Here is a 52,447-nt window from a genome sequence, read left to right on the forward strand (position 1 = left end):
ATTTTCAAAATATCAATATAATCGATCCAATGATTGGTATGGACGATATAAAACCAACTGATTTTATTTAAAGCTATACTGATAAGCTCTTTATCGAATTCAATACATATAAAAAGTAACTAAGATCTAGGCGATATTTCCGCTTGGATCTTTCTTTATTTTAGAGCTTGAACTACTCTTATTTCATCAAAAAAGAATAATCTTTCAATTATTTAACTTTTATCTCTCACTCTTATAACGGATATTTTTTTATTTCAAAGACTCCGCCTCCTCCACTTGTTAAAGAGCTATTAACAAAAAAAATTCTAGGTCGTATACTACCACCTAGAATTCATCTCCTATTTTACTTTATGCCCCAAATTTGACAAAGAGTTTTAAATATAAAAATAGAGAAATGCTACACTGCTTAATATAGTGTAGCTTCCTCCTACTTCCTAAGCAATCAAATCCCACAAAAAACTAACGTCTTTTACACTTTTTATTAAATTAGGCTATTGATTCATGAATTTTCTCCATTCATCAACAGCCTATATATTTACTTATTATTAGTTAGTTTTTGGCAATTCAATAACATTCGCTGTTGAACCTTTTGTTAACATGTCATTTAGGTTATCATAACTAATTTCAATCATATTTGATAAAGCTTCGTCTGTGTTAGAACCAACGTGTGGCGTAACTAACACTTTCGGATATAGATCAACTAATTCTCTAACCACTTGATCTGATATTTCATCTCCGTTTTCAAAGTTTTTGAAGAAGAATTCTGCTTCATTAGCGAATACATCTGTTCCAAATCCATCAAGTTTACCAGATTTAATAGCTTCTAAAATAGCAGCATTATCTTGTAGTTCTCCACGAGCTGTATTAATTAAAATTGCCCCATCTTTCATTTTCGAGATAAATTCAGCATTTACCATCTTATCATTTTTCCCTGGGAAGTATGGTACATGTAAGCTAACAATATCACATTTTTCTAATAAATCATCCATCTCGACAAATTTAACTACATGTTTAGCTTCTTCACTTTGGAAAACATCAAATCCGTAAACATCAGCACCTAATCCTTTAAATAGTTTTGCTTCAGTTAAACCGATTTTCCCTGTTCCGATGATACCAACTTTGCAGTTTCGAATTTCTTTACTGAACATTGTTCCATCTACACGGAAGTCATATTTTGATGTTTTGTTCACCGTGTGAGCAACGTGTCTTAATAATGACATTGCTAGCGTTAAAGATAACTCTGCAATTGCATTTGGAGAGTATCCTGGAACACGAGCAACACTCATATTATAATCAGCTGCTGCTTGAAGATCGATGTGATTGAAACCTACTGTACGAGTAAATACATATTTAATTCCGTACTCATTCATTTTTTCAATATTAATTCTATCAGCAACACAATTACCACGTAAGATTACAGCATCCATACCCTCAGCTGTGTCAATATTATCATGATTTAATAATTCTTCTACAAGTTTTAATTCAAAATTATATTTATTTAATTTTTCAAAAAATGGTACTTCATTTGGTCTAACACCATAACATACAACTTTTAATGTCATTTTCATTTCCTTCTTTCTTTATTCATTTTTATTAAAAATTAGACGAGACTGCTTATCGGCAATCCCGTCTTTCTATTATTACCGATTATAATAATCTATCTTGTTATTAATGGAAAATTCCTAATGAACCGATAATTTGTACAATTACGATCCATACTGGAGTAAGAATAACTGCTCCTAATGTTCCAAGTAATGATGCATTTGATGCTAATACTGCATCTTTATCAAAGCTAATAGCATACGCTGCAGCTACTGTTGCTGGAGGTGTTGCCATCATAACAACAATTGTTCCTAGAGCTGTAAGATCAACTGGTAAAACGTGTGTCACAGCTAATACTGCTAAAATTACAATATTAATAGCTGGAATAACGATAAGTTTAACCGCTGTATAATACCAAGTTGGTTTATTTGATAATGCATCTTTAAACGATACCGAACCTAGTGTAGCACCTATAGCTAACCATGCTAATGGAGAAGCTAAGCTAGATAAGTATGTCAAGATTTGCTTAAACTGCGGTAATGTTTGATCTAATCGTAAAAATGCATATTCTTTAACAACTGTTTGCCCATCTTTTACAGTCGATACTGCTACTTGAGGTAAACTTCCTTGGAATAACCAAATGAATAAACCTAAGAATGTAGCGATAACAATTGGATTTAAGAACATTGTCTTAACATTTTTCATCGTCATTTTTAATCCACTCATTTTAATATATCCATAAGAATATAAGAAAATACGATATCCGATATTAAAGATAGATGCATAAAGTGTTCCTGTTGGACCATAAATAGCTGTTACTATTGGAATCCCAAAGAATGTAGTAGATCCAAAAATAGATAGGACACGCATTGTATCTTGTTGATCACCTTTAAATTTCATAAATAAAGGTTTACTTATAACAATTAAAACAATATATACTAAAATACCCCAAATTAGTACGTTAAGACCTTGTTTTAAACTCTTTTCATTTATGTCGACTAAGAATGAGTTAAACGCAAGAGCTGGTAATGACACCGTAAGCACTACTGAAGTAAGTACCTTTCCGATTGAATCATTAAAAACACCTTTTTTACGTAAAAAGTATCCTAATAAAATAATAGCTATACTCGAAATGATAGCGGTATTAATTTTTTGATTCATTAATGTTTTAGTAAAAACATCTAAAAAATTCATAACTATATAATCTCCTTTTTTAAAAATATAGTGTACTAATACACTTTTAAGACTTACTAAGTGTATCATTATATAATAATTTTTCCAATACACTGAAACTATTAAAACTTTTTAAATTAAAATAAAACACAACAGAAAATCTTTTATTTAACGCTTTCAATAGCAAAACAGATATAATAGACAATCAACATTTAATATATTAAAATTTATAAAAATACAATCAAATATATTTTTTTATGATTTAAGTAAATTTTAAAAATAACAAAAAAATTTTTTCATTCAAATCTGTACTTATAACAAACCTAATAAAATAACGCTATAAAGAACTAATAAAAACACATAAATTCTAGACAAAATATAATCTTATAAAGATATTAAAGTTACCTAATTTCACTGTACTGTTAAATAATAGAAAAACTTTCCAAAATGGAGCTTGATACTACTTTTGAAAAATAATAAGAAATAGAATTTCTAAAAAAGGAAGCGTAAGATATAGTTATAGAATGAAAACATTAAAACTTAAAAATTTGAGATTGATGAGAAAACCAGCTGTATTATCATTTGTAAGAACTATTAGAAAATACACCTCTGATAAAGAGAAAAACGAAAAAATTCAGATAATATAATAAATAGAGGTTTCTTCACCTCAGAATCATTCAAAAATATTATACAGAGTAAATGAATTAAAAGAAGCTATTATTTATTATATAAGGGATTATAATGAAGCAAGAATGAAATTGAACTTAGATAGATTAAGTTCTATAAACTATAAAAAATATAAAGAACAAATAAAAAAAGACCTTCACTCCTTTTACAGTTTTAAGTTTCTCCTATGTTAGTCAAGGACAAAGGTTACGCCTTTTTTTAAAATCCTTGACTAAATAGGGAAAAAATCTAAAACAACTGTAAGGAACAAAAGTCACTACATTACTAATTTTAATGTTTAAAATGCTAAACAAAAATTACTTAATATTTTGTCTAACCTTTTTTGGTACAATACCAAATAATACTCTTCTTATTTTCTTTTATAGTCTAGATTAACTATAAATACTACATTGCAGATAAATCACGAGCTATCTTATCAATATCATTAATAGATAAGAAAGCCGTATCTATTGCAGTACCTTTTTTACTTTCTACTGAAGTATTTACAGCAGCAATAACATTTTTTGTTAAAGCTTCTAAACGTGTTAATTTCTGTTTAACTTCTTCTAATTTTTCATATTCAATATTATTATTAGATAATGATTTTAATGTTAACATAGAAGTATTCACCTTCTCAGATACCTCTTTAAACTTCTCTACTTTATCTCCTAAAGAACGCCCTTTATCAAGATCAGTCTGAATAGTTCCTGCTAACTCATCAAATCTAATTAACTCTTTAGAAAATTCGTTTAATTTATTTTCCATATACTCTTTTGAATATTTATTATTAGTAATTTCATAGTTTTTATTACTGCTATCTTTAACACTAAATGCAACGGTATTATTATTCTTAGTAATAATAGCTATATTAAAATCTTTATTACTAAACTCATTTAAATTAATACCCTCGACATTAACTGATTTCCCATTAAAATTATTTAATTTTAATGATTTTAATAGTGTATCAAAACCTTCTTTAGTTATTACCTCATCATTTGTTGAAATAACTAATTTATTATATTTTTTATTAAATTCTGTTTTTTCTAGCTGGTTTATCGAAACTGAATTAGTAAGATTTTGTAATTGGTCAGTAGAAATATCTCCTTTAGAACTACAACCTTGCAAAATTAGCAAGGTTGTCAGTAATATTATCAGCTTTTTCATTACTTATTAGAATAATTCTGGTGCTGAGATAATGTTTAAGTTTTCGTCGATTTCAAATACTAATGGAGTACCAGTTGGTAAGTTAAGATCTAAGATTTGTTCATCTGAGATGTTTAATAAGTATTTGATTAACGCTCTTAAACTGTTACCGTGAGCAGAGATAAGTACGTTTTTACCAGCTTTAATTTGTTTAGAAATATCGCTTTCCCAGTATGGTAATACACGATCAATAGTAAGTTTTAAGCTTTCTCCTGTTGGGATTTCTCCTTCTGGAATTTCTTTATATCTATCGATGTTTCCTGGGTACATGTCACTAGATTTATCTAATGCAGGTGGAGCTACGTCAAAACTTCTTCTCCAAATGTGAACTTGTTCATCACCGTATTTTTCAGCTGTTTCAGCTTTGTTAAGTCCTTGTAAAGCTCCATAGTGTCTTTCATTTAATCTCCAGCTTTTGTGTACTGGAATCCATAATAAATCTAATTCTTCTAAGAATAGGTTTAAAGTTTTGATAGCACGTTTTTGGTATGAAGTGTAAGCTACATCAAAAGTAAGCCCTAATTCTTTAAGAGTTTGTCCACCTTTAATAGCTTCTTGTCTACCTTTATCAGTGATGTCTACATCAACCCATCCTGTAAATCTGTTTTCAAGATTCCATTGGCTTTCACCATGTCTAGTTAATACTAATTTCATTTAAGAAATCCTCCTAGTTTTGTTATTATAATTTTATTATACAATATTTTCTAGTATTAGTACATAGTTTTTATAACAATTTCATTAATGAAAACGCTATAATAACTTCGTTGTACTAAATTAGTCAACATCTATATTTTGCTGATATATATAAGATAAAAAAATAAGATTAGATCATAATTATAATTCACCTAATCTTATAGTAGTAAATAATATTTTTTTATCATAATAACTATATTGAAATCATAAAATAAATTAATACACTTTACGATTCAATTTTCCCCTTTTTACAATCTTCAATTTATTAGTTTCAAAAAATGTAAAAACCTTTGCCAATAATACAAGTATAATTATCCAATATATAAACATAAAATAAACCTTCTTTCTTTTTATACGTAAAACTTAATTTCTTATCGTACTTATATAATAACATACGGAAAACCGAAAATCAAGTAAAAAATTCATATTTCTTAACTTTTTTATAAAGTTACTTGATTTTATATACGGTTTACTTTATAATTTATATATAGACAAAATTAGATTGGAAAAATATTATGACTACAACATTTAGTATTAGATTTAAAAAGTGTTTAAAAGAAAAGAATATAAAACAAGCTGAACTTGCTCGTTGTACTAATATTACACCTTCATCTATAAGCGACTGGTCAAAAGGAAAATATACACCAAAAAGGGATAAACTTCTTATTATCGCTGAATTTTTATCAGTTAATCCAGATTGGCTTGTAGGTGATTGCGACACTATGGAAATCAACACTCCCGATAATAATACTTCCTCACCGCAAGATTTTTCGGATGACGTATCTAAACTGCCAATACTAGGTACAATTTGTGCAGGAGACGGTGTATATATAGAAGAAGAATATGATGAGCATATTTTCATAGATCAAGGAATGAGAGCCGATTTTGCACTGAGAGTAAAGGGAGATAGTATGATTGAAGCTGGTATTTTTGACGGTGATTTAGTATTTATCCGTCAACAAAGTTCAGTTAGAAATGGGAAAATTGCAGCTGTTCGCCTAACAGACTGGAACGAAGCTTCTTTAAAGAAAATATTCGTTAAAAATGACAATGTAATCCTTTATCCTTGTAATCCTGATTACGAACCTATCGTTACACGTAACGTTGAAATAATCGGAGAATGCGTTGGAGTATATAGAGAGCTATAATTTTTTTGATTTTAAACAGATTATCACGTGATAGAAAAACAGGAGTTACTTAGATACTTTTTCTAAGTAACTCCTGTTTTTCTATTTTCGTACTAAAAACGCCATTCTATCACGGCCATTTATATCTTTATAAACTTCAGCATGATATCCATTCATATCTGCTAATTTTACAATTTTATCTTTCTGATCATAACCTATTTCAAAAAAAATAACTCCATTGGCATTCAAGTAACTATTCGCTTGTTCAGTGATATTACGATAGAAGTACATCCCCTCTTCTTCAGCAAATAATGCTAAATGCGGATCATATTTCAATACATTATCCTCCATTGTAACTTCGTCCTTACGATCTATATAAGGAGGATTAGAAACAATAATATCAAATTTATCATCAATATTATTAAAAATATCCGATTGTATAAATCTAATATCAGCAGTATGAGTTTTCGCATTTTCTTTTGCAACTTCTAGAGCTTCTTTACTAATATCGCTAGCTACGACGTCAATCGAGAATTGAGATAATTCTTTCTTTAATGTGATAGCTATTATTCCGCTGCCTGTACAAAGATCTAGAATTCTTAAATTATTTTTCTTAGTTGTTTTTACATATTCTACTACTTTATAAATAAGCTCCTCTGTCTCCATCCTTGGTGAAAGAACATCTTTAGTAACTTTAAATTTTCTATCATAAAAATATTCAAAACCTACTAAATGACTTAATGGAACATCTTCTTTAATATGTTTTTCAATCAAAGAAAAATATTTTTCTTCTCTTTCTTTAGATAATTGCTCTGAAAGTTTATTCAAGAATAACTGTGAACTTTCATCTAGCATATACATTAGTAAAAATCTTGCTAAAGATTCTTCTTTTCCTTGTCTTCTTAAAAGAAGACAAGCTTTTGTTATAGCTTGCCTTCTGTTCATTATAGTTCTTCACCTTTATTAAGTTCTGCCATTTTTTCAGCTTGTTCAGCAATACGAAGTGCTTCTAGAACTTCATCAAGTTTACCTTCCATAATTTGGTCTAGTTTTTGAATAGTTAAACCAATTCTGTGATCAGTTACACGATTTTGAGGATAGTTATATGTTCTAATACGTTCAGAACGGTCACCAGTACCAACTTTAGATTTACGTTCAGCATCGAACTTAGCTTGCTCTTCTTGTTGATATTTATCATATACACGAGCACGTAAAACTTTCATAGCTTTCTCTTTATTCTTAATCTGAGAACGTTCATCCTGCATAGAAACTACTACTCCTGTAGGAATGTGAGTTAAACGTACAGCTGACATAGTTGTATTTACCGATTGACCTCCAGCACCACTAGATGCAAATGTATCAACACGGATATCATTTTCATTAATGTCAATCTCAATCTCTTCAGCTTCTGGTAGTACTACTACTGTTGCAGTTGAAGTGTGGATACGTCCACTTGATTCTGTTGTAGGAACACGTTGCACACGGTGTGCACCACTTTCGAATTTCATCTTAGAGTATACATCTTCCCCAGAAATAATAAAGATTGCTTCTTTAATACCACCGATTCCAGTTTCAGAACGTTCTAGTACATCTACTTTCCATCCTTGAGATTCAGCAAATCTAGTGTACATACGTAATAAATCACCTGCAAACAATTGTGCTTCATCTCCACCAGCTGCTCCACGAACCTCAACAACAACGTTTTTACCATCGTTAGGGTCTTTTGGTAATAATAGAATTTTTAATTCTTCTTCCATAGGTGCAAGAGTTGGTTCTAATTCTTTAATCTCCTCTTGCATCATTTCTTTCATTTCTTTATCTTCTTCAATTTCAAGAAGTTCTTTAGTATCTTTAATTTGTTGAACTATATCTTTATATTCTCTAAATACAGCTACTGTTTTTTCGATAGAGCGTTGTTCTTTAGAGTATTCCATAAGTTTTTTTGTATCACTTACGACATCTGGATCACTAAGTAATTCGTTTAACTTCTCATAACGCTCTTCAACTATCTCAAGTTGTCCAAAAATTTCCATTTCTTCCTCCTAATTTATCTTTTAATTTCATGACAATGACGACATCTAGCTTCATATGATTCACTCGCTCCAATAACTACAATTGGATCGTCATACTTCGCAGGTTCCCCATTAATTAATCTTTGACTTCGACTCGCTTCTTTTCCACATTTATTACATACAGCATGAAGTTTAGTTACCATTTCACTAATAGCCATAATCTCAGGCATAGGGTAAAATGGCTCAGCTTTGAAATCCATATCTAAACCTGCGACAATAACACGAACTCCATTATCAGCAAGTTTATTTATAACTTCAACAATCTTATCATCAAAAAACTGCACTTCATCAATTCCTATGATATCATATTTTTCATCATTTATATACTCATAAATCTGCTCTGCTTTATCAATATTTACAGATTCATAACTATTTCCATTATGTGTAGAGACCTTATTCTCTTCGTATCTATTATCTATAGACGGTTTGAATAGAAGTACTTTCTGTTTAGCGATTACTCCGCGTTTTATACGTCTTAGGAGTTCCTCTGATTTTCCAGAAAACATACTGCCACAAATACATTCTATCCATCCGAATTTTCTATTTTCTATCATTATTAATCCCCTCGGGCTTATATTATATAATTACTAATAGAATAAAAACAGACAATCCAATAAAGAAATGTCTGTTTTATTTTTCTTACTTGATACCGTATTTTTTGTTGAAACGTTCGATACGTCCATCTGCTTGAGCGAATCTTTGACGCCCTGTGTAGAATGGGTGTGTATCTGAAGAGATCTCAACTTTTAATAATGGGTATGTATTTCCGTCTTCCCACTCGATAGTTTCTTTAGATGGTTTAGTTGAACCACTTAAAAATTTGAAACCACTTGTAGTATCCATAAATACAACTTTACGGTAATCTGGGTGAATTCCTTCTCTCATTATTATCGTCTCCTTCTGCCCTGAACGCTTTTAATACGAACAGAGTTATTTTTCAGTGAGTTAATCACATACCTACTTATTATAAATAATATTCTAAAAAAAATCAAGTACTTTTACTAATATTTGTAAACTTTTTTTGTTGACACCCTTACTTATTTTTTAACAATTATATACAAAGATACACATTATTATATCATATTACAAAAAATAGGAATGGCTCAACAAAATCTTATTTCTCAGAAATCACGATTTTTGAGTCATTCCCAAATATTATTATTTACTTTTTAATTCTTCAGTTGCAACATCTTCTCCGAACCATTTATTAGAAATTTCTTGAAATTTACCATCTTTATACATTTCATAAAATACTTCATTAATCTTATTAACTAGTGTCATATCAGCTTTTCTTGCTCCAACCGCAAAAGCCTCACTATCAAAACCAGCATTTAAAATATCAAAGTCTTCTAATTTGTTTTGTTGTTTTAAATAATAGTTCGCATACACTCTATCTATTAATAATGCATCTATTCTATCATTTTCTAAGTCAATTAAAGCTTCATTGAAACTCTCGTACTGAGTAGCATCATTATTTTTTACAATATTTTTAAGTACTTCCGGATTCTCGTTAAAAGTGTCGTATCCTGAAGACCCATTTTGAGCACCAAGAACTTTATCCTTTAAATCAGTTACAGATCTAATATTTTTAGATTTCTTTACAACTACAACCTGTTCATTTACCATATACTGCTTAGTAAATTGTACAACAGCTTCTCTTTCCGTAGTTTTAGAATATCCATTCCAAATTAAATCAATATTCCCATTCTTTAATTCTGTTTCTTTAAGATCCCAGTTTATAGCTTGCCACTCTACTTTAATTCCGTACTTTTCAAATACTGAATTCGCTAAATCTATATCAAAACCTACATTTTTACCACTTTTATCTTGAAATCCCATTGGTACAAACGTGTTATCAAAACCAATAACGATTTTCTTATCATTTTGAAAATCGTTCCAATTATCTTTTTTGGGTTTATCTTTTCCTCCAGAAGCACAACCCGTAATTATCAAAACAATAATAACAAGTGTTAAAAAGAATTTTAATTTTCTCATTTAATCACCTCTTATTTCGGTTCTACTTTCAGAATGCTATCAGCAATATTTTCAGCAAACTGTAAATCATGGGTTACAATAATTTGTGTAATACCAAGCTCTCTATTCTTAAGTATTAACTTCTCTACTTCTAATCTTAACTCAGGATCTAATGCACTTGTCGGTTCATCATAACCTATGATTTTGGGTTCTATCATCATAGCACGTGCTAATGCAACACGCTGTTTTTGTCCACCAGATAAAGAAATTGGATAATTATTAATCTGTTTTTCTAAACCAAGTTTTTCTAACAATTTAATTGCTTTTTCCTCAGCATCACGTTTTTCCATGTCCATTGTTTTCATTGGAGATAAAACTAGATTTTCCAGAACCGTAAGATGTGGAAACAACTGGAAATCTTGGAATACAAAACCTAAAAGATTTCTTTTTTCCAATTCATCTATCGGAAGAGATTCACCATTATAAATAATTTCACCTGAATCTATTTTTTCAAGACCAGCTAGCATTCTTAACAACGTTGTTTTCCCACCACCTGATGGTCCAACTATTGCTAAAATCTTATTCTCTTCTACAGTTAAATTAAAATCTGAAAGTATTTGTCTATCTTTGAATTTTTTACTAATATTTTTTAATTCTAACATACATTACCTCCTATCATAATTATAACGTTTTTCTACTCTCTTAGATACAATTGTCACAATACCTATTAATATCAAATAAATTGCTCCTGCGATAAACATCGGTAACAAACTAGCATCTCTATTAGCAGCCGTTCTACTAGCTAATATTAGGTCACTAATTCCCAATGCATAAACTAATGATGTATCCTTAACAAGACTCATTATTTCATTAAATACACTTGGTAATACAATTTTTATTACTTGTGGCAAAATAACATATCTAATTGTCTGAAATTGTGTAAATTTCAATACTTTTGCTGCCTCATATTGGCCTTTTGGTATTGATTCAATACCTCCACGGAAAATTTCAGCAAAATAAGCTGCATAGTTCAATGTAAATGCAATTATAGCAGCAGGTAATCTGTCAAAACGTATTCCCACCGATGGTAGAACGTAGTAAATGAAAATCAATTGTAGTAACAACGGCGTTCCACGCATAATCCATATATAAATATTAATAAAGTAATTTAATAACTTAATATTAAATCGCATAATAAATGCTATTACAATACCTAACGGAATCGATAATACTAAAACAAGAAAAAACACTTCTAATGTTATAAGTGCACCATTCATCAGACTAGGTAATATTTCTATTAAATATTCCATATATCATCCTCCTATTCTTAGATTCTAACACCATTCTACAGCCATGTAGTTTGTTGTTGTTAAAATTTTATATTTAATTATAGCACAATTTTTATAAAACAAAAACCCCTTATTAACTAAGGGGCTAAATATATTATTTATTTAATTTTGAATCGTGGAATTTTTTCATAATTCCTTCTTTTGATAATAAACTTCTAACTGTGTCAGAAGGTTGAGCTCCATTACCTAACCATTTTAATGCTAACTCTTCATCGATTTTAACTTCTGCTGGTTCTTTAACAGCATTGTAAGTACCGATAGTTTCGATAGAACGTCCATCACGTGGAGATCTTGAATCAGCAACAACGATACGGTAGAAAGGTGATTTTTTAGCACCTAATCTTTTTAAACGGATTTTTACTGCCATGTTTGTACTCCTTATGTTTCAACTTTTTTATTAATTTTATGTGTGTGTGTTTATGAAGTGTTTTAATGAAAAAGTTGAATCTATAACGCTAAGTTTTCTAAGCTAGATACTATTCTAACATTAAAGTAAAAGTATGTCAATACTTTTCGGTGAAAAATGTCAACTTTTTTTGTTGACTCACCTAAACCTTATTATACCAGGTTTATTTTATCATGTAAAGATAAAATATTTATAAAAAAACACCACTTATACCTTAAGGATAATCAAAAAACAAGGTGACTCAACAAAATCTTGTTTCTTAAAAACAACGATTTTTGAGCCACCTCTCATCTCTATTTCAAATTTTAATCTTCTAATACTTTAGCAATTTCACTAAGTACTTGCTCTTTACCTATTTTAGTAACCGAAGAAAATGGAATAATCGCCATATTATTCGTTAGATCTAATTCTCGTTTTATAATTCCCGTATTTTTAGCCAATTCATTTTTTGATATCTTATCAATTTTTGTCATAACTATAACGAATGGAATTTCATAATAATTTAAAAATTCATTCATCTCAATATCATCTTGAGAAGGCTTATGTCTACTATCAATTAAATGTAATACAAATCCAAGGTTTTCACTATTAGTAAAATACTCAACTATCATATCATATAGTTTTTCTTTTTCAGGTTTTGATAATTTTGCATATCCATATCCCGGAACGTCAACTAGAACTACTTGATCATCTACATCAAAAAAGTTTAGTGTACGAGTTTTTCCTGGTTTAGAAGAAACACGAGCATAGTTTTTTCTTTCTAAAATTGTATTAATAAAAGATGATTTCCCAACGTTTGAACGACCACACATTGCAACTTCTGGTTTTTCATGTTCTGGATATTGTTTTTTTGATACCGCACTTATAAGTAAATCTACATTATGTGTATTTAACTTTTTCATTTTTATTCTCCAAATACTATTTTAAACACTTCTTGAATATTGTCTACTGTGTGAATAGTTAATTTTTCAAGAACTTCTTCAGGTATATCAATTAAATCTTTTTTATTCTTAGTTGGAATAATAATAGTATTAATATTCATTTTTTCAGAACTTAAGATTTTCTCTTTAACTCCTCCGATTGGTAATACTTTACCATGTAAAGTCATTTCTCCAGTCATTGCAATATTATTATCAACCGGCTTTTTAGTTAAAGCTGAATATACTGAAGTAGTAATCGTAATACCTGCTGACGGACCATCTTTAGGAACTGCTCCTTCTGGAACATGTAGATGTATATCAACTTCTGAGAAATTAACATCTTCAATTCCTAGTTTTTCTGCATTAGAACGTAAAAATGAAATAGCCATTTGAGCTGATTCTTTCATTACATCCCCTAGTTTACCAGTAAGGATAATTTTACCTGTACCTTTTGAGATACTCGTTTCAATCTCTAATGTATCTCCACCAACTACTGTATACGCTAATCCATTAACTAATCCAATCTCTGGTTTTACATTCTTGTCTTTTCCGCTGTATTTTTCAGGACCAGCAAAATCTTCTAGGTTATTAACTCCAACTTTAATTTTTTCCTCACCTTGAAGAACTTTCAAAGCAGCTTTTCTACAGATAGCTCCGAAAACGCGCTCTAAGTTCCTTACTCCTGCTTCATACGTATAACCATTAATTATTTTATTAATGGCTTGTTTACTGAAAGTAATTTGACCTTTTTTCAGACCATTCTCTTTAATTTGACGTGAAATTAAATATTTAGAAGCAATATTTTCTTTTTCTTTAATTGTATATGATTCTAATTCGATAACTTCCATTCTATCTCTAAGCGGTGCTGGAATTAAACTTAGGTTATTTGCTGTAGCAATAAATAGAACTTTTGATAAATCAAAAGGAATATCTAGATAGTGATCCACAAACTCGTTATTTTGTGCAGGATCAATTACTTCTAGCATCGCAGCTGCTGGATCCCCTTTAATATCAGATGCCATTTTATCAATTTCATCTAATAATATTACAGGATTCTTAGTTTTAATTTTTTTCAGCGACTGAATAACTTTACCTGGTAAGGCACCTAGATATGTTCTTCTATGTCCACGAATTTCAGCTTCATCATGAACCCCTCCTAGAGATATACGTACAAAACTTCTTCCCATAGAAGCGGCAATTGACTTAGCTAATGAACTCTTACCAACACCTGGAGGTCCTGATAAACATAATATTGGTGACTTCATATCATCACGTAACTTCTTAACAGCTAAGAACTCTAAAATTCTTTCTTTTATTTTCTCTAGACCATAGTGATCTTCATTAAGAATTTTTTCAGCATTTTTTATATCTATTTCATCTGCTGTTAGAGTATTCCAAGGTAAAGCTATTACTGTATCTAGATATGTTCTTATAATTGAGTGTTCTGGACTCATAACAGGTGTTTTTTCTAAACGATCTACTTCTTTTAATAATACCGCTTTATCTTCTTCAGATAATTCGATTTCATTGATCGCCTGACGAATTTTTTCAATATCATCATCTTCAGGTGAAATTTGTCTTAGTTCATCTTGAACTACTTTCATCTGTTCACGTAAAAAGTATTCTTTCTGTTGATTATCGATATTTGTACGAACTTTCTCATCAATCTCACGTTTAAAACTATTACCAACTAAGAATGCTTCTAGACTTTTATTTAAGAATATTGCTTTTTTCTCTAAATCTAGTAAAAATAATACTCTTTGTTTTAGCATTTTATCAATTGGGAAAAATTTAATATTTTTATTAATGAATTTTTCTAAATCGTCAGTTTTATAGAAATCTATATCAAAGTTTTCTCTTTTTAAATAACTCTCAAATTTTGTCTTAATGCTATTTAATAACCCTTCTTTATCAAATCCATTATCTACGACTTCTCTTATATTGATATCTAAGTGTTCTACAAGATTATTGTTATAAACCCCACTTTTGACCTCAGCTATACCATAGCAGTGATATTCATACTTTTTATTTTTTTTATCAATTGTAAGTTGACCATATGTCCCAAAGAAAACATTGAACCCATTACTATCAAATACATCCTCTTCAGAAAATGAATCATCATAACTATCAATTGGTTTTCTCTTATATGTTACAAAAACTGGAATTTTATCTTTTTTTACAGTTTTTATTGTTTTTAAAAATTTTTTGTCCGTTACATCTATTGTATAAGTATTAGACGGAAAGAATAAATCTCTATTCTCTAATAAATAATATTTTGTCAAAACGAACTCCTCTCTAACCTATTTATTTTAAAATTGGTTTTGTTTTATTAATTAGATTATCACGTGTTACCGTGCAAGTTTTAATATCTTTTTTACTTGGAATTTCAAACATTACATCTAAAAGCAACTCTTCGATAATAGAACGTAATCCACGAGCTCCTGTTTTTCTCTTAATCGATTCTTTAGCAATTTCTTCTAGCGCTTCTTTTTCAAATACTAGTTTTACTCCATCAAGTTCAAATAGATATTCATATTGTTTAACTACTGAATTTTTAGGCTCAGTTAATACTTTAACTAAATCCTTTTCATCCAACTCTTCAAGATAACAAACAACAGGAATACGACCTATAAATTCTGGAATCATACCAAATTTAACTAAATCTTCATGTTTAACTTTAGAAATAATATCCTCATTATCATTTAACTCATCGCTCTTAGAAAAACCAATCACTTTTTCCCCAAGACGACGTTTAATAATTTCTTCTATGCCAGAGAACGCACCACCAATAATAAACAGTATGTTCTTAGTATTGATTTTTATCATTTCTTCTCCTGGGTGTTTTCTTCCTCCTTGCGGCGGAACACTAGCAACAGTCCCTTCTAAAATTTTAAGAAGAGCTTGTTGAACTCCTTCCCCAGAAACATCACGAGTTATTGAAACATTCTCACCTTTTTTAGCGATTTTATCAATTTCATCTATATAGATAATACCTTTTTCTGCTCTTTCTATATCATAATTAGCACTTTGAATAAGTCGCAGAAGAATATTTTCAACATCTTCACCTACATATCCTGCTTCTGTTAATGTAGTTGCATCAGAAATCGCAAAAGGTACATCAAGCATCTTCGCTAATGTTTGAGCTATTAATGTTTTCCCTGATCCTGTGCTACCTATTAAAGCAATATTACTTTTTTGTAATTCAATATCATTGTTCTCTTTAGCTATAATTCTTTTATAATGATTATAAACAGCTACAGCTACAGATTTTTTAGCTTTATCTTGACTAATTACATATTCATTCAAATGTTCCATTATTTTCTGAGGTTCTAATAACTTAAATACTGGTTTATTTTTCGCATTTCTATAGTCAATTTCTTCTTCGATTATATCTGAGCATAAATCAACGCACTCATCACATATAAATACGTCATTCCCAGCAATCATTTTAAAAACTTCGTTAGTATTTTTTCCACAAAATGAACATCTTACTTCATCTTTATTTTTAACCATAATTACACCTCACATTATTGAACTTTTCTTATATCTTATTATCTTTTTATTATCAAACCGATATAAAGCCCAAAAAGATACACATTATTATAACATATTCTAACTATATTTACTAGCAAATAGTACTATAAAATAATTAATACAACCATCATTCAACAACCATATTCTAACTAAAATTAACCTATTATAAAATAAAAAATAAGATATAAAATTTAAAGCTTAAAATTTTATATCTTATTCAATTTCTATTTATTTTTTCGCTATTTTTCTAAACATTTTTAAATATAATCCCATATACACTAAAAGTCCTAAAACAGCAAAGAAAACTGTAGCAATAATACTACCTTCTATTCCATAACTTCCTCCAGTTAGTATTTGCTTATCACTAATTGCCTCAACAGTAAATATTGTATCGGATACTTTAATCCCACTTATATTAAATCCAAATACTACACCAGATATACAATTCCAGAAAGCATGAAAAATTGCAATAACTAAAATATTATCAAAATACCAATATAATAATGACATTACAATTGATATTAAAAATATATTTATTAAATCTAATTTCGATGCACTTGGATTAGACATACGAAATACTAAGTAAAAAATCGAACTTAATATAATAGCAATCCATTTTCCTTTTTTCGCTGCTAATCTAGTCATTAAATACCCTCTAAAAACAATCTCTTCTAGGAATCCTTGGATTAAAACTAATATAATAAGAATAATTATTGTACCTATCTTTAAATCCTTTGTTAATGTTAGAGATACGCTATTTGACATCAATAAAATAGCTACTACTCCTACAACACTAAATATAGCTAATCCTGATCCTACTTTAATAGCTTCTAAAATATTTTCTTTACTAAAACCAAAATATTCAAACGTTGTTTTTTCAAAATACTTAACAAAAAATAATAAAATAACCGCTGAAAATATATACGAACATAAAACAAATATAATATTATAACCAACTATATTTTTAAAGACATATTCAAATAGTATTCCTTGTAAAAATGAATATACAATAATCAGTAAGAATATCGGGGTAAAATTCATTACACCTTTGTTTTTTAATAAATCTACACTTTTCATTCAAATTCTCCTACTTTAATCAGATATTACTATCCTAACACAAATAACAAATTTTAGCTACGATTATAAAAATACTCTTCTTAAAATCTTTTAGTAATCAGCTATTAGTGGTATAATTAAGTTATATACGAAATAGGAGGAATACCATGTCATTTTTTTCAAAATTAGGTGAAAATATTATTTTACCTCAAGACGTACTAATTCAATCGAAAGAAACAGCAGCTGTTCCAGGAGCAATAAATGCTACTATCGGTATTGCTACAGCAAATAAAAAAGCGATGGCATTGCCGTCAATTAATAAAGTAATTACAGAAATTAGCAATTCAGAATATTTACCATATTCTCCAACACCAGGATTACCAAAAATGAGAGAATTATGGAAAGAAAAAATCTTAAAAAATAACCCAAGAATTAATGATGAATACTTATCTTTACCAATGGTAACTACAGGTATTACACAAGGTATTGATATAGCAGCAAACTTATTTAGTGAAGCAGGCGATGCTCTACTTTTACCAAATTTGTTTTGGCAAAACTATGCACAAATATACACTATTAAATTAGGAAATAACATCTATAAATACAATCAGTTTGATAAAAATAATAATTTTAGTATCGAAAACTTTAAAACAGCACTTTATGACATTAAAGAAGATAAAATTTCTTTAATATTAAACTTCCCAAATAACCCAACAGGGTATACACCATCAGATGATGAATTAACTCAATTAGTTGAAGTAATTGATGTTTTCGCTAAAGAGCACCCAAATAAACAACTTATCATCGTTTCTGATGATGCATACTTCGGGCTATTTTTCGAGGATAATCACAAAACTCCTACTCTTAGTGCAACATACAAACTTGCAGATAATCCAAACTGCCTAATAGTTAAATTAGATGGAATCACTAAAGAGTTCTACAGTTGGGGATTACGCGTAGGTTTCATCACGTATTACACAAAAGATGACTCTTTACGCCAAAAACTTCTAGAAAAAACTCAAGGATTTTTAAGAAGTACTACATCTTCTCCTTCAAACTTATCTCAACAAATCGCAATTAGATTACTAGATAATAAAGAAGCCCTTAAAGAAAAAGAAGAAAATGATTGTATTATCCAAGATAGATATAACGAACTTAAATCCGCTATCGCCAAAGAAAAAATAGATAATTTAGTTACAATTTTACCATTCAACTCTGGTTATTTCTTCACTATTAAACTACCAAATACAATTAACGCCCATGAGTTTAGACTAAAATTCCTAAACGAATACAAATATGGCGTGTATTCTATGGATGATGAACATATAAGAATAGCTTTCTCATGCTTAGATAAAGAGTTAATTCCTGAATTAATAACTAAGTTTAAAGAATGTATACAACAATTTTAAAAATAAAGAACAAGGTGAATCTATATTCGATTCACCTTGTTCTTATTTATTTTACAGATTTTTTTAATAATTCGACCATATGTTTATTGGCATTTAACTCTATATCATTATTTAATTCAATAAAGTCATAAGTTCCATATTTGTTATCTAATGCAGCTTTGATTAGATAATCTGTCACATTAGGATTCTTAGGTAAAATTGGACCATGAAGATAAGTTCCAATTAAATTATTGTAAAGAATCCCTTCTTTTTTATCCTCATCATTATTCCCATATCCAACTACTACATTACCTAAAGTTTCATAATTGTGATATGTTCTCCCACCATGATTCTCAAATCCTACAATATTACCAAATTTTTCAGATTCAACAAGTATATTACCTATAAGACGCGGTGCATCTTTTTTTGATTCTGTGTAAAAATCTAATATATTTAATCCAGGGAGTTTATCACCATCTACAGTCTTATAATACTCACCAAGAAATTGATAACCTCCACAAATAGTTAGAGCTGGAATTCCATCTTCAATAGCAGATTTAAACTCATTCTTAATCTTACTAAATTGCTCTGTCGCTATACACTGCTCTCTATCAGATCCTCCACCGATAAAGAACATGTCACAGTCTGTTAATTTCACCCCATCTGTTGAAGTGATATTTTCAATCTCAAGGTTAATTCCACGCCATTCACAACGTTTCTTTAATGCTATAACATTACCTATATCTCCATATAAATTTAATTTATCTGGCATAAAATGATATAATTTTAAATCCATAGAATTATTTCTCCAATTCTCTTTGAGTTTCCACTAATGCTGTATAGTTTGGGATAGCAATTGCATACTTTTCATTATAGCTTTTCAATTTAGCTACCGCTCCTGGTATATCCTCATTGACTACAACATTAGCATTAACTCCACAATATTTTAATCTTAATGCTAATTCTTTTGCTCTTTTTCCAGAACATACAATATTGTTAATATTTTGACCTAATAATATATCAAAGTCTGTATCCCATATCCATGATATATCAATTCCATCAGCACCATTATCATTAAGTACTAATAAGTAATTTATTTCTTCCTTAATCGAATTAGCAATAGCTAATGATGCATTCAATCCAGCTGGATTTTTCGCAAGATTTAATAACACTGTAGATCCATTTGCAAAACTTATACTTTGCATACGTCCATTAGTGGGGGTATATGTTCCTAGTCCTTTTGCAATTTTATCTTCAGATAATCCTAACTCTTTTAATAAAGAATATGCAGCTAATAAATTATAAATATTATAATCTCCGGCTAGTTTTGTTTTTATTACATGTCCATTATTAATAACCATATTAATGAACGGTTCAACCGTAGCCTTTGTTACTTCATATTTTACGTTTTGATGTTCAAAATCACATTTAGAACAATGGTAAAACCCAAGTTGACTATAATGAACATGATCATAAATCAACTCCATACCACAATTCGGACAAAATTTAGACTCAGAAATCCCAAAATCAGAAAACTGATATGCATCTTTTGCAATTCCAAAGTATATATTATCTTCACCATACTTAGAAAGTCTTGTAACAAATGGATCATCACTATTTAAAATTAGTTGAATATTTTTACCTTCAAGTTGTTCTCCAATCGTAGCAATTAGAGTATCAATTTCTCCAAATCTATCAATTTGATCTCTAAAAAAGTTATTGATAACAAATTTAGTTGGTGTTATATATTTCATAACTCGCTTAATAGAGCCTTCATCAATTTCAATAATAGCTAATTTAGTATTATTTCTCCCTTGAATAGCAAAAGTTGAGATAATACCATCCAACATATTTGCCCCTTCAAAATTATTAATAAAATTTTCACCAGCAACTCTTAAAGTATGACCGATAAGATTTGATGTTGTTGTTTTTCCATTAGTCCCTGTTACAAAAACAATTTCATCAAAATCACTAGCTAATTTAGTAAGAATATTATCATTTACTTTTCTTAATACCTTACCTGGTAAATCTGTTCCCTTTTTTCCTGCTAATTTACTTGCAGTTCTAGTTAATTTTGCTAAATTTCTATAAAATGCTAGCATATATTCTCCTTTTATAGACTATTTTGTGATGTATCAAATTTATATCCTATTCCCCATACAGTTACAATCATTTGAGAAACCTTTGGGGAAATCTTATCGAATTTTTTTCTAACACGTTTAATATGTGTATCCACTGTCCTTAGATCCGAATAAAAATCATAATCCCATACAGCTCGAAGTATTTCGTTACGCTTAAATGCTTTATCAGGTGACTTAGCTAAAAATAGTAATAAATCAAATTCTTTCGGCGTTAACAATACTTCACTATCATCAACTATTACTTTATGAGAATTAACATCTATAATTAATCCTGGAAAAACAAGTACATCTTTTGCATAAAGTTCCGGAGTATAGAATACACTACGTTTTGTACGTTGGAGAATTGCCTTAATTCTTAACATCAATTCTCTTGGGCTAAACGGTTTAATTACATAATCATCCGCTCCTAATTCAAACCCTTCAACCCTACTTTGCTCATCCGCTTGAGCAGACATAATTATCACCGGAGTCGCCTTTGTTTTTCTTAATTCCGATAAAATTGATTTTCCATTCAACATTGGTAATTGAACATCAAGAAGAACACATGAATAGTCCATATATTTTAATCTTTCAAGACCGTCGTGACCATTACTAGCTTCATCGACAATATATCCTTCTTTTTCAAGATACATAATTAATAACTTTCTAATTCTTTCCTCGTCATCTATTATTAATATTCTCTCTGCCACTATACATCACTTCCTAATTTTTTTACTTTTCACCGTTCTTAGCCTTATTTATAAGCCTTTTTACTTCATGAATTGTAAGAGTTCTATATTCACCTTTTTTCAATCCTTCTAAAGTTAAATCTTCAATAGATTCACGCTTTAATTTAATTACTTCATAACCTAGCGCTTCAAACATTCTTCTTACTTGACGATTTTTTCCTTCATGTATTGTTAATCTAACTAAAGTATTTCCACTTTTGTTTTTGTTTTTCACAATATTAACATCAGCTTTAGCTGTTTTATAATTATCAATTCTCACCCCATTACGAAGTATTCTTAGGTGATGATCTTCTAATTTCCCATTAATTTTTGCAATATACGTCTTTTTAATCTTATGTTTAGGATGCGTAATCAAATTGATAAATTCACCATCATTTGACATAATAAGCGCACCAGATGTGTCATAGTCTAATCTTCCCACCGGTACTACACGTTCATTAACATTTTCAAAGAAGTCTTTTACACATGTTCGATCTTTTTCATCAGACATTGATGTAATAACTTTTTCTGGTTTGTAGAATAAGTAATATCTCTTATTCTCTTTTAATAAACGTACACCTTCTACGATAATAATATCACTAGGTTCAGCTTTAACCCCTAGTTCTTTTACAACTTCACCATTCACACTTACTTTTCCATCTAAAATCAGTTGCTCAGCCTTTCTTCTTGATGTATATCCTGATGCAGCTATTAATTTTTGCAGTCTTTCCGCCATCTCGTCCTCCTAATTTTGTAAAAATTTATTTATCTCTTCATTACTGATAATTTCTGATTTAGGTAATTGATCAATGCTTTCCAAACCAAAAACATCCAAAAATAAATCCGTTGTTTCATACAGTTTTGGTTTCCCAATAGTATCTAAAGTCTTATTAGAAACTATAAGCTCCTTACTAACAAGAGAGTGTAATATAGAATCACTACTTACACCCCTTATTTTGTCTATTTGAACTTTTGTTATCGGTTGATTATACGCGATAATTGCTAAAGTTTCTAAAGAAGCTTTAGATAATTTAACAAGGTTTTTAGAAATAACTGCACTTTTGATAACTTCTGCCATTTCATCTCTTAATAGCATTTTATAAGTTGTTCCAAACTTTTTAATAATTAATGAATTATTAATTTTATTATACTCCTCACAAAACACATTTAGCATGTTTTCAGCCTCATGATGCTCTACTTCCATAAAAGTAGAAAAATATTCAATATTTAGCCCTTCTTCTCCTTTCATAAAAAGCAAAGCCTCAATTGTTTTTTTTACTTCATCTAATAGCATATTAATTTTCCTTCGTTTTATATTCTAAAATGATATCACTATCTTTGTCAACACATAGCAATTCTTGATCTTTAATCATCGCTAATATTCCCATAAATACTAAGACAACTTCATTCTTTAAAGAGTATGATTTAATCAAATCCGAAAACGTCAGATTATTCTTTTTCCTAAACTTATTAACCAGTTCTTCTTTCACTTGTTCAAATGAAACTTCTCTTCGATAACTCACCAAAGAAACATCATTATCCGTATTCTCAAAATTATTAAGAATATTTTCCATTGCTTTTAATAATCTTGAAGATGGCATCCTTAATGACTTAACGCTTCCCTCTACTTCGAAAGTGATACTCTCTTTATCTAAAAACTGAGCTCTTAATTTCTGAAGATTATCAAGCTTTTCACTTAATTCTTTATAATTCTTATAATCAAGAAGTTGCTGAACCAAGTCCTCTTCATCTTCTACACATTCATCTTCAAACTTAGGAAGCAAATTTTTACTTTTTATATGTAATAGTGTTGCCGCCATTACAATATATTCCTCTGCATTTTCCAAAGAAAATTCTTCACTATTGTTTATATATTCCAAATAACTTTCTGTCAAGCTAGCTATAGGTATATTATAAATATCTATCTCCATCTTTTCTATTAAATGCAAAAGCAAATCAAGTGGACCTTGAAAAACCTCTAAGTTAACATTATACATTTATTCTATCCTTTAATTAATCGTTTTTCTTGGATGATTCATCATCATTCTTTTCGATTTATTCCCTTCAAGACTAGAAAAATATAATTTTAAACTATGAATATTTTTTAGTCCTAATAATTCTTGAACTTCCTCAGCAGGTACCTTATCTTCAAGTAAATGAATAGCTAATGAATTTCTAAAATTCATAGTATTTAATTCTTTTATTAATCCTAAATCTTGTTGTCTTTTTTTAAATATTTTCCAAAAACCTTGTCGACTAATACCCTCTCCATCGTGATTTAAAAATAGTTTACTGTCATCCTTAATGTTTGGATATTCTTTTTTTAATTCAACTATATAATTTTCAATAGCATCGACTGATTCTTTATTTAAAGCAATTGTTCTATAGCCATCTTTTTTTCTATATTTTAAATACCCTATTGTAGTATTAACATCTTTAAGTTCTAAATTTATACATTCAGTTGGCTTAATTCCTATAGAATATGATAACTCAAAAATTGCCTTATCTCTATACCCCATTAGATTCTTAGTTTTTACATCAAGTATTTTGGCAATTTCTTGTCTCGTAAAAACAACTAAATCTTGATGTTCTTGCTTGTCAATATGAACATCTATATTTACTCTATTGGGAATAATTTTTTTATACCATAGATATTCAACAAAAATATGCACAGTTGATATAGTTCTTGAAAGTGTCGCTGATGAATAATTCTTTTCTTTAAGATAATCAATATACCTAATAATAAATTGTTCATTAAGCCAAGAATAATCATCAGTATCATATCCTTTTTCTGCTAAATATAAAAAGATTTTTTTTAAATCCCTATCATACGAATTAATAGTATTCGCAGAAAACTCTTTCCTATTTAACAAATATTCATTGAAATCGTTTAATACTTTCTCACTCATGAAAATACCCCCTTAGTATTAAAACTACCCTAATTTTTATTTCTATATTGATTATAACATCTATAAAACTTTATGTAAATGCAATTATAACAATTTTTAAGTAAATATAAAAAAATTTCAAGGCATAATTTACTTTCTCTAAACTTGCCTTGAAATTTAATTATTTTATATTTTTTTTCTTCCAAATTTATTATGTATAACCATTACAAAAAACAAATTAATACATATTATAATTAAAGGAATAAAAATTGCTTTATGTAAGAAAAACTTAGACATTGCTGCACCTAAAATTACACCAGATAAGAATACAGAAATAACAGTTACATAAATTAATAACGGAACCTTACTTTCTTTCTTCTTTAAAACTATGTATTTGTATAAATGTTCACTCATAGATCTAAGATTTCCCGTACAAAACACACTTGCAAAAACCAAATTATTTACTTTTCTAAATCCATCAAACTGAATTGCACAAATAAATGAGATGACAATAGGTCTGATATCTAAGCCGAAAAACTTATATTTTATCAAAATAACTAGTAAAGCAAACATCTGGATTAGTAACAACATATAAATATGTTTAAATATTGATAGCTCCTTATATTTCGACTCAATAAACTTACTTACTAATACCCCCATAACAAAAGATAAAATAGGAATTAAGTAGTGTATCACCTCTCGATAATTCCCCTCTATTAAATCAATACCAACAAAAATCAAATTACCAGTTTGTGCATTTGCAAATATTCCCTCACAATTAACAAAAGTATACGCATCAAAAAAACCACCTACTACTGTTAATAATAAACAAAAAATAAGCTGCTCATGCACCGGAAGATTCTTATTTATTAAGGTCTCTCGGAAATTCATATAAATTTAATCAACTCCTTCATTTTTTCTAATTAGTCAAAAATAGTATCCCAATTTACAGGATTTTTATAACACTCAAAACACATATCTAACTGTTTTTTCGTAGTTCTTGTAATAGATAATTCTGGTAATTCATCAAGAGAAAAGAATTCTGCCCCTAAAGTCTCAGTATTCTCATTAAAAGTATGAGTAATATATTCACATAATACAAAGATTTTAACCATTCCATATGGAAAGTTGACATGATGATGTCTATTATAATCTAGTACAGCAACTACCTTTATTGGATTTACTACGGCACCTGCCTCTTCACTAGATTCTTTTATTACATTTTCTCTAATACTCATATTCACATCTTGATACCCACCTGGTAATGCCCATTTCCCATCAAATTGCTCTTTCACTAACAATATTTTATTATCTTTAATAACCGCTGCCCTAGTCTCTACCTTAGGTGTTTGATATCCAATTTCTCCAGCAAAATCCATTTTAATCTTGTCCATAGGTAAATCATATTTAAAAGATAACATTTCACAAGCTATCTCTCTAATTCTTTCCGATCTTTCCCTGTCGAATTTATCTTTACTATACGCTAGACTACATTGAGCTAAAAACTGCAGTTCTTGTGCCCATTGTTTCCAAACATCATTTTTTATTACATTAGTAATATCCTCTATATTTTTTATAAAAATCGCATCTTTTACATCTAAAAAATCATAGTCATTTGTTAATAAATACACATTTATTAACTTTTTACTGAGTCTATTTTTATTATTTGTTAAGTATAATGAATTCCTATCAACAATATCTACATCATCAATAAAATCAAAAGGCACACTACCATCAATCAATATTTTTTTAAAATCATCTGTTATTAATTTTTTCATATTTTTATCAATATATAATTTTTTGTACATAGACATTCTCCTTACTATTCTTTATATTATAACACATTTTACATTTTAATCTAGAATTTCTTGAAAATAAATAAAAGATATTTTCATAGTTTACCATTTTTTTCATTTTTTATTTTTAACTATATTAATTCTACACCTATTTAACCTTATTTAAAAGCAATATATTTAATAGACAAATTATTAATAAATATCTTGCTAGATTATAAGAATAGTTGTATAATAATTATTATAGATAAAATTTAAGGAGTGGTAACAATGAAATATATTATTTCACTATTTTGGTCATTTATATTTGCAGCTGTTATAGTATTTATCGTATCATCTATTTTAGGAAGCAATGGTGAAATTAATACAATTCGTGACTGCGCAATTTTAGCTGTATTATTTACAATTTTTGCTGCTTTATTTGACGTAGTAGGTATCGATAAAAAACGAGAAGAAAAGTAAATTTTAGCAATTAATATATAGAAATCTTATAAAGTAGGTATCGAGGCGTTTATTTCCTCCTTCCTACTTTTTATTTAAAATACAGGAGAATTTATATGAACAACGTACTAGCAACTATGTGTTATGTTGACGATGGTCAAAACTTTCTAATGCTAAAGAGAACAAAAAAAGAAAATGATATACATGAAGGATTAACTATTAGTGTCGGAGGAAAGTTTGAACCAGGGGAAAGCCCTGAAGACTGCGTGATTAGGGAAGTTAAAGAAGAAACAAACCTTGATATTATAAACCCTAAATTAAGAGGTATAATTACCTTCCCTAATTTTGATGGTGAAAAAGACTGGTACACATACGTATACACAGTAACCAACTACGAAGGCACTCTAACCGAAGATTGTAATGAAGGAGACTTAATTTGGGTTAGAAAGTCAGAAATACAAAATATAAAAACATGGGAAGGAGATTATATCTTTCTCGATTGGCTAGTGAAAGAAAAACCATTCTTTTCAGCAAAATTTAATTATAAAGACAATAAATTTGTAAATTATGAAGTAACATTCTACGAATAAACATAGGGAGCATATTATGAATATAGAAATTAATAAAGAATTTAAAGAAAATTATTTAGTACAAGAAAATAATACTGCAAAAAATATGGGTAGTGGTGACTTAGATGTACTTGCAACACCTAGTCTTGTTGCTTTTATGGAAAATGCAGCTAAAAACTACCTAAACATCTTCCTTACAGATGAACTAGGCAGTGTCGGTAGTAACATCAACATTAACCACCTAGCTCCTACTCTGATTGGTAAAGAAATAACAGTTCAAGGTAAGATAACTGAAATTATCAAAGAGAAAATAATTATTTTTTCTTTAGAAGCGTACGAAGAAGATAAAAAAATCGGAGATGCTATTCATACAAGAGTTATCATCAATAACGAAAAATTTTTAAGTAAATTAAAATAAAATATATAAAATTTAAAACTAAATCAACAAAAAAGAAAGACCGTATACAAACGCTCTTTCTTTTTTTACAATTTTACTTATTAAAATTCATTAGAAAACATTAATTCTAAGAAATACTCTTTAAGAACTTTAATATAAGTCCCCTTCATTCCTAGTGACTTAGATTCAATAATTCCAGCACTTTCTAATTTTCTTAGTGCATTAACGATTACAGATCTAGTAATTCCTACCCTATCTGCAATTTTACTTGCAATAAGTAATCCTTCAGTTCCATCTAATTCTCTAAAGATATGTTCAATAGCTTCTTTTTCAGAAAATGATAATGAATTCAATGCCATGTTGACCATATCTTTGTCACGTGCTAAGTTTTTCTCTTTATCTTGTTTCTCGTGTAAAATTTCGATTCCTACTACTGTTGACGCATATTCAGCTAATACTAAATCATCATCCTTAAAATCACTATCCATTCTACCGATAACTAATGTTCCTAAACGGTCTCCTCCACCACGAATAGGTAAGATAACCGTATAGCTGTTACTTTCGAAACGTTCTTGTTCTTCTTCAGGAAAGATAGACAATGGATCTTGGAACGGAATATTTACTTTTGTAGCATATACTTTTAATGTTGCGTCTAAATATGCTTTTGGCACTTTTCTATCTTGAATAATTTTTTCCATTCGTTCATTAGAATAATCAATAATCGAATCATATCCAAGTATATTACCTTCAGTATCAAGAATATACACGACTGAATCTAAGATTGGACTTAGGCGCATTGCCATAGCCTCAAAGTCAACATTGTCATGGCGTCCTTCTTGTAAAATTGTACTAATTTTTCTTGTTTTTTGTAATAAACTTGCCATTAATATTCTCCTTACAAAATACTTCCTTGCTTATTATACCATTAAATTTAATAAATTGTAAGACTTTTTAAAAAATTAATTTAATCAATTTTGAAATTTTCTAACAATTCTAAAGATCTTTTAGCATATCTTTCATATTTTTCCTTTTTATCCTTAATTCTTTCTGGAAGTGGTTTAATAATCCCGAAATTCGCATTCATAGGTTGGAAATTTTTACTAGTATTGTCTACAATATAGTTTGCCATAGCACCTATCATAGTCTCAGTTGGGAAAACTATTTCTTTATCTTCTGTATTGTATAAAGCATTTAATGCTGCAACAATACCTGAAGCTGCACTTTCAACATAACCTTCTACTCCTGTCATTTGACCAGCAAAATAGATGTTTTTCTCTTCTTTTAGTCTGTATGTTTTTTCTAACAATTGTGGAGAATTTAAGTATGTATTTCTGTGCATAACACCATAACGTACGATATTGGCATTTTCTAATCCAGGGATCATGTTAATAATTCTCTTTTGTTCTCCCCATTTTAAGTGTGTTTGGAATCCTACGATGTTGTATAAAGTTCCTTCACTATTATCTTGACGTAATTGAACTACTGCATATGGACGTTTATCAGTCTTTGGATCTTCTAAACCTACTGGCTTCATAGGTCCGAATAATAACGTTTTTTCTCCACGTTTAGCCATTTCTTCAAAAGGCATACATCCTTCAAAATAAATTTCTTTCTCGAATTCTTTTAGAGGAGCTGCTTCTGCATTTATTAATTCATTGTAGAAATTAGTGAATTCCTCTTTTGTCATCGGACAGTTTAGGTACGCAGCTTCACCTTTATCGTATCTTGATTTAAGATAAACTTTATTCATATCTATCGAATCTTTTTCAATGATAGGCGCTGCTGCATCATAGAAATATAATCCATCTTGTTTTGTATATTTTCTAATATCTTGACTCAATGCATCTGATGTAAGCGGACCTGTCGCAACTATTACAGGAATATCTCCTTTTGGTATAGTTGGTAACTCCTCACCAATTACATTAATATTTGGATGATTTTTAATAGTTTCAGTAATCATCTCTGAGAATTTATCTCTATCTACAGCTAATGCTCCACCTGCAGGTACTTGTGTCGCATCTGCACATTTAATTATAATAGAATCTAACATTCTCATTTCTTCTTTTAAAAGACCAACAGCATTAGTTATATTATTCGCTCTTAATGAGTTAGAACATACTAATTCTCCGAAATTTTGAGTCTTGTGTGCAGGTGTCATTTTTTTAGGTCTCATCTCATAAAGATCCACCTTAACACCACGTTTTGCTAGTTGCCAAGCAGCTTCACTTCCTGCTAAACCAGCTCCAATTACTATTACTTTTTTTTCCATTAATTATCTCACTTTCTATTTTATAATAATTCAGAAAAATCTTCTTTTTCTTCTTTTTTAACTTCTTTTTCTCTCATATCTTGCGTAACTACTCTACCATTTTTATCAAATAAATATGTTTCCACACTAGCTAGTGTTTCAGCAATAAGATCTGAATAGTCATCTCGCGCCTCATAAGCTTTGATTTTTTCTAATCTCGGCTTAGTTTTTGGTGCTTTTGGTGTGAAGATTGTACAACAATCTTCAAATGGCAAATTAGAAATTTCTAGAGTATCAATTTCTTGTGCAATTTTAATTATATCAACTTTATCCATAGTTAATAATGGGCGTAATACTGGTAAATTAGTTACCTCATTGATACAATTCATTGACTCAAGCGTTTGCGATGCCACTTGACCAAGTGATTCTCCTGTAGCAATAGCTAAACATCCTTCTTTCTTCGCTACTTCTTCAGCGATACGCAACATAAATCTTCTAGTTGAAGTCATTGTATAATTTGAAGGTACACGTTTTACAATTTCTGTTTGTAACTTAGTAAAGTTTACAACATGAAGTTTAATTTTACCTACAACTTGACTAAGTTTAATCGTTAAATCGAAAATCTTTTGTAAAGCTTCTGCTGAAGTGAATGGTGGTGATTGGAAGTGAATCATTTCAACTTCTACCCCTTTCACCTGTAGTGTATGAGCAGCTACTGGTGAATCAATTCCTCCAGATAATAATAACAATGCTTTAGAAGATGTATTTACCGGGAATCCACCTACCCCTTTAATAAAGTCGGTAAAGATAAAGATTCCTTCACTTCGCACTTCAACATTAATTACAAAATCCGGTTGTTTAACATTTACTTTTAAATTCTTATAATTAATTAGAACATGACTTCCAAATACATTGTTTAATTCGTTTGTATTATGTGGGAAGTTTTTATTTGGTCGTTTTGTTTGGATTTTAAATTTATATTCTTTATCTAACTTAGTTTCTAGAAGTCTATCAATAACTTTTTTAGCTTCTTCAACATCTAATCCCGCTCTTAATACCGGAGAAAAGTTGTGAATCCCTGGAACTTTCTTTAATCTTTCCATAATCTCCTGTACATCTTCATTATGGTCTAGATGTATATACATTCTATCTCTTTTTGTTTGAACATGAAAACCTGTTAATCCTTGAAGATTATAACGTATATTTTTGGTTAATTTTTTTAAGAACTCATTTCTGTTACCAGACTTCAGAGTAAGTTCTCCATATCTCACTATAATATGACTAAATTCCACTTTCAATTACCTCTTTAAATTTTTTATTATATTCATCAATAAACACTTCGATAAATGTTTCTACTTCCTTTTTAGTAGTTTCATTTGAAAAACTCACTCGAATACTTCCCTCAATATTCTCTCTTGATAATCCTCTTGCGAATAGAGCCTCATTAAGATGGAAAGTTTTAGATGAACACGCACTTGTTGTTGAGACCATTATTCCCCTTTCATTAAGGGCATTAACAATCGCTTCTCCTTTGATTTTAGGTAAACTTATATTTATAATTGAATCAGTATACTTTTCATTTAATGGAGAATTGATTACAATATGATTGTATCCTGAAAATCCATCAACAATCATAGTCTTAAATTCTTTATGCTTTACTTTTACAGCATCCACTTTTTCTTGTGATAATCTTAGAGCTTTCGCAAGACTCGCTGCAGCAGCAACATTAACCGTTCCACTACGCAATCCATCTTCCTGACCACCACCAAAAGTAATATTGTGAACTGTTCTTCTAGATTTTAAATATAGAACACCAACACCTTTTATACCATGAAACTTATGCGCAGAAATAGCATAACTATCAACTTTCGATAAATCTATTTTATCTTTTAATACCCCCTGTACCCCATCGACATGGAAATGTACCTTAGGATAATCTTTTAATATTTCTGAAATTTCTTCAATCGGTTGAATTGCTCCAAAAACATTATTAACCTGCATTACACTTAATAAAATTGTCTCTTTTGTTAGCAAAGTTTTTAAATGATTTAAGTCGATTACTCCATCTTCATCAACATTTAAATAGTCTAGTATAAATCCTCTTCTTTCCAGTTCTCTAAAAGATTCTAAAACAGATGGGTGTTCAATTTTTGAAACAATAATTCTATTCCCAAAATCCTTCTTATGCTCAACACTTCCAAGTAAAGCTATATTATTACTTTCAGTGGCACAAGAAGTAAAAAATATACTATCTTCAGCTACTTGTAAGATAGATGCTACTTGTCCTCTGGCAGCTGAAAGAAGTTTGTTAGTTGTTTTTCCGAATTTATTAATACTAGCAGCGTTACCAAAATAAGAATTGTTAACTTCAACAAATGTATCCAGTACTTCTTTATACGGTTTAGTTGTAGCACAATTATCTAAATATATCATACTATCTACCTTTCTTTTTTTATTTTTCAATATATCTAATTCTAAAATAATTACATTTTAAACCACCTTAAAGTATATAACAAAATAGATATTTTATCAATTAAAGTGGCTATTGTAAATAAACAAATTCCATCATTGATACTATCTAAAAATCTATACACCTATGCTATAACTCAGAAAATAATTAAAAAAGAACAATTAGTAACTGCCTTATATTAGATAGCTACTAACCGCTCATTAATTTTTAAAAATTTTATTCTTTATACTCATTACCTACTACATCTTTAAGAATTTGATCCCATTTTGGTAAATTACGATCAATCCTTATTGCACGGTCACTATCAGTTCCAAGAATATTATGAGAACTTGTTGCAAAAATTACAACTTCTCCATCAACATAGAATTCATATGAAAATATTGTTTTAATACCACTATGTTTATCAATCCATGTTTTAATAAAGATATCTTGGCTATTAAATCTTATATTAGATCTAATTGAATACTTAACATCAATATCAGCATAATATAGATTGTAGTTTATTAATGAATCAATATCAATCCCTAATCCATTTAAATAATATTTTTTAGCCAAGTTCATCCAATCATAAACATACTTATTATCTAAGAATCCTGCCTGATTGAAGAATTTTTTTTCTAATTTGAATTTTATTGTTTTCTCGTACACTTTACTTCTCCTTCGCAATCAATTCAGAAATTTTCTCCATTAAAATTGCAGTAATTTCATCGTGACTCTTACCTTCTTCTTTTAATTCCGCTGCATCAATTTCATCGCCAATTACAATCTTAATACTAGAAAAAATTCTGAAATTTTTATTAGGTATAATTGCAAATGGAATAATTTTAGTTTTTGCTCGTGTCGCAATAAATGATGCACCATTATGAGATTCACCTAAATTTAAATCTTTAGAGTGTGAACGAGTCCCTTCAGGGAAAATCCCCACGACTTCACCTTCTCTAAGCAATTTAATACTATTATTAATTGCTACTCTATCAAACGTTCCTCGCTTAATCGGAATTGCTCCTGTAGCTTCTAAAGCCTGCTTCACAAAAATTATTTTAAATAATTCTTCTTTTGCTATAAAACGAATTTTCTTATCGAAAAATGCAGGAAATAATAACGGATCATGATTACTCAGATGATTACCTGAAATTACAACCCCTTTAGCATTCTCAATTTTTTCCTTATTTACAATAGTAACCTTGTAAAAAGTTTTGTAATATAGTGCCAATAACTTTCTAATAAAATTATACATAGTACTCTCCTAGTATTTTTCTATACTTTTAACTAATTCAGTCATTTTTCCAACAACTTCATCAATAGTCATGCTCGTCGTATCTAATAATGTTGCAGAATCTACCTTAACAAGTGGCGCGATATCTCTATTCTCATCTTGCCAATCGCGTGCTTTAATATCTTCTTTTACTTTTTCAAAGTCTACATTTGCAATACCTTGACGTTCGAAATCTAATACTCTTCTTCTAGCTCTTTCTTCAACTGACGCAGTTAAGAAAATTTTAACATCAGCGTTAGGAAGTACTACAGACGCAATATCTCTACCGTCCATAATAATATTATTAGTATTAGCTAGATTTCTTTGAGTATCAATTAAGAAATCTCTTATGGCTGGAGATTTAGCGAATAACGAAGTGTATTTTGATACTTCTGCAGTTCGAATTTTATCACTCACTTCCACATCATTAACATAAACGTATTGGATTCCGTCAACATACTCAACTCTGAATTCAGTTTTACTTAATAATTCTTTAATTTTTTCTTCTTCTAATTCATCTAATCCATTAGATAAGAAATTATACGTTAAAGCTCTATACATTGCACCAGTATCAACATAGTTAAATCCTAATGATTTTGCTACCATTTTTGTTATTGTACTTTTTCCTGATCCTGCTGGCCCATCTACGGCCACTGATACATATTTCATCATTTACCTCTCAGACAAATTTTTTCAATATATATTATAGCATAGAGTTGTTTTAAACACTAGATTAAAGTGAAAAAAGTTAATTTATCAGCTATAATTATTAAATAAAATTAATTAAAAAATATATTACACTACAAATAATTTTACATTGGGAGTGACTCAAAAATCGTGATTTCGGAGAAACAAGATTTTGTAGAGTCACCCCCGCACAGTTTATTAGATATCTAAAAAGCTTTTATAAAGCGAATTTAGATATCAATAAACCACTGCGTCTATGAGTTATCATATACACTTTGTTTAAGTTTAGGTCTATTGGATCAGCACCTTATTTCAATTTCAACCCAGCTAAAGCTGACAATGCATTATTTTCTAATTTTTCCTGCTTCATGTATTTTTTCATATCTACACGACTCGCCTTGTCTTTTTTACTAGATTTAATTCGTTTATCAACTTCTTTTTGTTTTAATGAATTACCACATTGACAACGATAAGTAGCATTTTCACCATTACCGAATAATGTCATTTTTTTATGGCAATTATCACAGCGCAGATTTGTTAATCTACTAATGACCTTACGATTACGACAAGTCGGACTAGAACATTTCAGCATCTTAGTACCTTTTTTATCTACTTCAAGCATAAAACTACCGCACTCTTCACATTTCTTACCACTTATGTTATCGTGTTTAAATCTATCTTCACTATCTTTAATTTCTGCAATACATGATTTCGTATAGTCTTTAACATCATTTAAAAACTTATCTTTTGAAAGTTTGTTCTTAGCAATATTATCTAATTGTTTCTCCCAGACTGCAGTCAGAGATGGACTCTTAAGATTTTTAGGTACTAAGTTTAGAAGTTGCTTCGCCTTATTAGTAGTTTTAATTCGACCATTATCTAGAACTAAATAATCATTCGTAAATAATTTTTCTAATATATCTGCTCGTGTAGCTACAGTACCAATACCATTAGTCTCTTTAAGAATTTTTCTCTCATTCTCATCATCAACAAACTCAAATGGATTCTCCATAGCATAAATTAGAGTACCTTCTGTATAATAACTAGGTGGGGTAGTTTGCTTTTTATTATAAACTAATGATTCCAATTTATGACTACCATTTTGAAGATTAATAGTTTTATTTTGCAATTCTTCTCTACTTAATTCTTTATACCCCTCTTGAATTACTTTTAATCCTTTGGCAGAAAATACTTTATTTTCAATATTAAACGAATACGTAGTCTCTTCGTATTTATACTCCGGTAATAAATTCTCTAAAAATCTCTTAGCTACCAAATTATATATTTTAGTCTCCATATCTGACATCGACATATAGTTAGGTCTTTGCTCAGTTGGGATAATAGCATGGTGATCGCTTACCTTTGCATTGTTAATAATCTTCTTAGTATTATAGTCTTTTACTTTAAGTAATTTTGCGGTAGTTTCTTTAAAATCTCCTCCAATTGCTTGAATACGATCTTTTAAAGTGTTTTTCATATCACTAGTTAAATATCTACTATCCGTTCTTGGGTAAGTCAATACCTTATGTCTTTCATATAGACTTTGAACAATGTTTAATGTTTGTTTCGGTGACATACCAAATAACGCACTAGCTGTTTGTTGAATATCCGTTAAATTGTATAAAGGTTTTGCTGATGATGTTTTAGATTTTTTCTGAACATCATTAAATTTAATTTCTTTATTAATATTCTTTTTAATGAATTGTTCTGCTTTTTCCAGATTAAATTCACTATTACCACAGCTAAACTTAACACCATCAATTTGTGCTTCAAAAGTATAATAGTCTTTTGGTTTGAATTGTTTAATCTTTTCTTCTCTCTCGAAAACCATCTGCAATGTTGGAGTTTGAACACGACCACAGTTAAGTGATGCATTATATTTTAACGTTAATGCTCTAGATGCATTTATTCCAACTAACCAGTCTGCATTAGCACGAGCTATACCTGAATAATATAATCCTAGGTATTCTTTCCCGTCTTTTAGGTTTCTAAATCCATCTTTAATCGCCTTATCTGTTACAGAAGAAATCCAAAGTCTTTTTACATTTTTATTGCATTTAGCCTTATCGATAATATAACGAGCAACAAGCTCCCCTTCACGACCTGCATCAGTCGCAATGATAACTTCGTTAACATCTTTCCTATTCAAAGCATTTTCTACGACTTTATACTGTTTAAAAGTTTTCTTAATTATTTCTGTTTTCATAAACTTTGGAATCATCGGTAAATTCTCTAAACTTACATTATTAAATTCCTTATATTTATCAGGCGTTTGAAGGGTGATTAAATGACCTAACGCCCAAGTAACTACATACTTATCCCCTTCAAGACAACCATTTTTATTATTTTTCGCTCCAAGATTCCTCGCAATGTCACGAGCAACCGAAGGTTTTTCACAAAGTACTACACTTTTCATCAATAAATTCCTCACATATATATTCTTTACTTCATTAATTATTATAATAGAAATAGTATATAATAACTAGTACTTAATCAAATTTAAGTTTCATTTTATTTTCTTACTTAATTTATTTTATACATAAACATCCCTTTTATATATTCGATTATTATTTTATTTTTCAATACAAATATTCCAATCTTTTCATCTTTCACCTTGAACTTATATTTAAATTAAGGTATTCTAGTATTGACTAAGAACTACGCTTATTTCATCTATTACCCAAGTAAATTTTATGCGATTTATAATTTTTAATTAAAGCGAAATCAATAATTTAAAATGATAACATCAGAAAGGAAAATTTATGAAAACAATATTTAAAGAAGCTCAAAGAATATTTCTGAATATTATGGAATATAATCTGTATAAGTTTAAATATCTCCCACAGTCCATTCTATTTAAAGCAAAACAATTTCACAATGAAGCTCTGGGTAAGAACACAAAATTCTTTCCAAAATTTAAAAGAGGTACTATTGTATATGTTAAGTTTGGTATTAATATAGGTTCTGAATTAAGCGGAAATCATTTTGCAATTGTGCTAGATAAATATGATAAAGTAACAAAGAGTACACTTACAGTTATTCCTCTATCTTCAAAAAATAATAAATATTATCAAGCTCTAACACCCTACGACAATATATATTTTAAAAATTCAAAATATCATCTTAATAAAATAGATGAATTAATCTCTAAATGGGATATAACATCTAAAGAATCCCCCTCTGAACTAGATAACAAAAGAGAATATTATTCTAATGAATTTAATGAATACATAAAAAAATTGTTGATTGAAAATAATGGTGTTGTAACAGAAGATGTCCAAAAGAGCATAAATTCTTATTCAGAAGAATTAATCAATAAAGCGTTATATAAACTAGATATTAATACAGAAAGTTTTTTAGAATCTAAGGAAAGACACTTCAAAGGAATCGAAAAATATAAAAAATACAAAAATAAAGATAGCTATGCCTGTGTAAATATGATACAAACAATAGACAAGAGAAAGCTAACACCAATTTCTGAGTATGAAAGTGCGGGTAATATTACGATTTCCGAGGAATCAATGTCCCTTATAGAAAATAGAATTAGAAAAATTTACTTTAATATTTGACATATAAATAAAAAAATGAGATACTATTAATATAAATTAGTGGTGAAACATCCACATCAATATCATTATTAGCTGTGAAATATCAGCATCAATATCATATTAAGAGTATCTCATTAAGGGATACTCTTTTCTTTATAAACTGACAAATCGAATCAATTAGTTTTCTTCCTAGCATTGTAATAAAAATTTTTCCCAGTATTAACTAGTAGAACATATAATCACTATCAATTTCTTTTTACTTTAGTTGTAAAATTATCCCCTTATATATTATAATTTTATTAAAGACAAAGGAGGACTATTCTATGAAACTTTATTTAGCTGGTGCATTATTTAACGAAGCTGAAATAGCTCAACGTTTAAAGGAAGGAAAATTATTAAAAGAAAAATTTGGAGAAAGATTATCTGTTTTTAATCCGATAGAACAGCCTTTCAATGAAGATAAACAAACATTACCTACACCCCAAGATATTTTTAATGGTGATACTGAAGCTGTTAAAAACTGTGACATCTTCTTAGCTGATGTTACAAATGAAGATAGTGGTGTTATGGTTGAGTTAGGGATTGCTATTGCATTAAAGAAAAAGATTATCGCTATAAACTCTGATATTCGATTAAAATCTGCAAATAAATACGATATTCCAAGTTATGCAATGAATCACTACGTACTAGGTGGTATTTTAAAACACGGAACTCTTGTTTATAGCTTTGAAGAAGCATTAAACGAACTTGATAAACTATTTTGCTTAAAAAAACACTTATAATTAATAAAATAAGCGAGATTAACTTAAGAATTTTGATTTTGAACAATCAATTTCTAAAGCCAATCTCGCTTTTACTTATTTAATTTTTAATTTTTTATCTTTTAACTCTAATACTACATCAGCAGCACTCGCTAATTGATTACTGTGAGTAACTACAATAACACATTTATTGTTTTCTACAGCTACCTTTTTCAAGATTTCGATTATCTCTTCTGCAGTACTTTCATCTAAGTTCCCTGTTGGTTCATCAGCTAATATTATAGGCGCTTCAGATACTAACGCTCTTGCTATAGCTACACGTTGTTGTTGCCCTCCAGAAAGTTTCATAACGTTTCGATTAACATGCTCTTCTTCTAATCCCAGTTTTAAAAGAATTTCCTTACTTACATTTTTTGAAACTAGTTTTAAATTCTCTAGTGGAGTCAGATAATCAATTAAGTTATAATTTTGAAAAACTAGAGAGATATCTTTACGTCTATGTTCACTATATCCTATTTTTTCGATATTAATATCATTAAATAATATCTCTCCACTTGAAGGACTATCTAATCCTGCTAATAACGATAGTAAAGTTGACTTACCTGCTCCAGATTTACCTATTATCGCATAAAACTTCCCTACTTCAAAATTATAAGTAATTCCACTTAAAACCTTTGACTTACTGTTATCATATAAATAACTTACATTTTTCAATTTAAAAATCGACATTTCTTATTCCTCACTAATTAATATTCGTTAAAATCTTCTTCGGTTTCATTTTTAAGATTGGCAATAATGCTACAACTACCGAAATGATTACTATAGCTACCATTACTATCACTAAACTAATAATATCTATTCCACTCACAGACATCTTCATTAATTCATCAGCTATTGTTTTTGGTAACTCTTCAGAAAATATACTTCCAACATTATTAGCTAAATACTTAATAGTCGTCATCTCTATACCAAGTGCAGTTATCAAACCAAATAATGTTATCAATAATACCTCAACTATAAATTGTAACACTAGGTTTACTTTACTCGTTCCTAATGACAGTAAAATCCCAATTTCGTATGTTCTTTCACGAACCCAGAACATTAATATTAATGATAGTATTACTACTCCAACTACAACACTACCTATTCTTATCATATTAGTTATTTTAGTTATACTCTCTACTGATGATGTAATAAGCTCATAATTCTTATTCGATTTAGAGACCATTAAATTATTTATTCCTAAATTCTCAACAGTTTTAATTACATCATCTAACTTAGTTGGATCTTCTACTCCATACTCTACTGACGTTACTTTATTATTAGATGTTAAAGCTAATAACTCTTGACTTGATTTATAATCAGTATAAACTGTATTTTCAATAAAATCCGAACTTAAACCATTAAAAGTATTAGTTTTTTCACCAGAATAGATTCCAACAACTTCCAATTCTAAAATTTTACCTTCTTGTGATAATTTAATTTTATCACCTAAATTAATATTATTTAATTCAGCAAATTTTTCATGAATCATAATTTTATTCTTATCATTTTCTTCAATATGTCTTCCCTTTTCCAATTTTAAAACTTCACTCTTAAAATCAATATTACTTTTAGAAGCGGTAATACCATTCATCATCACTAAATTACTTTTATTTTTCATTTCATCATTTAAAGTAATATTTTGATTTTCCTGAACTACCTTTTCCCCTTCAACAGTAACCGATTTAGAAAATATATAATTTTTCGTAGTTATTCCTTTTAATTCTTCAATTTTTTTCAAAGTATCCTTTTCTATTTCTTTATTGGACTTATCTGCACTTTCAATATTAAATCCAAAATTAACATCTTTATATAAATTTTTAGAAATATTATTTACAGTTGTATTCAAGACACTACCACTTAATAAGAAAAATGATATCAGTGTAACTATCAAAAATAAAATACTGCTTCTTACTTTTTTTCTAATAATATAAAGATATGCCCTATTAAAAATACTCATCTATTTCTCCTTACATTAATTAATATCAGATAATAAATCTTTAGGTTTTCTATATGCTAATCTACTAGAAGCAATTCCTACAGCAATAACAATTATCGCAATACCAACAAGTACTACTGTCAGCATATTGTCCACACTAACACTTACATCCAAGGCAGTAATAATTTTATTTGCACCCTCTACTTCAGCATTTGCCCCTAGATTAACTCCATTAGCTTGGTTCGAGATAGTTTTACTTACGGATTTAATAGATTGTTGGAGTATCTGATTTCCGATATTTTGACTAATTGCACTCCCTACGAAATATGAAGCTATAAAACTCGGAATACTAATTAATAGAACTTCAAGAATAAATTGCCCAATAATACTAGCTTTAGTCATACCAATCGCTAAACTTACACCGATTTCTTTTCTTCTACTGTTTATCCATAAGAATAATATCAATGATAATATTACTATGCTAAAGACTATCGTACTGATAAATACACCATTAGTTAGACTATAAATTGTATCTAATGATTGTTGAAGAGCTGGGAAGTTTTGATTACTTTTAACTAACATATATTGTTTCCAGTTAATAGGAAGTTTTTTAGCATCATTTATAATATTATCAACTTTATCTTTTCCATCAACTAAAAATGTTGCATCTTGATATATTTCTTTCCCATCTTCATAATTATATAAAGTTTTTGTTGTTTGAGTATCAGCTATAAAAATATTATCGTAGAGTTCCATATGACTAGATGTAACACCTTTATTCTGACCTCCAAAAATACCAACTACAGTAACTTCAACCTCTTTATCAGATTTTTTCTCATTATCTGCATCATTTGGATTACCTTTTAATTTAATCTTATCTCCAACTTTAATTTTATTCTTCTTAGCAAAACCTTCATGAATTAGAGCCGAATTTTTATCATTATCAGTTAGATGTCGCCCTTCTATTAATTTTAATGTTTCTGCAGAGAATCTATCATCTAACGACGAGTCATTTGTTCCAGTAACAATAACAGTTTTAGAGAAAAGTTGTCTTTGTTTGTTGTTTTTCTCTTCTTGTTGATGATTCGCAAGTTTTAAAGGCTCTAAATCTATTAAATCCGCACTCACATTCATTCGTTTAACATATTTCTTTACTCCCGGAAGCTCCTTAATCTTCTCAATATCCTCTCCTATTAAGTTACCAGCTCCTCTGGCAGTCCCTTGATTAGTCTTTCTATTTATCTCCATAGAAAAACTACTCGTTATATTTTGAAAAGTCTCTTTTGATAAAGCATCAGTTGATTTTTTAATTGATATAGTACTTAAAATTAATGATGACATAGTAGCTAATATCAAAAATATAACAAATGATTTAAAACTTTTTCTGGTTATATATAACCATGCCTTTTTAAGAATCGACATTATTTACACCTCTTTTATTTATTTTTATGTAAATAGTATTAATAACTATTATCATTCTATAATTATATGATACAGTTTTTACTTAAAATATAATTTATATTATTTAAATAAAATGTAAAACGTTTCAAACAAAAATCCTTATCCTCCACTATTATACATGCAATAAACTATTATTTTGACATAATTAAAATCACCCCTTCTTTAGCATAGAGCATGAACTACTCGTATTTTATAAAGAAAGGATGATTTTTAGTTGTTTAATTCTTAATCTTCATCCGCATAGCAAATGATTATTTTATTTCGACGCCTTTGCTTACTATGTTAGCCAAAGCCAATTATAAAAAATCCAAAACATACTCATAATTTAAATTTCTTTATTACATTTAATATTAAAATAAATATTTATTAAAACTCAAAGTCAATTCCTGTTTTATTACGTTCATAAAAACTTTTAACTAATTTATCTCTAGCCAGTATATCTGATTTCATATTATATAAATTAATCTGAGTATCAAGCAGACAAATACATTTATTAGCTAACTCAACACCTTCCGGTTTATTTAATCTTAATTGTATCTGCACTAAAATAAAATAAAATGAATTTATATGAAAATTAAAATGTGTCAATTTACTGTAATTAGTCTTTAACAATTCGATAGCTTTTAAGCATTTTTCCTCTGCTTCTTCTGCATATCCCCTTCTAGATAAACAGGCAATAGCACCATGTAAAGTGAGGATAGATCTTTCTCCTCTATCAATAGAAAACATATCCCCAACACCTATCGGTTCTAGGTTTTCATCAATAAGTCTACGAACAAATTCAACTGGCAGTTGTTCCTCAGTAAGTACTCTAAGCATCAACGTTAATGTTAACATTTCATTTTTTGTATGTTTATCCATCTTTTTTAAATATTCTAAAACATACTCTCTATTCTCTAATATAATTTTTGGAATCATTTGTTCTTGTAACATTCCTAAATATTGTTCTATATATAAACGTGTTGCCATTGAGAGATTTTCTTTCTCAAGAACCTTTATTGCTAGAGTTTTTATAGCAGAATAATTTCCTGATTCTACCAATGCATTCGCCTCTTTTAGAAAGCCAGATTTATCTACTTCCACAAACGGTAAATACTCAGAAAAATAATCTTGATAACATATACCGATATTTCTTAATAATTGCTCAAAAACCTCTAATGTTACACTCGTCTCATCAGCTTCAAATCTTATAAGTGTTCTAGCAGAAATAGCTGTCCCTGCTGCATCTTTCAATTTAATCCCACGTTCTTCCCTAATCTTTTTGAAGATCTTCCCATGAATATTATTATCATTCATTTGAGCATCGCCTCCTAAATTAGTTTCTTTACACTATTATAGCACAAATTATGTGACTAATGTTGAAATAATAATTAAATTTTTTAATGTTATTAATTTTTCTAATACATTATATTTATTCCAAAATTCAGATGTATATCAAGCGATATTCTTCTACCTAGAATTCATATTATTTTTTCTCCGTGCAATAAAAAAGAGGCAAAATAAAAAAGAGTAACCGACAACACAACAAATAAAGTTACTCTTCCTATATGCCTATAATATTTTCCGACAGTATATTCTAGTTTATAAACTTCAATTTTAAAACTTTTCTCTTCAACTTAATTAGTTTATGTACATAATACATTTTCTCCAATTTTGTTAAGTTTAAATTCCATTGAACAACTTTTCCAATCAAATTTATAATAATATCTAACAAAATTTTTATAAACTTCATTTTCTTTTCTATAAAAATTCTTTATAATTACCTTATCCCTAGAAATATTATGTTAACGAAAAAAAACAACCAAAACTGTCAACATAATGAATTTTCTTTCTTTATAGTAAATAATAAGTACGGACCTCCTATAGACAATTATTATTATATCACTAGATTCCTATATATTAATAAAATATGATGTAATTGTCACTTTCTATTCACTTTTCGATGTTTTACACTCAAAAAGTGTCAACGGTGACACATGTTAAATATTAACACTAAGTTTTATTACAATTCTATTTATTTAATTATACAAAACCTATAAAATAAAGCTTGTTTAAACATTATCGATAATAATATATTAATATTCAAATATTAATATTAACACATTAAATTTTATAAAATGTAGATTTTCTGTTTTATTTTAACGTCCATAAGTATAAAATAAATTAACACTTAAAATTGAAATTTGTATTAATATAATAATCTAACCAAAGCGCATTATCAATCTAAATTATTATCATTTAGCAATTTTAAGATATTTAAAAGCCTAAGCTAAAAATATTATAACTTAGACTTTTAAAATATATTAAATTATTTTTCTTTTCTTTGACGTAATCTCGCTGCTACAGCTAGTCCTACTAATCCTGCTAAAGTAGCCATACCTGTTTGACTTTCACCTGTATTAGGTAGAGTATTTAATCCATTTGAATTAACACTTGGACGTTGTAATTCAGATTTGTTATTTCGTGAACCTGGAGCTTTTTCTCCTTCAGCTTTTTCTCTTGGAGTTTTATCACCTGGTTCTTCTGCTTTTCTTTCAGATTGTTTCTTTTTCTCTTCTTCATCTTTTAGATACTTATCTAAATCAAATTCAACAGGCTCATTAGTGTTGTTGTCGGCTAATACTGCCCATGTGAAGTTGTCTAGATTGTATTGTCTTTGAACTTTTTCTAGTTCTTTAGTGTCTTGAGTTAATTGGTTTTGAATTGCAACTAATTCAGAGTTTAGTGTACTTAATTCTTTTTCTAATTCTGCTTTAACTGCTACCTCTTTAGCTAATTTTTCTTTGTTTTGTTCTAATTGGAATCTAGCGATTCGTAATTGTCTTACATTAGCTTTTGCATCGTCTAGTTCTTTTGTTGCAGCTTCTACTTTAGCTGTTAAGTCTGCAATACGGTTATCTACTTTTACGATTTCACTTTCAATGTCTTTTTGTAATGTTTTAGCTTGTTCTAATAGTTTAGCACTTTCGTCTACGTCTTTTTGAGCAGCATCTAAATCAGCAGCTAATTTTGTCATTTTTTCGATGTATTTAACATTGTCTAACTCAAGCTGGTCTACAACTTTTTGTTGTTCGTCTGCTTTAGTAGTTAAGTTATTGATTTTAGCGTCAACTTCTTGTACTTTAGCGGTTGCTTTTGCTGTTTGTTTTTCTGTAACTTTAAGTTCATCTAATGCTTTAGTTGCACTATTAACATTAGCTTTTGCGTCTATTACTGGTTGTTCTTTACTTTCACGTACTTTTACAGCATCTTCATACGCTTTCTTGAAGCTTTGAAGATCTGGTACTTCAGGTAATTCTACAGTATCTTTTGATTCATTTGAATATTTAGCTTTGTAGTTTTCTTTAGCTTTTTCTTCTGCCTCATCGCTTTCATCATCGTATGTTAGTGTTAGTCCGTTATTTGTTATTTCACCTGGTCTTACTAGACTTTCTTTGACGTGGACATATGATATTTTAATAATACCATCTTTAGGTAATTTATCTTTAGCGGTTTGGAACTCTTTGAAAATATCCATTGGCATTGGTTTTAAACCTGTCATATTACCGAATTCATCAAATTCTACATATTGTTTATATTTTTCAATCAATTCTTTTGGTAATCTATTTGTGTTTTCAAATTCACCAGCATTTTCAAAATAAGCAACACTTAATCCCATTGGGTCTATAGCTTTATATAATGATTCAGCGTGACCATAATTTCTTGTGATTATACCTTCATAAAAGAATCCTTTTACAGAATTATATGCATGTTCATATAGTTCATTTCTTGACATTATGTAAGGTTTGTGTGTTGATGCATGTCCGTTATATAAATTTTCATAGTAGTTTCCGCCACGAACTAGTCCGTTTTTTGCTGCAACTTCTGAGATACCTTTTACATGGTGACCAGCATGCAAATCAGCGTGATTATCTCTAATCATAGTCTCAGAAATTTCTTTAGCAATTTGCATTGAGTTTTTATTTACTTTTAATGGTTCTAGTCCGAATTGTTTACGAATTTGGTTTAATAAATGCATACCATATTGAGACATTTTTAGTCTTTCTTCTTCTGACATATTTCTTAAATCGATTTCGTAGTCATCTTCATGGCTGTAGTTATTGTATACCCATTTATGTCCAATTTCTCTTTCTAATTGGATTAATTCAGCTCGTATTTCCCTGGCTTTTGCATAAATTTCTTTGATAGTCATACCTCTATCTTCACCTTTTAGGAAATTGTCCATATATTCTTGGAATTTGTCTACGAATCTTTGGTCTAATGCAATTTTGTATTTTACATTTCTACCATAAGGCATTACAACAGAATCGTACTCTGATTTCTTAGCTAATTCAGTTTTCTTTGCGTCTTCTAATTCAGAAGTTTTAGCTTTTAATTCTTCATTTTTAGCTTTAAGGTTTTTTTCAGCTTTCTTAGTATCTTCAGCTAATTTTTCATCATGCGCTTTAGCTTTTTCTAATTCTTTTTCAGCTATAAGTTTGTTAGCTTTTTCTTTTTCTAAGTCTTTTTTGATATCTTCATTTTTAGCTTTTTCTGATTCTAATTTCTTAGTTACATTTTCAGTCCCATCGATTTCAGCTTTGATTTCTTTTGCTTTTTCTTGTTTAGATTTTAAGTCTTTTGCTTTATCATTTACCGAAGTTTTAGCTTTTTCTAATTCTGATGTTTTTTCTGCTTTTTCAGCTTTAGTTTTTTCTAATTCTGATTTAGCTACATCTAATTCTTTAGCTTTATCTGTTTCTGTTTTTTCTGCTTTTTCTACGTTTTCTTTTGTTGCAGATTTACCTTTTTCAACATCTTCTGAAATTCTGTTAACTTCTTTATTTACTTTATTCAATTCTGCTGTTTTTGAATTCACTTCATTTTCTTTTTGAGATTTTGCTACTGTAGATTTAGTAACTTTCTCTTTTACATTTGCAACATCTTGCTCAGTAGTCTTACCTACAACCACTTTTTCAATTAACTTTGGCGTATTTTCAGCTTTAACTTCATCAGCTTTAACATCTCCACCACCAACTCCGGCTCCAACAAAACTAATTCCTAAAAGAACTGACATAGCTCCTATTTTATTTTTCCTAAGGGAAAACCTTTGTTTTCTTTTCATCATAATTCATTTCCTCCATCAAATATATAAACAATTATTTTATAAAAATAATTTTAACATGGATTGTTGATGTTTACATAAATCAGGAAGAAATCGTCACATTACTACATAAATACTCCTCTTTTTCGCTCATTTTCTCCCGTAATATGACAAAACTGTCTTCTAAATTTTTCATTATAAGTTATATTAACACTCTTAAACGCATAAAAAAAGAAACTAATTCACTAACTAGTGAACTAACTTCTTCAAACTATTTATAAATACATAATATGATTAAAATTCGATATCTATACCTGTCTTATTGGCTTTACAATAAGCTTCATAAGTTACATCTCTTACCTGTCTGTAATAAGGATCACCAGTAATCTCAGCAACAATATCTTCATATTTCAGAATTTTATTCGCTAATATGACACCTTCTTCCTTGTTTTGTAATAAATATAGCGAAGCCATTATTGCAACAATTTCCTTAGAAAATGCAGCTCTATTCATTAATAGTGGATTTTCATTAAATAGTTTAAGGGTCTCTTTGCATCTCTTCTCGGCTAATTCATAATAACCAGCTCTTACTAAGAACGATAGCGCTACTTTTAATAAATCACAATATACAGCACTCATGTATTTATTCAAATAATTTCTTACTGGGATATTTTTAAAGCAATCTTCAATAATCCTTTCAATATATTCTACTGAATAATCATCCTTTGATGCCGAATATATTAAAAGGAATAGTCCATAAATTTCATCAAATCCCAATTTATTCAATGATTCAATTCTATTCCTTATTAATTTTCTATTTTCTTCAAATAATTCTTTATCCTCTTTCCAAAGAATATTATTTAAATGAATCAATATAGCTAATCTCTTACTAAATTCGATATCTTCTTTCTTCAGCTCTTTTTTACATTCATTTACTAACTTTGATGAAGAACCTGATTGCAGAAGTTTCTGAAATTTATTAGCGAATTTTGTGGTTGCGGTGTCAGTATTATCATAGTAAACCGTTAGATAATCTAAATAATTGATATTTAAATTCTCTAATAACTTTTCAAATGTAGCAATTGGTATGCTTGTTTCATCCGCCTCAAAACGCATTAATGTTCTTGTAGAAACAACATCACCTGCCACATCTTTTAATTTATATTCTCTTTCTTCTCTTATTTTTTTAAAAATACTTCCATGTAAATTCTTCTTGTCCATTCCTTATCTCCTAAACTTTATTATTAAGAATAATTTATCACTATTTTCTTGTGTAAATAAACGTATAATTCACTATTAACATAGCCTTTTCTATTATATTTTACCATTAAATTAACTCTTATTTTAATTACGTGACAAATACGTCATATTCTAATATATTTTCTCTATATCTATACAATTAATAGCTGAATACGACATTTTTGTCACGTTATTTTTTGTGTTCACAATCTAATTCTTACAAAAATAAACTTCGAGGCATAGTATATTAACCTCGAAGTCTACTTATTATTTCATTTTATTTTAATTCCATAAATCTTCTAATAGGTGCGTTTGAGTTCTGTCTGGTCCTGTAGAGAATACAGAGATTTTAACCCCTACTAATTCTTCGATTTTTTCTAAATATTTTCTTGCGTTATCAGGAAGCTCATCTAATGATGTTACACCTGTAATATCTTCATCAAAACCTGGTAATGTTTCATAAATCGGCTTACAATCTTTAATGATATTTTCATTAGCTGGATATTCAGTTAAGATTTCACCTTTATAGTCGTATGCTGTACAGATTTTAATTTCTTTAAGTCCTGTAAGAACGTCTAGACAGTTTACTGACAGATTCGTCATTCCAGATACACGAGCTGAGTGACGCATTACTACAGTATCGAACCAACCAATACGACGTGGACGTTTAGTAACTGTTCCGTACTCATGACCAACTTCACGAATTGTATCTCCGATTTCATCGAATAATTCAGTTGGAAATGGTCCATCACCTACTCGTGAAGTATAAGCTTTTGAAATACCTAATACTTTAAGTCCATTTGTTGGTACGAATCCATTACCTACTGTGATTCCTCCTGCAGATGGGTTAGATGATGTAACGTATGGGTATGTACCATGATCGATATCAAGCATTACACCTTGTGCACCTTCGAATAAGATATTTTTATTTTCATTTTGTGCATCTTCTAATACTTTAGAAGTGTCTGTAACATATTGAGCTAATTGTTTTCCATATTCGAAATATTCATTGAAGATTTCTTCTACTGTGAATCCTTCAGTTTCATAGATTTTTTCGAATAATTCATTTTTTTCTTTCAGATTTTGTTCTAGTTTTTTCTTGAATAGATCAGCATCTAATAAGTCAGCGATACGGATACCACAACGTTTGTATTTATCTACATAACATGGTCCGATACCTTTTTTAGTAGTACCAATTTTGTTTTCCCCACGACGAGCTTCTTCGACCTCATCAAGTTTCAAGTGGTATGGTAATACTACGTGTGCTCTATTAGAGATTCTTAATCCATTACAAGTAACTCCACTTTCTTTAAGTCTATCGATCTCACTGCAAATCCATTTAGGATCTACTACAAGACCATTACCGATAATTGAAAGTTTCTCTTCATTAAAAATACCAGATGGGATTAATTGAAGTTTGTAAGTTTTTCCATCAAACTTAATAGTATGTCCTGCGTTGTTACCCCCTTGATAACGAGCAATTACATCAGCACGTTCTGCTAAAAAGTCGGTAATTTTACCTTTACCTTCATCTCCCCATTGTGAACCTACTACTACGATTATTGACATAAATTACGCCTCCTGAAAGCAATTATTTTTTCCATTAATAATTATATCACAAATACAGACGTTTACAACTATTTTTTATAAAATACTAAAAATAATCGGACAATATAGTCTTTTTTCACAGTTTATACATTTTTATGCGTTTTCATTAAAAACAATCATCAACAAACTTTCTTTTTTAAAAAACTTCAAAGTGAATTTAGAATTTAATGTATAACAAAAATCTCAGAACTGTTTTTACACTAAATTTAGGATACAACCAAAATTTATAAAAAAGGGAGTGACTCAAAAATCGTGATTTCGTAGAAATCGATTTTGTCGAGTCACTCCTGCATAGTTTATTAGATATCTAAAAAGCTTTTCTAAAGCGATTTTAGATATCAATAAACCACTGCGTCTATGAGTTTTCATATACACTTTGTTAAAATTTAGGTTTTTTGGATCAACCTCTTTATGTTATTATATTATTTTTTTAGTTTTCGTTTAGATAACATCGTTGTTGCGGCAAGTAACATTACACCTAATATTCCACTTTCTACAGGTGTTTCTCCTGTATTAGGTAGTTTTTTGACTTGTGCTTTCTTAGATTCAGCAGTCTCATTTTGACTTTCAGTATTTTGAGATTGATTAACATCAACAGTTTCTTGTTTTTCGTTATCATGATTCTCTAATTCAACTTTTTGATAAATATAGATTTTATTACCTTCGCCATCTACTTCTTCTTTTCCTGTATATTTATAGCCTTTTAATTCTTTTAGCTTTTCAGAAATTGCTAAAACATCTAAAATATTACCTTCTTCATCTTTTAAAAGGGCTACTTTTAGTTCAGGTAATTGTTCTTTGACTGTTGCTGTTTCTGCGTTTACCCCACCTACAAATGCTTTAAGTTCTTCTGTTACTACTGATTCTGATGGGTTCACTCCGCCTTCGAATGGTTTCAATTCTTCTGTCACTACTGATTCTGATGGATTTACTCCACCTGCGAATGGTTTCAATTCTTCTGTCACTATCGATTCTGATGGATTCACTCCACCTGCGAATGGTTTCAATTCTTCTGTCACTACTGATTCTGATGGATTCACTCCACCTTCGAATGCTTTAAGTTCTACTGTCGGCACTTTTTCATCAGATTTAGATGTTACTACTTTCGATTTATCTTTTTCGTAAATATAGATTTTATTACCTTCACCGTCTACTTTTTCTTTTCCTGTGTATTTATAGCCTTTTAGTTCTTTTGGCTTTTCAGAAATTGCTAAAACTTCTAAAACATTATCTTCTTCATCTTTTAAAAGTGCTACTTTTAGTTCAGGTAATTCTTCTTTAACTACTGATATTTCTGCGTTTACTCCGCCTGCGAATGGTTTAAGTTCTTCTGTTACTACTGATTCTGATGGATTTACCCCACCTTCGAATGCTTTAGGCTCTTCTGTCACTACTGATTCTGATGGGTTCACTCCACCTTCGAATGCTTTAAGTTCTTCTGTCACTACTGATTCTGATGGGTTCACTCCACCTTCAAATGCTTCAAGTTCTACTGTTGGTACTTTTTCATCAGATTTAGATGTTACAACATCATGAGAAATCTCTTCTTCTCTTTTTGTTTGTGTTATATTGCCTGTTTTTTCATCAACTATATATACAGTTGTAACTTTTACCTTTTTCCCATCTTCTCGTTGAACTACTTCTACTTTATCTTTCGCGGCAACTTTTACTACTGTCTCTGTTGCGTCTGTTACTTCTGGAGTTCCTACTCGTTCTGTTACTTCTCCTGTTTTCGGATTTACTTCGTATGTTGTCGTTACTTTTCTTGTTCCTTTTTCTCCAGGAATAGTAATATTGTTTTGTCCTTTTTCTCTCGTACTATCTTTTTCGTATCTTACCGAACTTAGTAATTCTGTAACTTCTACTTTATCCTTCGCGGCAACTTTTACTACTGTCTCTGTTGCGTCTGTTACTTCTGGAGTTCCTACTCGTTCTGTTATTTCTCCTGTTTTCGGATTTACTTCGTATGTTGTCGTTACTTTTCTTGTTCCTTTTTCTCCAGGAATAGTAATATTGTTTTGTCCTTTTTCTCTCGTACTATCTTTTTCGTATCTTACCGAACTTAGT

50 protein-coding genes (1 of these 50 only partly in view) are annotated in these 52,447 nt (G+C 29.2%); 9 read left to right on the top strand and 41 right to left on the bottom strand.

Features of this window, described 5'->3' with window-relative positions; genetic code table 11:
- Positions 1–71 carry the end of an SF1B family DNA helicase RecD2 gene (gene recD2, locus ACWOBP_RS01575; RefSeq protein ID WP_455337164.1) on the top strand. It extends 2,266 nt beyond the left edge of the window, so the window shows 71 of its 2,337 coding nt (coding positions 2,267–2,337); the start codon falls outside the window, past its left edge; the stop codon is at positions 69–71.
- A gap of 474 nt (positions 72–545) precedes the next feature.
- Here the strand turns inward: recD2 and ACWOBP_RS01580 are convergent, their stop codons facing one another.
- Together ACWOBP_RS01580 and ACWOBP_RS01585 are read right to left on the bottom strand one after the other, a co-directional pair.
- The gene (locus tag ACWOBP_RS01580) at positions 546–1,562 is read right to left on the bottom strand and encodes a 2-hydroxyacid dehydrogenase (protein WP_455337165.1); all 1,017 of its coding nucleotides are present in this window, start codon (positions 1,560–1,562) and stop codon (positions 546–548) included.
- 106 nt (positions 1,563–1,668) lie between these two features.
- Positions 1,669–2,736 (bottom strand): AEC family transporter, encoded by a 1,068-nt coding sequence (locus ACWOBP_RS01585; protein WP_455337166.1) that lies wholly within the window; start codon positions 2,734–2,736, stop codon positions 1,669–1,671.
- A 662-nt stretch (positions 2,737–3,398) separates the two neighbouring features.
- On the opposite strand from ACWOBP_RS01585, the gene ACWOBP_RS01590 reads away from it, so the two are divergent.
- Positions 3,399–3,575, top strand: a complete 177-nt coding sequence (locus ACWOBP_RS01590) for an IS3 family transposase (RefSeq protein ID WP_455337209.1) — start codon at positions 3,399–3,401, stop codon at positions 3,573–3,575.
- A gap of 211 nt (positions 3,576–3,786) precedes the next feature.
- Here ACWOBP_RS01590 and ACWOBP_RS01595 read toward each other — a convergent pair whose 3' ends face one another.
- Positions 3,787–4,545, bottom strand: coding sequence for a hypothetical protein (locus ACWOBP_RS01595; RefSeq protein ID WP_455337167.1), 759 nt, complete (start codon positions 4,543–4,545; stop codon positions 3,787–3,789).
- A gap of 6 nt (positions 4,546–4,551) precedes the next feature.
- Positions 4,552–5,238, bottom strand: coding sequence for a 2,3-diphosphoglycerate-dependent phosphoglycerate mutase (gpmA, locus tag ACWOBP_RS01600; protein WP_060914713.1), 687 nt, complete (start codon positions 5,236–5,238; stop codon positions 4,552–4,554).
- A 554-nt stretch (positions 5,239–5,792) separates the two neighbouring features.
- Between gpmA and ACWOBP_RS01605 the strand changes: the two genes are divergently transcribed.
- Complete coding sequence (locus tag ACWOBP_RS01605) at positions 5,793–6,425, top strand: LexA family protein (RefSeq protein WP_455337168.1); 633 nt, start codon at positions 5,793–5,795, stop codon at positions 6,423–6,425.
- Positions 6,426–6,506: 81 nt separating this feature from the next.
- Here ACWOBP_RS01605 and prmC read toward each other — a convergent pair whose 3' ends face one another.
- The 12 genes from prmC to ACWOBP_RS01665 all read right to left on the bottom strand — a co-directional run bounded on the left by prmC (position 6,507) and on the right by ACWOBP_RS01665 (position 17,736).
- The gene (prmC, locus tag ACWOBP_RS01610) at positions 6,507–7,349 is read right to left on the bottom strand and encodes a peptide chain release factor N(5)-glutamine methyltransferase (protein ID WP_455337169.1); all 843 of its coding nucleotides are present in this window, start codon (positions 7,347–7,349) and stop codon (positions 6,507–6,509) included.
- Complete coding sequence (gene prfA, locus ACWOBP_RS01615; RefSeq protein ID WP_003145535.1) at positions 7,349–8,437, bottom strand: peptide chain release factor 1; 1,089 nt, start codon at positions 8,435–8,437, stop codon at positions 7,349–7,351. The genes prmC and prfA overlap by 1 nt, the downstream gene beginning before the upstream one ends.
- Positions 8,438–8,451: 14 nt before the next feature.
- Entirely contained in the window at positions 8,452–9,030 is a 579-nt protein-coding gene (locus tag ACWOBP_RS01620) for a thymidine kinase (RefSeq protein WP_455337170.1), read from the bottom strand.
- An 85-nt stretch (positions 9,031–9,115) separates the two neighbouring features.
- Positions 9,116–9,361, bottom strand: coding sequence for a type B 50S ribosomal protein L31 (locus tag ACWOBP_RS01625; protein WP_003145327.1), 246 nt, complete (start codon positions 9,359–9,361; stop codon positions 9,116–9,118).
- 273 nt (positions 9,362–9,634) lie between these two features.
- Entirely contained in the window at positions 9,635–10,471 is an 837-nt protein-coding gene (locus tag ACWOBP_RS01630) for an amino acid ABC transporter substrate-binding protein (protein ID WP_455337171.1), read from the bottom strand.
- Between the two features lie 11 nt (positions 10,472–10,482).
- Positions 10,483–11,112 carry an amino acid ABC transporter ATP-binding protein gene (locus ACWOBP_RS01635; protein ID WP_455337172.1) on the bottom strand — a complete coding sequence of 210 codons (630 nt, stop codon included), beginning with the start codon at positions 11,110–11,112 and terminating at the stop codon, positions 10,483–10,485.
- Positions 11,113–11,115: 3 nt separating this feature from the next.
- Positions 11,116–11,760: an amino acid ABC transporter permease gene (locus ACWOBP_RS01640; RefSeq protein ID WP_455337173.1), complete on the bottom strand. Its 645-nt coding sequence runs from the start codon at positions 11,758–11,760 to the stop codon at positions 11,116–11,118.
- Between the two features lie 133 nt (positions 11,761–11,893).
- A complete protein-coding gene (gene rpsP / locus ACWOBP_RS01645) occupies positions 11,894–12,166 on the bottom strand; it encodes a 30S ribosomal protein S16 (RefSeq protein WP_003145074.1) in 273 nt (90 codons plus the stop codon).
- Positions 12,167–12,510: 344 nt separating this feature from the next.
- Positions 12,511–13,107, bottom strand: a complete 597-nt coding sequence (gene yihA, locus ACWOBP_RS01650) for a ribosome biogenesis GTP-binding protein YihA/YsxC (protein ID WP_455337174.1) — start codon at positions 13,105–13,107, stop codon at positions 12,511–12,513.
- Positions 13,108–13,109: 2 nt separating this feature from the next.
- Positions 13,110–15,407 (bottom strand): endopeptidase La, encoded by a 2,298-nt coding sequence (gene lon, locus ACWOBP_RS01655; RefSeq protein WP_455337175.1) that lies wholly within the window; start codon positions 15,405–15,407, stop codon positions 13,110–13,112.
- 22 nt (positions 15,408–15,429) lie between these two features.
- On the bottom strand, positions 15,430–16,638 hold the full coding sequence (gene clpX / locus ACWOBP_RS01660; RefSeq protein WP_455337176.1) for an ATP-dependent Clp protease ATP-binding subunit ClpX: 1,209 nt from the start codon (positions 16,636–16,638) through the stop codon (positions 15,430–15,432).
- A 249-nt stretch (positions 16,639–16,887) separates the two neighbouring features.
- On the bottom strand, positions 16,888–17,736 hold the full coding sequence (locus ACWOBP_RS01665; RefSeq protein WP_455337177.1) for a CPBP family intramembrane glutamic endopeptidase: 849 nt from the start codon (positions 17,734–17,736) through the stop codon (positions 16,888–16,890).
- Positions 17,737–17,882: 146 nt separating this feature from the next.
- On the opposite strand from ACWOBP_RS01665, the gene ACWOBP_RS01670 reads away from it, so the two are divergent.
- Entirely contained in the window at positions 17,883–19,124 is a 1,242-nt protein-coding gene (locus ACWOBP_RS01670; protein WP_455337178.1) for an aminotransferase class I/II-fold pyridoxal phosphate-dependent enzyme, read from the top strand.
- 46 nt (positions 19,125–19,170) lie between these two features.
- Here the strand turns inward: ACWOBP_RS01670 and ACWOBP_RS01675 are convergent, their stop codons facing one another.
- From ACWOBP_RS01675 to ACWOBP_RS01715, 9 genes are all read right to left on the bottom strand, one after another.
- A complete protein-coding gene (locus ACWOBP_RS01675; protein WP_003145098.1) occupies positions 19,171–19,899 on the bottom strand; it encodes a type 1 glutamine amidotransferase in 729 nt (242 codons plus the stop codon).
- A 4-nt stretch (positions 19,900–19,903) separates the two neighbouring features.
- On the bottom strand, positions 19,904–21,205 hold the full coding sequence (locus ACWOBP_RS01680) for a MurT ligase domain-containing protein (protein ID WP_455337179.1): 1,302 nt from the start codon (positions 21,203–21,205) through the stop codon (positions 19,904–19,906).
- 11 nt (positions 21,206–21,216) lie between these two features.
- Positions 21,217–21,933 (bottom strand): response regulator transcription factor, encoded by a 717-nt coding sequence (locus ACWOBP_RS01685; RefSeq protein ID WP_455337180.1) that lies wholly within the window; start codon positions 21,931–21,933, stop codon positions 21,217–21,219.
- Between the two features lie 22 nt (positions 21,934–21,955).
- A complete protein-coding gene (locus ACWOBP_RS01690; protein ID WP_455337181.1) occupies positions 21,956–22,687 on the bottom strand; it encodes a pseudouridine synthase in 732 nt (243 codons plus the stop codon).
- A 9-nt stretch (positions 22,688–22,696) separates the two neighbouring features.
- Positions 22,697–23,245 (bottom strand): SMC-Scp complex subunit ScpB, encoded by a 549-nt coding sequence (gene scpB / locus ACWOBP_RS01695; protein ID WP_455337182.1) that lies wholly within the window; start codon positions 23,243–23,245, stop codon positions 22,697–22,699.
- 1 nt (position 23,246) lies between these two features.
- Complete coding sequence (locus tag ACWOBP_RS01700) at positions 23,247–23,948, bottom strand: segregation and condensation protein A (RefSeq protein WP_455337183.1); 702 nt, start codon at positions 23,946–23,948, stop codon at positions 23,247–23,249.
- A 12-nt stretch (positions 23,949–23,960) separates the two neighbouring features.
- On the bottom strand, positions 23,961–24,860 hold the full coding sequence (locus ACWOBP_RS01705; RefSeq protein WP_455337184.1) for a tyrosine-type recombinase/integrase: 900 nt from the start codon (positions 24,858–24,860) through the stop codon (positions 23,961–23,963).
- Between the two features lie 165 nt (positions 24,861–25,025).
- On the bottom strand, positions 25,026–25,730 hold the full coding sequence (locus ACWOBP_RS01710) for a YoaK family protein (protein ID WP_455337185.1): 705 nt from the start codon (positions 25,728–25,730) through the stop codon (positions 25,026–25,028).
- A 32-nt stretch (positions 25,731–25,762) separates the two neighbouring features.
- Positions 25,763–26,647 carry an NUDIX hydrolase gene (locus ACWOBP_RS01715; protein WP_455337186.1) on the bottom strand — a complete coding sequence of 295 codons (885 nt, stop codon included), beginning with the start codon at positions 26,645–26,647 and terminating at the stop codon, positions 25,763–25,765.
- A gap of 255 nt (positions 26,648–26,902) precedes the next feature.
- Between ACWOBP_RS01715 and ACWOBP_RS01720 the strand changes: the two genes are divergently transcribed.
- The 3 genes from ACWOBP_RS01720 to ACWOBP_RS01730 all read left to right on the top strand — a co-directional run bounded on the left by ACWOBP_RS01720 (position 26,903) and on the right by ACWOBP_RS01730 (position 28,060).
- On the top strand, positions 26,903–27,094 hold the full coding sequence (locus ACWOBP_RS01720) for a DUF2929 family protein (protein ID WP_003145179.1): 192 nt from the start codon (positions 26,903–26,905) through the stop codon (positions 27,092–27,094).
- A 95-nt stretch (positions 27,095–27,189) separates the two neighbouring features.
- Complete coding sequence (locus ACWOBP_RS01725; RefSeq protein WP_455337187.1) at positions 27,190–27,663, top strand: NUDIX hydrolase; 474 nt, start codon at positions 27,190–27,192, stop codon at positions 27,661–27,663.
- Between the two features lie 16 nt (positions 27,664–27,679).
- Positions 27,680–28,060, top strand: a complete 381-nt coding sequence (locus tag ACWOBP_RS01730; protein WP_455337188.1) for a thioesterase family protein — start codon at positions 27,680–27,682, stop codon at positions 28,058–28,060.
- An 80-nt stretch (positions 28,061–28,140) separates the two neighbouring features.
- Here the strand turns inward: ACWOBP_RS01730 and codY are convergent, their stop codons facing one another.
- The 8 genes from codY to ACWOBP_RS01770 all read right to left on the bottom strand — a co-directional run bounded on the left by codY (position 28,141) and on the right by ACWOBP_RS01770 (position 37,115).
- Complete coding sequence (gene codY / locus ACWOBP_RS01735; protein ID WP_455337189.1) at positions 28,141–28,923, bottom strand: GTP-sensing pleiotropic transcriptional regulator CodY; 783 nt, start codon at positions 28,921–28,923, stop codon at positions 28,141–28,143.
- Positions 28,924–29,003: 80 nt separating this feature from the next.
- Entirely contained in the window at positions 29,004–30,308 is a 1,305-nt protein-coding gene (gene trmFO, locus ACWOBP_RS01740; RefSeq protein ID WP_455337190.1) for an FADH(2)-oxidizing methylenetetrahydrofolate--tRNA-(uracil(54)-C(5))-methyltransferase TrmFO, read from the bottom strand.
- Positions 30,309–30,328: 20 nt separating this feature from the next.
- Positions 30,329–31,579 carry a tRNA uracil 4-sulfurtransferase ThiI gene (thiI, locus tag ACWOBP_RS01745; protein WP_455337191.1) on the bottom strand — a complete coding sequence of 417 codons (1,251 nt, stop codon included), beginning with the start codon at positions 31,577–31,579 and terminating at the stop codon, positions 30,329–30,331.
- Positions 31,569–32,720, bottom strand: coding sequence for a cysteine desulfurase family protein (locus ACWOBP_RS01750; RefSeq protein ID WP_455337192.1), 1,152 nt, complete (start codon positions 32,718–32,720; stop codon positions 31,569–31,571). The genes thiI and ACWOBP_RS01750 overlap by 11 nt, the downstream gene beginning before the upstream one ends.
- Positions 32,721–32,973: 253 nt before the next feature.
- Complete coding sequence (locus ACWOBP_RS01755) at positions 32,974–33,405, bottom strand: hypothetical protein (RefSeq protein WP_455337193.1); 432 nt, start codon at positions 33,403–33,405, stop codon at positions 32,974–32,976.
- 1 nt (position 33,406) lies between these two features.
- Complete coding sequence (locus tag ACWOBP_RS01760; RefSeq protein ID WP_455337194.1) at positions 33,407–33,994, bottom strand: lysophospholipid acyltransferase family protein; 588 nt, start codon at positions 33,992–33,994, stop codon at positions 33,407–33,409.
- Between the two features lie 9 nt (positions 33,995–34,003).
- Positions 34,004–34,681 carry a (d)CMP kinase gene (gene cmk, locus ACWOBP_RS01765; protein WP_455337195.1) on the bottom strand — a complete coding sequence of 226 codons (678 nt, stop codon included), beginning with the start codon at positions 34,679–34,681 and terminating at the stop codon, positions 34,004–34,006.
- 325 nt (positions 34,682–35,006) lie between these two features.
- Positions 35,007–37,115 carry a DNA topoisomerase III gene (locus tag ACWOBP_RS01770; RefSeq protein ID WP_455337196.1) on the bottom strand — a complete coding sequence of 703 codons (2,109 nt, stop codon included), beginning with the start codon at positions 37,113–37,115 and terminating at the stop codon, positions 35,007–35,009.
- 346 nt (positions 37,116–37,461) lie between these two features.
- Between ACWOBP_RS01770 and ACWOBP_RS01775 the strand changes: the two genes are divergently transcribed.
- Positions 37,462–38,268 (top strand): type II toxin-antitoxin system PemK/MazF family toxin, encoded by an 807-nt coding sequence (locus ACWOBP_RS01775; protein WP_455337197.1) that lies wholly within the window; start codon positions 37,462–37,464, stop codon positions 38,266–38,268.
- Positions 38,269–38,570: 302 nt separating this feature from the next.
- Complete coding sequence (locus tag ACWOBP_RS01780) at positions 38,571–39,029, top strand: nucleoside 2-deoxyribosyltransferase (RefSeq protein WP_294683566.1); 459 nt, start codon at positions 38,571–38,573, stop codon at positions 39,027–39,029.
- Between the two features lie 75 nt (positions 39,030–39,104).
- Here the strand turns inward: ACWOBP_RS01780 and ACWOBP_RS01785 are convergent, their stop codons facing one another.
- From ACWOBP_RS01785 to ACWOBP_RS01820, 8 genes are all read right to left on the bottom strand, one after another.
- Positions 39,105–39,737 carry an ABC transporter ATP-binding protein gene (locus ACWOBP_RS01785; RefSeq protein WP_455337198.1) on the bottom strand — a complete coding sequence of 211 codons (633 nt, stop codon included), beginning with the start codon at positions 39,735–39,737 and terminating at the stop codon, positions 39,105–39,107.
- A gap of 13 nt (positions 39,738–39,750) precedes the next feature.
- Positions 39,751–41,010 carry an ABC transporter permease gene (locus tag ACWOBP_RS01790; RefSeq protein WP_455337199.1) on the bottom strand — a complete coding sequence of 420 codons (1,260 nt, stop codon included), beginning with the start codon at positions 41,008–41,010 and terminating at the stop codon, positions 39,751–39,753.
- Positions 41,011–41,025: 15 nt separating this feature from the next.
- A complete protein-coding gene (locus tag ACWOBP_RS01795; RefSeq protein WP_455337200.1) occupies positions 41,026–42,411 on the bottom strand; it encodes an ABC transporter permease in 1,386 nt (461 codons plus the stop codon).
- Between the two features lie 405 nt (positions 42,412–42,816).
- The gene (locus ACWOBP_RS01800) at positions 42,817–43,746 is read right to left on the bottom strand and encodes a helix-turn-helix domain-containing protein (protein ID WP_455337201.1); all 930 of its coding nucleotides are present in this window, start codon (positions 43,744–43,746) and stop codon (positions 42,817–42,819) included.
- A 1,012-nt stretch (positions 43,747–44,758) separates the two neighbouring features.
- A complete protein-coding gene (locus ACWOBP_RS01805; RefSeq protein WP_455337202.1) occupies positions 44,759–47,557 on the bottom strand; it encodes an SEC10/PgrA surface exclusion domain-containing protein in 2,799 nt (932 codons plus the stop codon).
- 270 nt (positions 47,558–47,827) lie between these two features.
- Positions 47,828–48,754 (bottom strand): hypothetical protein, encoded by a 927-nt coding sequence (locus tag ACWOBP_RS01810; protein WP_455337203.1) that lies wholly within the window; start codon positions 48,752–48,754, stop codon positions 47,828–47,830.
- Positions 48,755–49,054: 300 nt separating this feature from the next.
- Positions 49,055–50,341 (bottom strand): adenylosuccinate synthase, encoded by a 1,287-nt coding sequence (locus ACWOBP_RS01815; protein WP_294681666.1) that lies wholly within the window; start codon positions 50,339–50,341, stop codon positions 49,055–49,057.
- Between the two features lie 461 nt (positions 50,342–50,802).
- A partial coding sequence (locus ACWOBP_RS01820) for an LPXTG cell wall anchor domain-containing protein (protein ID WP_455337204.1) occupies positions 50,803–52,447 on the bottom strand: 1,645 nt, incomplete at its 5' end.

It is taken from the genome of Gemella parahaemolysans (genome assembly GCF_053758945.1).

What these genes read in the sequence shown, in the direction of transcription:
- prfA (WP_003145535.1), bottom strand. Translation starts at nt 8,437, where the DNA reads ATGGAAATTTTTGGACAACTTGAGATAGTTGAAGAGCGTTATGAGAAG.
- ACWOBP_RS01710 (WP_455337185.1), bottom strand. Translation starts at nt 25,730, where the DNA reads ATGAATTTCCGAGAGACCTTAATAAATAAGAATCTTCCGGTGCATGAG.
- ACWOBP_RS01795 (WP_455337200.1), bottom strand. Translation starts at nt 42,411, where the DNA reads ATGTCGATTCTTAAAAAGGCATGGTTATATATAACCAGAAAAAGTTTT.
- scpB (WP_455337182.1), bottom strand. Translation starts at nt 23,245, where the DNA reads ATGCTATTAGATGAAGTAAAAAAAACAATTGAGGCTTTGCTTTTTATG.
- ACWOBP_RS01635 (WP_455337172.1), bottom strand. Translation starts at nt 11,112, where the DNA reads ATGTTAGAATTAAAAAATATTAGTAAAAAATTCAAAGATAGACAAATA.
- ACWOBP_RS01715 (WP_455337186.1), bottom strand. Translation starts at nt 26,647, where the DNA reads ATGTACAAAAAATTATATATTGATAAAAATATGAAAAAATTAATAACA.
- ACWOBP_RS01700 (WP_455337183.1), bottom strand. Translation starts at nt 23,948, where the DNA reads ATGTATAATGTTAACTTAGAGGTTTTTCAAGGTCCACTTGATTTGCTT.
- ACWOBP_RS01730 (WP_455337188.1), top strand. Translation starts at nt 27,680, where the DNA reads ATGAATATAGAAATTAATAAAGAATTTAAAGAAAATTATTTAGTACAA.
- ACWOBP_RS01805 (WP_455337202.1), bottom strand. Translation starts at nt 47,557, where the DNA reads ATGATGAAAAGAAAACAAAGGTTTTCCCTTAGGAAAAATAAAATAGGA.
- ACWOBP_RS01640 (WP_455337173.1), bottom strand. Translation starts at nt 11,760, where the DNA reads ATGGAATATTTAATAGAAATATTACCTAGTCTGATGAATGGTGCACTT.
- ACWOBP_RS01780 (WP_294683566.1), top strand. Translation starts at nt 38,571, where the DNA reads ATGAAACTTTATTTAGCTGGTGCATTATTTAACGAAGCTGAAATAGCT.
- ACWOBP_RS01725 (WP_455337187.1), top strand. Translation starts at nt 27,190, where the DNA reads ATGAACAACGTACTAGCAACTATGTGTTATGTTGACGATGGTCAAAAC.
- ACWOBP_RS01720 (WP_003145179.1), top strand. Translation starts at nt 26,903, where the DNA reads ATGAAATATATTATTTCACTATTTTGGTCATTTATATTTGCAGCTGTT.
- clpX (WP_455337176.1), bottom strand. Translation starts at nt 16,638, where the DNA reads ATGGTTAAAAATAAAGATGAAGTAAGATGTTCATTTTGTGGAAAAAAT.
- ACWOBP_RS01630 (WP_455337171.1), bottom strand. Translation starts at nt 10,471, where the DNA reads ATGAGAAAATTAAAATTCTTTTTAACACTTGTTATTATTGTTTTGATA.
- ACWOBP_RS01815 (WP_294681666.1), bottom strand. Translation starts at nt 50,341, where the DNA reads ATGTCAATAATCGTAGTAGTAGGTTCACAATGGGGAGATGAAGGTAAA.
- prmC (WP_455337169.1), bottom strand. Translation starts at nt 7,349, where the DNA reads ATGAACAGAAGGCAAGCTATAACAAAAGCTTGTCTTCTTTTAAGAAGA.
- ACWOBP_RS01810 (WP_455337203.1), bottom strand. Translation starts at nt 48,754, where the DNA reads ATGGACAAGAAGAATTTACATGGAAGTATTTTTAAAAAAATAAGAGAA.
- ACWOBP_RS01665 (WP_455337177.1), bottom strand. Translation starts at nt 17,736, where the DNA reads ATGAAAAGTGTAGATTTATTAAAAAACAAAGGTGTAATGAATTTTACC.
- ACWOBP_RS01675 (WP_003145098.1), bottom strand. Translation starts at nt 19,899, where the DNA reads ATGGATTTAAAATTATATCATTTTATGCCAGATAAATTAAATTTATAT.
- ACWOBP_RS01775 (WP_455337197.1), top strand. Translation starts at nt 37,462, where the DNA reads ATGAAAACAATATTTAAAGAAGCTCAAAGAATATTTCTGAATATTATG.
- ACWOBP_RS01580 (WP_455337165.1), bottom strand. Translation starts at nt 1,562, where the DNA reads ATGACATTAAAAGTTGTATGTTATGGTGTTAGACCAAATGAAGTACCA.
- ACWOBP_RS01670 (WP_455337178.1), top strand. Translation starts at nt 17,883, where the DNA reads ATGTCATTTTTTTCAAAATTAGGTGAAAATATTATTTTACCTCAAGAC.
- gpmA (WP_060914713.1), bottom strand. Translation starts at nt 5,238, where the DNA reads ATGAAATTAGTATTAACTAGACATGGTGAAAGCCAATGGAATCTTGAA.
- rpsP (WP_003145074.1), bottom strand. Translation starts at nt 12,166, where the DNA reads ATGGCAGTAAAAATCCGTTTAAAAAGATTAGGTGCTAAAAAATCACCT.
- ACWOBP_RS01705 (WP_455337184.1), bottom strand. Translation starts at nt 24,860, where the DNA reads ATGAGTGAGAAAGTATTAAACGATTTCAATGAATATTTGTTAAATAGG.
- ACWOBP_RS01605 (WP_455337168.1), top strand. Translation starts at nt 5,793, where the DNA reads ATGACTACAACATTTAGTATTAGATTTAAAAAGTGTTTAAAAGAAAAG.
- ACWOBP_RS01620 (WP_455337170.1), bottom strand. Translation starts at nt 9,030, where the DNA reads ATGATAGAAAATAGAAAATTCGGATGGATAGAATGTATTTGTGGCAGT.
- trmFO (WP_455337190.1), bottom strand. Translation starts at nt 30,308, where the DNA reads ATGGAAAAAAAAGTAATAGTAATTGGAGCTGGTTTAGCAGGAAGTGAA.
- ACWOBP_RS01625 (WP_003145327.1), bottom strand. Translation starts at nt 9,361, where the DNA reads ATGAGAGAAGGAATTCACCCAGATTACCGTAAAGTTGTATTTATGGAT.
- yihA (WP_455337174.1), bottom strand. Translation starts at nt 13,107, where the DNA reads ATGAAAAAGTTAAATACACATAATGTAGATTTACTTATAAGTGCGGTA.
- ACWOBP_RS01800 (WP_455337201.1), bottom strand. Translation starts at nt 43,746, where the DNA reads ATGAATGATAATAATATTCATGGGAAGATCTTCAAAAAGATTAGGGAA.
- ACWOBP_RS01585 (WP_455337166.1), bottom strand. Translation starts at nt 2,736, where the DNA reads ATGAATTTTTTAGATGTTTTTACTAAAACATTAATGAATCAAAAAATT.
- codY (WP_455337189.1), bottom strand. Translation starts at nt 28,923, where the DNA reads ATGGCAAGTTTATTACAAAAAACAAGAAAAATTAGTACAATTTTACAA.
- ACWOBP_RS01760 (WP_455337194.1), bottom strand. Translation starts at nt 33,994, where the DNA reads ATGTATAATTTTATTAGAAAGTTATTGGCACTATATTACAAAACTTTT.
- ACWOBP_RS01770 (WP_455337196.1), bottom strand. Translation starts at nt 37,115, where the DNA reads ATGAAAAGTGTAGTACTTTGTGAAAAACCTTCGGTTGCTCGTGACATT.
- ACWOBP_RS01785 (WP_455337198.1), bottom strand. Translation starts at nt 39,737, where the DNA reads ATGTCGATTTTTAAATTGAAAAATGTAAGTTATTTATATGATAACAGT.
- ACWOBP_RS01595 (WP_455337167.1), bottom strand. Translation starts at nt 4,545, where the DNA reads ATGAAAAAGCTGATAATATTACTGACAACCTTGCTAATTTTGCAAGGT.
- ACWOBP_RS01790 (WP_455337199.1), bottom strand. Translation starts at nt 41,010, where the DNA reads ATGAGTATTTTTAATAGGGCATATCTTTATATTATTAGAAAAAAAGTA.
- ACWOBP_RS01690 (WP_455337181.1), bottom strand. Translation starts at nt 22,687, where the DNA reads ATGGCGGAAAGACTGCAAAAATTAATAGCTGCATCAGGATATACATCA.
- cmk (WP_455337195.1), bottom strand. Translation starts at nt 34,681, where the DNA reads ATGAAATATGTATCAGTGGCCGTAGATGGGCCAGCAGGATCAGGAAAA.
- ACWOBP_RS01750 (WP_455337192.1), bottom strand. Translation starts at nt 32,720, where the DNA reads ATGATATATTTAGATAATTGTGCTACAACTAAACCGTATAAAGAAGTA.
- ACWOBP_RS01680 (WP_455337179.1), bottom strand. Translation starts at nt 21,205, where the DNA reads ATGCTAGCATTTTATAGAAATTTAGCAAAATTAACTAGAACTGCAAGT.